Origin of the sequence: Vibrio aquaticus (assembly GCF_003970385.1) — a bacterium.
Taxonomy (GTDB): Bacteria; Pseudomonadota; Gammaproteobacteria; order Enterobacterales; family Vibrionaceae; genus Vibrio; species Vibrio aquaticus.
Genome location: NZ_RXZH01000005.1, coordinates 1 through 57,671, shown reverse-complemented (window position 1 = coordinate 57,671; position 57,671 = coordinate 1). Strand labels below are relative to the sequence as shown.

The 57,671-nt window shown below is 44.8% G+C and carries 52 protein-coding genes, 2 tRNA genes and 1 rRNA gene; 17 read left to right on the top strand and 38 right to left on the bottom strand.

The window, feature by feature from the left end; all coding sequences use genetic code 11:
* Window positions 1-203: 203 nt before the first annotated feature.
* Window positions 204-2,144, top strand: coding sequence for a HAMP domain-containing methyl-accepting chemotaxis protein (locus EJ063_RS12385; RefSeq protein ID WP_126574594.1), 1,941 nt, complete (start codon window positions 204-206; stop codon window positions 2,142-2,144).
* Between the two features lie 154 nt (window positions 2,145-2,298).
* Here EJ063_RS12385 and aceA read toward each other — a convergent pair whose 3' ends face one another.
* From aceA to EJ063_RS12370, 3 genes are all read right to left on the bottom strand, one after another.
* Window positions 2,299-3,615 (bottom strand): isocitrate lyase, encoded by a 1,317-nt coding sequence (gene aceA / locus EJ063_RS12380; RefSeq protein WP_126574593.1) that lies wholly within the window; start codon window positions 3,613-3,615, stop codon window positions 2,299-2,301.
* Between the two features lie 155 nt (window positions 3,616-3,770).
* Entirely contained in the window at window positions 3,771-5,417 is a 1,647-nt protein-coding gene (gene aceB, locus EJ063_RS12375) for a malate synthase A (RefSeq protein ID WP_167469904.1), read from the bottom strand.
* A 631-nt stretch (window positions 5,418-6,048) separates the two neighbouring features.
* On the bottom strand, window positions 6,049-6,954 hold the full coding sequence (locus tag EJ063_RS12370; protein ID WP_126574591.1) for a hydrogen peroxide-inducible genes activator: 906 nt from the start codon (window positions 6,952-6,954) through the stop codon (window positions 6,049-6,051).
* Between the two features lie 199 nt (window positions 6,955-7,153).
* Between EJ063_RS12370 and EJ063_RS12365 the strand changes: the two genes are divergently transcribed.
* Together EJ063_RS12365 and dapD are read left to right on the top strand one after the other, a co-directional pair.
* Complete coding sequence (locus tag EJ063_RS12365; protein ID WP_126574590.1) at window positions 7,154-7,762, top strand: peroxiredoxin C; 609 nt, start codon at window positions 7,154-7,156, stop codon at window positions 7,760-7,762.
* A 351-nt stretch (window positions 7,763-8,113) separates the two neighbouring features.
* The gene (gene dapD / locus EJ063_RS12360; protein ID WP_126574589.1) at window positions 8,114-9,145 is read left to right on the top strand and encodes a 2,3,4,5-tetrahydropyridine-2,6-dicarboxylate N-succinyltransferase; all 1,032 of its coding nucleotides are present in this window, start codon (window positions 8,114-8,116) and stop codon (window positions 9,143-9,145) included.
* A 52-nt stretch (window positions 9,146-9,197) separates the two neighbouring features.
* On the opposite strand, the gene EJ063_RS12355 is transcribed toward dapD, so the two are convergent.
* The gene (locus EJ063_RS12355) at window positions 9,198-10,448 is read right to left on the bottom strand and encodes a cyclic di-GMP phosphodiesterase (protein WP_126574802.1); all 1,251 of its coding nucleotides are present in this window, start codon (window positions 10,446-10,448) and stop codon (window positions 9,198-9,200) included.
* Between the two features lie 434 nt (window positions 10,449-10,882).
* On the opposite strand from EJ063_RS12355, the gene EJ063_RS12350 reads away from it, so the two are divergent.
* The 4 genes from EJ063_RS12350 to glpD all read left to right on the top strand — a co-directional run bounded on the left by EJ063_RS12350 (window position 10,883) and on the right by glpD (window position 16,033).
* Window positions 10,883-11,737, top strand: coding sequence for an MIP/aquaporin family protein (locus EJ063_RS12350; protein WP_126574588.1), 855 nt, complete (start codon window positions 10,883-10,885; stop codon window positions 11,735-11,737).
* Window positions 11,738-11,793: 56 nt separating this feature from the next.
* Window positions 11,794-13,311, top strand: a complete 1,518-nt coding sequence (gene glpK / locus EJ063_RS12345) for a glycerol kinase GlpK (RefSeq protein WP_126574587.1) — start codon at window positions 11,794-11,796, stop codon at window positions 13,309-13,311.
* Between the two features lie 197 nt (window positions 13,312-13,508).
* Window positions 13,509-14,291 (top strand): DeoR/GlpR family transcriptional regulator, encoded by a 783-nt coding sequence (locus EJ063_RS12340; RefSeq protein WP_126574586.1) that lies wholly within the window; start codon window positions 13,509-13,511, stop codon window positions 14,289-14,291.
* A 173-nt stretch (window positions 14,292-14,464) separates the two neighbouring features.
* Window positions 14,465-16,033: a glycerol-3-phosphate dehydrogenase gene (gene glpD, locus EJ063_RS12335; RefSeq protein WP_126574585.1), complete on the top strand. Its 1,569-nt coding sequence runs from the start codon at window positions 14,465-14,467 to the stop codon at window positions 16,031-16,033.
* A gap of 72 nt (window positions 16,034-16,105) precedes the next feature.
* Here glpD and EJ063_RS12330 read toward each other — a convergent pair whose 3' ends face one another.
* On the bottom strand, window positions 16,106-17,290 hold the full coding sequence (locus EJ063_RS12330) for an NnrS family protein (protein WP_126574584.1): 1,185 nt from the start codon (window positions 17,288-17,290) through the stop codon (window positions 16,106-16,108).
* Between the two features lie 235 nt (window positions 17,291-17,525).
* Here EJ063_RS12330 and EJ063_RS12325 point away from each other — a divergent pair, with 235 nt between their 5' ends.
* Window positions 17,526-18,086, top strand: coding sequence for a gamma-glutamylcyclotransferase family protein (locus EJ063_RS12325; RefSeq protein ID WP_126574583.1), 561 nt, complete (start codon window positions 17,526-17,528; stop codon window positions 18,084-18,086).
* 73 nt (window positions 18,087-18,159) lie between these two features.
* On the opposite strand, the gene EJ063_RS12320 is transcribed toward EJ063_RS12325, so the two are convergent.
* Entirely contained in the window at window positions 18,160-19,041 is an 882-nt protein-coding gene (locus EJ063_RS12320) for an aldo/keto reductase (protein ID WP_126574582.1), read from the bottom strand.
* A gap of 200 nt (window positions 19,042-19,241) precedes the next feature.
* Between EJ063_RS12320 and EJ063_RS12315 the strand changes: the two genes are divergently transcribed.
* Window positions 19,242-20,129 (top strand): LysR family transcriptional regulator, encoded by an 888-nt coding sequence (locus EJ063_RS12315; protein ID WP_126574581.1) that lies wholly within the window; start codon window positions 19,242-19,244, stop codon window positions 20,127-20,129.
* 114 nt (window positions 20,130-20,243) lie between these two features.
* Here the strand turns inward: EJ063_RS12315 and ahpF are convergent, their stop codons facing one another.
* From ahpF to ahpC, 3 genes are all read right to left on the bottom strand, one after another.
* A complete protein-coding gene (gene ahpF / locus EJ063_RS12310; RefSeq protein ID WP_126574580.1) occupies window positions 20,244-21,836 on the bottom strand; it encodes an alkyl hydroperoxide reductase subunit F in 1,593 nt (530 codons plus the stop codon).
* Between the two features lie 239 nt (window positions 21,837-22,075).
* Entirely contained in the window at window positions 22,076-23,854 is a 1,779-nt protein-coding gene (locus tag EJ063_RS12305; protein ID WP_126574579.1) for an integrin, read from the bottom strand.
* 238 nt (window positions 23,855-24,092) lie between these two features.
* A complete protein-coding gene (gene ahpC, locus EJ063_RS12300) occupies window positions 24,093-24,650 on the bottom strand; it encodes an alkyl hydroperoxide reductase subunit C (RefSeq protein ID WP_004413034.1) in 558 nt (185 codons plus the stop codon).
* 239 nt (window positions 24,651-24,889) lie between these two features.
* Here ahpC and EJ063_RS12295 point away from each other — a divergent pair, with 239 nt between their 5' ends.
* On the top strand, window positions 24,890-25,237 hold the full coding sequence (locus EJ063_RS12295; protein ID WP_126574578.1) for a ribosome recycling factor family protein: 348 nt from the start codon (window positions 24,890-24,892) through the stop codon (window positions 25,235-25,237).
* On the opposite strand, the gene EJ063_RS12290 is transcribed toward EJ063_RS12295, so the two are convergent.
* Window positions 25,234-26,142: a LysR family transcriptional regulator gene (locus EJ063_RS12290; RefSeq protein ID WP_126574577.1), complete on the bottom strand. Its 909-nt coding sequence runs from the start codon at window positions 26,140-26,142 to the stop codon at window positions 25,234-25,236. The two genes, EJ063_RS12295 and EJ063_RS12290, sit on opposite strands and share 4 nt — an antisense overlap.
* A 108-nt stretch (window positions 26,143-26,250) precedes the next feature.
* On the opposite strand from EJ063_RS12290, the gene chrA reads away from it, so the two are divergent.
* Window positions 26,251-27,396, top strand: a complete 1,146-nt coding sequence (chrA, locus tag EJ063_RS12285; protein ID WP_126574576.1) for a chromate efflux transporter — start codon at window positions 26,251-26,253, stop codon at window positions 27,394-27,396.
* 63 nt (window positions 27,397-27,459) lie between these two features.
* On the opposite strand, the gene EJ063_RS12280 is transcribed toward chrA, so the two are convergent.
* The 12 genes from EJ063_RS12280 to EJ063_RS12225 form a co-directional block, all read right to left on the bottom strand.
* A complete protein-coding gene (locus tag EJ063_RS12280; protein ID WP_126574575.1) occupies window positions 27,460-28,464 on the bottom strand; it encodes a tetratricopeptide repeat protein in 1,005 nt (334 codons plus the stop codon).
* 9 nt (window positions 28,465-28,473) lie between these two features.
* Window positions 28,474-29,418 (bottom strand): type II secretion system F family protein, encoded by a 945-nt coding sequence (locus EJ063_RS12275; protein ID WP_126574574.1) that lies wholly within the window; start codon window positions 29,416-29,418, stop codon window positions 28,474-28,476.
* A 1-nt stretch (window position 29,419) separates the two neighbouring features.
* Window positions 29,420-30,388, bottom strand: coding sequence for a type II secretion system F family protein (locus EJ063_RS12270; protein WP_126574573.1), 969 nt, complete (start codon window positions 30,386-30,388; stop codon window positions 29,420-29,422).
* Window positions 30,389-30,399: 11 nt separating this feature from the next.
* Entirely contained in the window at window positions 30,400-31,875 is a 1,476-nt protein-coding gene (locus EJ063_RS12265; protein ID WP_126574572.1) for a TadA family conjugal transfer-associated ATPase, read from the bottom strand.
* 27 nt (window positions 31,876-31,902) lie between these two features.
* Complete coding sequence (locus EJ063_RS12260; protein ID WP_126574571.1) at window positions 31,903-33,126, bottom strand: AAA family ATPase; 1,224 nt, start codon at window positions 33,124-33,126, stop codon at window positions 31,903-31,905.
* A 184-nt stretch (window positions 33,127-33,310) separates the two neighbouring features.
* Window positions 33,311-33,577, bottom strand: coding sequence for a hypothetical protein (locus tag EJ063_RS12255; RefSeq protein ID WP_126574570.1), 267 nt, complete (start codon window positions 33,575-33,577; stop codon window positions 33,311-33,313).
* Window positions 33,578-33,586: 9 nt separating this feature from the next.
* Window positions 33,587-35,056 (bottom strand): type II and III secretion system protein family protein, encoded by a 1,470-nt coding sequence (locus tag EJ063_RS12250; RefSeq protein ID WP_126574569.1) that lies wholly within the window; start codon window positions 35,054-35,056, stop codon window positions 33,587-33,589.
* Between the two features lie 8 nt (window positions 35,057-35,064).
* On the bottom strand, window positions 35,065-35,808 hold the full coding sequence (gene cpaB / locus EJ063_RS12245) for a Flp pilus assembly protein CpaB (RefSeq protein WP_126574568.1): 744 nt from the start codon (window positions 35,806-35,808) through the stop codon (window positions 35,065-35,067).
* On the bottom strand, window positions 35,805-37,151 hold the full coding sequence (locus tag EJ063_RS12240; RefSeq protein WP_126574567.1) for a DUF8689 domain-containing protein: 1,347 nt from the start codon (window positions 37,149-37,151) through the stop codon (window positions 35,805-35,807). The genes cpaB and EJ063_RS12240 overlap by 4 nt, the downstream gene beginning before the upstream one ends.
* Before the next feature lie 16 nt (window positions 37,152-37,167).
* Window positions 37,168-37,686: an A24 family peptidase gene (locus tag EJ063_RS12235; RefSeq protein WP_126574566.1), complete on the bottom strand. Its 519-nt coding sequence runs from the start codon at window positions 37,684-37,686 to the stop codon at window positions 37,168-37,170.
* A 24-nt stretch (window positions 37,687-37,710) separates the two neighbouring features.
* Entirely contained in the window at window positions 37,711-37,878 is a 168-nt protein-coding gene (locus tag EJ063_RS12230) for a Flp family type IVb pilin (RefSeq protein ID WP_126574565.1), read from the bottom strand.
* A 109-nt stretch (window positions 37,879-37,987) separates the two neighbouring features.
* Window positions 37,988-38,167, bottom strand: coding sequence for a Flp family type IVb pilin (locus EJ063_RS12225; protein WP_126574564.1), 180 nt, complete (start codon window positions 38,165-38,167; stop codon window positions 37,988-37,990).
* Window positions 38,168-38,606: 439 nt separating this feature from the next.
* Between EJ063_RS12225 and EJ063_RS12220 the strand changes: the two genes are divergently transcribed.
* The 3 genes from EJ063_RS12220 to EJ063_RS12210 all read left to right on the top strand — a co-directional run bounded on the left by EJ063_RS12220 (window position 38,607) and on the right by EJ063_RS12210 (window position 42,167).
* Entirely contained in the window at window positions 38,607-39,344 is a 738-nt protein-coding gene (locus tag EJ063_RS12220) for a helix-turn-helix domain-containing protein (protein ID WP_126574563.1), read from the top strand.
* A 132-nt stretch (window positions 39,345-39,476) separates the two neighbouring features.
* Window positions 39,477-41,162: an AMP-binding protein gene (locus EJ063_RS12215; protein ID WP_126574562.1), complete on the top strand. Its 1,686-nt coding sequence runs from the start codon at window positions 39,477-39,479 to the stop codon at window positions 41,160-41,162.
* A gap of 105 nt (window positions 41,163-41,267) precedes the next feature.
* Window positions 41,268-42,167, top strand: a complete 900-nt coding sequence (locus EJ063_RS12210; RefSeq protein ID WP_126574561.1) for a LysR substrate-binding domain-containing protein — start codon at window positions 41,268-41,270, stop codon at window positions 42,165-42,167.
* Between the two features lie 2 nt (window positions 42,168-42,169).
* Here EJ063_RS12210 and EJ063_RS12205 read toward each other — a convergent pair whose 3' ends face one another.
* Entirely contained in the window at window positions 42,170-42,376 is a 207-nt protein-coding gene (locus EJ063_RS12205) for a DUF1127 domain-containing protein (RefSeq protein WP_126574560.1), read from the bottom strand.
* 97 nt (window positions 42,377-42,473) lie between these two features.
* On the opposite strand from EJ063_RS12205, the gene EJ063_RS12200 reads away from it, so the two are divergent.
* A complete protein-coding gene (locus EJ063_RS12200; protein WP_126574559.1) occupies window positions 42,474-43,406 on the top strand; it encodes a LysR substrate-binding domain-containing protein in 933 nt (310 codons plus the stop codon).
* A gap of 183 nt (window positions 43,407-43,589) precedes the next feature.
* Here EJ063_RS12200 and fusA read toward each other — a convergent pair whose 3' ends face one another.
* The 12 genes from fusA to trmJ form a co-directional block, all read right to left on the bottom strand.
* Window positions 43,590-45,677 carry an elongation factor G gene (fusA, locus tag EJ063_RS12195; protein WP_126574558.1) on the bottom strand — a complete coding sequence of 696 codons (2,088 nt, stop codon included), beginning with the start codon at window positions 45,675-45,677 and terminating at the stop codon, window positions 43,590-43,592.
* 226 nt (window positions 45,678-45,903) lie between these two features.
* Complete coding sequence (ndk, locus tag EJ063_RS12190) at window positions 45,904-46,329, bottom strand: nucleoside-diphosphate kinase (protein WP_126574557.1); 426 nt, start codon at window positions 46,327-46,329, stop codon at window positions 45,904-45,906.
* A gap of 71 nt (window positions 46,330-46,400) precedes the next feature.
* The gene (gene pepB / locus EJ063_RS12185) at window positions 46,401-47,699 is read right to left on the bottom strand and encodes an aminopeptidase PepB (RefSeq protein WP_126574556.1); all 1,299 of its coding nucleotides are present in this window, start codon (window positions 47,697-47,699) and stop codon (window positions 46,401-46,403) included.
* A gap of 150 nt (window positions 47,700-47,849) precedes the next feature.
* Window positions 47,850-48,044, bottom strand: a complete 195-nt coding sequence (iscX, locus tag EJ063_RS12180; RefSeq protein WP_004412998.1) for a Fe-S cluster assembly protein IscX — start codon at window positions 48,042-48,044, stop codon at window positions 47,850-47,852.
* 51 nt (window positions 48,045-48,095) lie between these two features.
* Window positions 48,096-48,434: an ISC system 2Fe-2S type ferredoxin gene (gene fdx, locus EJ063_RS12175; RefSeq protein WP_126574555.1), complete on the bottom strand. Its 339-nt coding sequence runs from the start codon at window positions 48,432-48,434 to the stop codon at window positions 48,096-48,098.
* Window positions 48,435-48,445: 11 nt separating this feature from the next.
* Window positions 48,446-50,299, bottom strand: coding sequence for a Fe-S protein assembly chaperone HscA (hscA, locus tag EJ063_RS12170; protein WP_126574554.1), 1,854 nt, complete (start codon window positions 50,297-50,299; stop codon window positions 48,446-48,448).
* A gap of 19 nt (window positions 50,300-50,318) precedes the next feature.
* Complete coding sequence (gene hscB, locus EJ063_RS12165; protein WP_126574553.1) at window positions 50,319-50,834, bottom strand: co-chaperone HscB; 516 nt, start codon at window positions 50,832-50,834, stop codon at window positions 50,319-50,321.
* A 57-nt stretch (window positions 50,835-50,891) separates the two neighbouring features.
* Window positions 50,892-51,215, bottom strand: coding sequence for an iron-sulfur cluster assembly protein IscA (gene iscA / locus EJ063_RS12160; protein WP_126574552.1), 324 nt, complete (start codon window positions 51,213-51,215; stop codon window positions 50,892-50,894).
* 60 nt (window positions 51,216-51,275) lie between these two features.
* The gene (gene iscU, locus EJ063_RS12155) at window positions 51,276-51,659 is read right to left on the bottom strand and encodes a Fe-S cluster assembly scaffold IscU (RefSeq protein WP_126574551.1); all 384 of its coding nucleotides are present in this window, start codon (window positions 51,657-51,659) and stop codon (window positions 51,276-51,278) included.
* A gap of 46 nt (window positions 51,660-51,705) precedes the next feature.
* Complete coding sequence (locus EJ063_RS12150; RefSeq protein ID WP_126574550.1) at window positions 51,706-52,920, bottom strand: IscS subfamily cysteine desulfurase; 1,215 nt, start codon at window positions 52,918-52,920, stop codon at window positions 51,706-51,708.
* Between the two features lie 28 nt (window positions 52,921-52,948).
* Window positions 52,949-53,455 (bottom strand): Fe-S cluster assembly transcriptional regulator IscR, encoded by a 507-nt coding sequence (gene iscR / locus EJ063_RS12145; RefSeq protein ID WP_126574549.1) that lies wholly within the window; start codon window positions 53,453-53,455, stop codon window positions 52,949-52,951.
* 120 nt (window positions 53,456-53,575) lie between these two features.
* The gene (trmJ, locus tag EJ063_RS12140) at window positions 53,576-54,301 is read right to left on the bottom strand and encodes a tRNA (cytosine(32)/uridine(32)-2'-O)-methyltransferase TrmJ (protein ID WP_126574548.1); all 726 of its coding nucleotides are present in this window, start codon (window positions 54,299-54,301) and stop codon (window positions 53,576-53,578) included.
* 178 nt (window positions 54,302-54,479) lie between these two features.
* On the opposite strand from trmJ, the gene suhB reads away from it, so the two are divergent.
* A complete protein-coding gene (gene suhB / locus EJ063_RS12135; protein ID WP_126574547.1) occupies window positions 54,480-55,283 on the top strand; it encodes an inositol-1-monophosphatase in 804 nt (267 codons plus the stop codon).
* A 191-nt stretch (window positions 55,284-55,474) separates the two neighbouring features.
* A complete protein-coding gene (locus EJ063_RS12130; RefSeq protein WP_126574546.1) occupies window positions 55,475-57,001 on the top strand; it encodes a phospholipase D family protein in 1,527 nt (508 codons plus the stop codon).
* Between the two features lie 319 nt (window positions 57,002-57,320).
* On the opposite strand, the gene EJ063_RS12125 is transcribed toward EJ063_RS12130, so the two are convergent.
* The 3 genes from EJ063_RS12125 to rrf form a co-directional block, all read right to left on the bottom strand.
* Window positions 57,321-57,397: transfer RNA gene (locus EJ063_RS12125), tRNA-Trp, on the bottom strand.
* 34 nt (window positions 57,398-57,431) lie between these two features.
* Window positions 57,432-57,508, bottom strand: a tRNA-Asp gene (locus EJ063_RS12120).
* A 42-nt stretch (window positions 57,509-57,550) separates the two neighbouring features.
* A 5S ribosomal RNA gene (gene rrf, locus EJ063_RS12115) occupies window positions 57,551-57,666 on the bottom strand.
* Between the last annotated feature and the right edge of the window lie 5 nt (window positions 57,667-57,671).

The window sequence follows — 57,671 nt, the reverse complement described above, 5'->3', positions numbered from 1 at the left end:
TACTTAAAGCAGAGACGAACCCTCCTCCTTCCTCAAGCTCTTCCTTACTATTCAACCTATTAACTCACTCTCGAAAAACGCCATGTGATTTTGACTGCATAAGGCTGATTCAGCCACTACACTTAACAACAAAACTATAAATACAGTTACCTATGATGTCAGTTCGGTTCAATCATTAAAATCCGCCAAATAGGGACATTGGTATGAGCCTCAAAAAACTGCTTACCCTAGGTTTCAGTGTGATCCTAGGCCTAATTTTAGTCATCTCGATCGTGGCTTCACTGCGATTTTTCCAATCTAGCGATGGATTCAACACATATCGAGGGCTGGCTGTAACCAGTGTTGCTACCGGTCGTGTCCAAGCCAATATTCTCGAAGCACGGCTCGCTGCTTTGAAATACATCAAAGATCACGATCAAAAAAACATTTCAGAGCTGAATACTCGAATCACCGCAGCCATCAGTTTGATTGAAGAAGTACTTGCTCTGCACATTGATGATTCGCATAAGTCCGAGTTCATGGCCATAGAGAAACAACTCAGCCAATATCAGCAAGGCTTCAACCAGGTCATTCAATTAGTCAACCAACGCAATCAATTGGTCAAACAAGAGCTCACTCCTGCAGGGTTGGCTATGCGTAAGTCGGTCACCAATATCATGAATCAGGCGGCAACAGAAGATGATTTAGATGTGGCGGTCAGCGCTGGTAGCTTGCAACAACACCTATTGCTCGCCCGCCTCTATGCCTCTAAATTTTTAACCAGTAACGCGCAAAGTGATGTCGAGCGTGCTGAAAAAGAGTTTGAGCTCGTTGCTGATATTGCGGAAGATGTTGAGTCTCAACTCATGTCAGCGCAGCAACTCGAATATTTGCGAGCCTTTCAAAACGCCTTCGAGCAATACCAGGCAGCCTTTAGCAAAGTCGTCAACACCATTAACTCACGCAACCAAATCATCTCCAGCACCTTGGATGTGATGGGGGTATCAGCAGCCAGAACCATCGAAGAAATCAAGCTTGCCACCAAAGATAATCAAGACTCCGTTGGCCCAGAAATGGTTGAGCGATTTGCCAGTGCTCAAGTGATTCTCATTGTGCTCTCGTTTATCGTGATTGTGAGCGCATTAGGTATTGCGATTGCGATTTATCGCAGCGTATGGAACGTTGTCGGTGGTGAACCAAGTCATATTCAAGAAATCGTTGCTGAAGTCGCGTCTGGCGATCTTTCTAGTCAAATTCAAACGACGGGCAAAGAGTCTGGAATTTACGCGAATATTCTACAAATGCGTTTAGAGCTCAGACGCATCATTGACGGCTTCCATCAAATCTCTGATAACGTCTCTTCTTCTTCGATGTCATTGACCGGTATCATGAGCGATACCGAGCACAACGCCCAACAAGAGTTAAGCCAAGTCGAGCAAATCGCCACGGCCATTAATGAGCTCTCAAGCACCGCATCCGAAGTGAGCCAAAATGCGGCCAATGCAGAAAATGCCGCCAGTGATGCGACCAATAATGTGGTTGAGGGTGGACGCTTACTCGACTCGTCTGATGAAGTCTCACAAAAAGTCGACACCTCAATAGAAGAGACCTCAAAGATCGTCAACCAATTGCAAGAATACTCAGTTGAAATCGGTACCGTGGTTGAGGTGATTAACTCCATTTCCGAACAAACTAACCTACTGGCGCTTAATGCTGCGATTGAGGCAGCACGAGCCGGTGAACAAGGTCGAGGCTTTGCCGTGGTCGCGGATGAAGTACGTTCCCTTGCCGCTAAAACTCAACAGTCTACGGTCGATATTCAAGAAATCATTTCTCGGTTACAAGCTCAGGCAAAAGATGCCAATCAATACATGCAATCCAACCTGACCTTAGCAGAAGACTCACGTAAATACAGCGAGCAGTTACGAACCGCTTTCTCTTCCATTACCGAGTCCGTATCGTTAATCTCTGACATGAACACTCACGTCGCCACCGCCTCAGAAGAACAATCAGGGGTGACTCAAGACATCTCACAAAATGTCTCTCATGCTTTTGATTTAGTGAATAAAAATGTCGCTGGGATAGAAGAAAGCAAACGTGCCAGTGATGAGCTCTCCAACTTAGCCGCGAAGCAAAAAGATCTACTCAGTTTCTTTAAGCTGTAGGTAGGAAATAAAAGGATAGGAAATAAAAAAGAGCGGCCTGCGCCGCTCAAAAGCATGTCAAAGTTTATGCCTAAAACAGAATATCGACACCTTAACGTGAGTAAGTAATCACTAAACATCGGATTACCTACTCACAGGTGTCATGGTTAAGGGATTATTGGAATTGGTCTTCTTCGGTAGAGCCCGTTAGAGCTGTTACTGAGGAGTTACCACCTTGAATCGTATTGGTCATCTTATCGAAGTAACCAGTACCTACTTCTTGTTGGTGAGCAACGAACGTGTAACCTTTCTCAGCCGCTTGGAACTCAGGACGCTGAACTTTCTCAACGTAGTGGCGCATACCTTCACCTTGTGCGTAATCATGCGCAAGCTCGAACATGTTGAACCACATATTGTGAATACCCGCTAGCGTGATGAACTGGTACTTGTAGCCCATGTTCGATAGCTCTTGCTGGAACTTAGCAATCGTATCTGCGTCTAGGTTCTTCTCCCAGTTGAATGATGGCGAACAGTTGTATGCCAATAGTTGACCTGGGTATTCCGCGTGAATGGCTTCTGCGAATTTACGTGCTTCTTCTAGACACGGTGTTGCCGTTTCACACCAGATTAGATCTGCGTATGGTGCGTAAGCTAGGCCACGAGAGATCGCTTGGTCAATGCCAGCGCGAACACGGTAGAAACCTTCTTGGGTACGCTCACCTTCAATGAAATCAGCATCGTATGAATCACAATCAGACGTAATAAGGTCTGCGGCATTCGCATCAGTACGTGCAATAACCAGTGTTGTCGTGCCCGAAACATCTGCTGCTAGACGCGCTGCTACTAGCTTTTGCACTGCTTCTTGAGTTGGAACCAGTACTTTACCGCCCATGTGACCACATTTTTTCACTGACGCTAATTGGTCTTCAAAGTGAACGCCTGCAGCACCGGCATCAATCATCGACTTCATCAGTTCGTAAGCGTTAAGTACACCACCAAAGCCTGCTTCAGCATCCGCTACGATTGGTAGGAAGTAATCAATACCACCTTCAGATTCTGGCGACTTACCATTTGACCACTGAATTTGGTCTGCACGACGGAAAGAGTTATTGATGCGCTTAACCACTGATGGTACCGAATCTACTGGGTATAGTGATTGGTCTGGGTACATGGTTGATGCCGTATTGTTATCTGCCGCTACCTGCCAGCCTGATAGGTAAATCGCTTCGATACCCGCTTTGGCTTGCTGTACCGCCTGACCACCCGTTAGAGCACCAAGACAGTTAACATAGCCTTTTTTCGCATCACCGTTGACCAGTGACCACAGCTTGTCAGCACCACGTTGGGCGATGGTGTTAGCAGGCACCATTGATCCACGTAGTTCTACCACTTCTTCAGCCGTGTAAGGACGCTTAACGTTCTTCCAGCGTGGGTTAGTTGCCCAGTCTTTTTCCAGAGCTTCGATTTGTTGGCGGCGAGTTAAGTTAGTCATTGGTCTATCCCTCTTTTGATTTGCGCTTCTAATATGTTGAAAACACAGGCGCTGTTTTTTCCTTGTTCTTTGGCAGTACATCCTTCTCTGCCGCAGACAATTCACGTTATTGTTTGAATATGTGTCATTCCCTATAGTGAGGATGACAGAGCCCTTTAATCCAAGTAGTCGTAACCTGGAATAGTTAAGAAATTGGTTAGCTCATCACTGGTGGTCAGTTTCGCCATCAGTGCTGCGGCTTCATCAAAGCGTCCTGATTCGAAGCGTTCTTGCCCTACTTCTTCTTTGACGACTTCGATTTCTTCAGTCAGATATTGTTCGAAGAGTTCTTTCGTTACGGTCTGCCCGTTATCAAGCGCTTTGCCGTGCTGAATCCATTGCCAAATAGAGGCGCGAGAGATTTCAGCGGTCGCCGCGTCTTCCATCAAGCCATAAATCGGTACACACCCATTGCCTGAGATCCACGCCTCGATGTATTGCAGCGCAACACGAATGTTATGACGCATGCCTTGCTCAGTGATGGCTCCATCACAAGGAGCAAGTAAGTCTTCTGCTGTCACTGGCGCATCTTGATGACGCGACACGTTCAGTTGGTTGGTACGCTCTCCTAATGCCAGGTCAAATACCGCTAAAGCCGTATCCGCTAACCCTGGGTGAGCTACCCAAGTGCCATCGTGTCCGTTATTCGCTTCTAACGACTTATCGTTATGGACTTTATCGAGCACTTGCTGATTGGTTTGTGGGTCTTTCGCAGGGATGAAGGCGGCCATACCTCCCATTGCGAAAGCACCACGCTTGTGACACGTATGAACAAGCAAACGCGAGTAGGCATTTAGGAACGGCTTGTCCATCGTCACGACTTGTCTATCTGGCAACACGCGCTCAGGGTATTTTTTCAAGGTTTTGATGTAGCTAAAGATGTAGTCCCAGCGGCCACAGTTAAGGCCAACAATGTGCTCTTTGAGTGAGAACAGAATCTCGTCCATTTCAAATACAGCAGGCAAAGTTTCAATCAGAACCGTCGCTTTTATCGTGCCAGTATCTAAACCAAAGTAATCCTCGGTGAAGTGGAATACTTGGCTCCACCACTGGGCTTCTTTATGCGACTGCAATTTAGGAATATAAAAGTAAGGGCCGCTGCCTTTTTTCAACAACGTGGCGTAGTTGTTGTAAAAGTAAAGCGCGAAGTCAAACAGCGCCCCAGGAATGATCTGCCCATTAAACGTTACGTGTTTTTCTTGTAGATGTAGGCCACGTACACGGCAGATTAACACCGCTGGATCTTCGTCCAACGCGTAGTGCTTACCATTCACCGGATTGGTGTAACTGATGTCACCGTTAACTGCATCACGCAAGTTAATTTGTCCATCAAGCACTTTGTTCCAAGCAGGTGCCATCGAATCTTCAAAATCCGCCATGAATACTTTTACATTGGCATTCAGTGCATTAATCACCATCTTACGGTCAGTAGGACCAGTGATTTCTACACGACGATCTTGCAGATCCGTTGGAATCCCTTGGATCTTCCAGCTTCCTTCTCTGATATCTAACGTATCTTCAAGAAAATCCGGCAGCTCGCCAGCATCAATACGAGCCTGCTTCTCTTCTCGAGCATTCAGCAACGTATCAACCTGTGGTGCAAACTGTTCACACAGCAGAGATAAAAAGGTTTGGGCTTCAACAGGGAAAATCGCTTGGTGCTGAGGCGAAAGGGTACCTGTCACACTAAGCATGCCTTCTGTTAGTAGGGTTTCTTGGGCTTCTACTGTTGTTTCTTCTCTATCTGGTGTATTGGCAAGCATAATCAATTCCTTTCGATCTTATTCTTACCCGGGTTACATTTGTAACTATCAAACAACTTTTGTTATCTCAGACTTATTTAAAGTTATTGTTGTTTGAATCCGGTTTCGTCCGTTCTGTGGTTCTACTTTCACCGACCTGTGACTGCTTTGCAATCTAGACATAAGTCTTACAAGGCCTACATTTAAGCTATACCAACATTGACTAGAGTAAAAGACCTAAAGTAAACAAAACGTTAAATTCAAAGTTTTATTCCGCTTGGGGCAAGTTGTTGATTTCGATCACCAAAATGTAATGAGTTACGTAATTTAATTACAGTGAAATTTGGCGTGTAAAATCGTTTCAAACGCACGTTTGATTTATGAAAGATAATAGGAAAGCCTTGCTAGAAAAGGCTCAAGCAGGATATGCAACCGCCTTATCAAACAGGCTATTTTTTGACAGCTGTAAAATTCACATTGTGAAATTTCACAATTTAATGAAACCTTCATCAAGATTTCGTTGTGAAATTTTACAAGTCAAAGTTCACCAACAGGATAAAATGCTAAAAAGCACACTAAAACTAGTGTGCTTTTTGAAGGACAATTGAGGAAGGTAGCTAATACTAAGCGCTAAAATGACTTTTAAATTATCTTAAAGTAATTCAGAAACCACATCCGCAAGCTGATTAAAGGTGCTGACACGCGAAGAACTTGGTCGCCACACCAAGCCAATATGACGATGTGCTTGTTGCCCCGGCGCATCAATCACCACCAAATTTTGATTTTCTATCAAGCCATGATCAATCGCCATTTGTGGAATAAACGTGGTACCCATGCCGTTAGCGACCATTTGAACCAAGGTATGAAGACTTGTGGCCGAGAATGGGTTGATCTTCTCTTTATCGGTCAATTGGCAAGCGGAAACCGCGTGTTCCGTCAAACAGTGTTCTTTCTCTAATAAAAAGACAAACTCGTTCGGTAAATCGGCATATTTGATCGGTGTTTGAATCGCATCGACCTGATTCTTGCTGATGATCATACGGAACGGGTCGTTACCGACTATGCAGCTGTCCATCCCATCGATTTCAACGGGCAGCGCAAGAATCAAGACATCCAACTCACCATGACGCAATGCTGCCAATAGATTGGTTGTCGTATCTTCACGCAACAGTAAATCAAGCTGAGGGAATCGCTGGTTAACTTCTTGGACTAAATCGCAAAGTAAAAATGGGGCAATAGTTGGAATACAGCCGACTCTCAATTGGCCTTCCATTTCATCGCCTTGGCACAGTTTGCCAAGTTCAACTAAATCTTGTCCCTTTGCCAAGAGCTCTCTGCCACTGTGCACCACCCGCTCGCCCGCTTGGGTAAACACCAATGGGCTCTTTTTGTCTTTCTTTTCATATAGAGGGCAACCAATCAGCTCTTCAAGGTTTTGTATGCCTTTACTCAAGGTTGACTGACTAACGAAACACTTTTCTGCCGCTTCACTGAAATGACGAGTTTCATGTAAGGTAATAAGGTAGTGTAACTGTTTAAGGCTGGGCCACTTATTCATAAAAGTATTGATAATTATTGAGTAGAAGTTGACCAGGTTAATGCTTTCAAGCTTATCGCTTTTTTCGATTAACTTAATCTATTTAATTCGCTTTTTCCCATACTACAATCTGTACTATAGTTTGTCCCGCATAAACACGAACCAAACCAACAATATTAGGTTGGCTTTGGAACTAACCATAATTTTTAGGAGCAAAAAAATGGTACTAGTAGGTCGTCAAGCCCCAGATTTTACTGCTGCAGCTGTTCTAGGTAACGGTGAGATCGTTGATAACTTCAACTTCGCAGAATTCACTAAAGGTAAGAAAGCGGTTGTTTTCTTCTACCCACTAGATTTTACGTTTGTTTGCCCATCTGAGCTAATCGCTTTCGACAACCGTCTAGCTGACTTCCAAGCTAAAGGTGTTGAAGTAATCGGTGTTTCTATCGATTCTCAGTTCTCTCACAACGCATGGCGTAACACTGCTATCGAAGATGGCGGTATCGGTCAAGTTAAGTACCCACTAGTTGCTGACGTTAAGCACGAAATCTGTAAAGCATACGACGTTGAGCACCCAGAAGCAGGCGTTGCTTTCCGTGGTTCTTTCCTAATCGACGAAGACGGTCTAGTACGTCACCAAGTTGTTAACGACCTACCACTAGGCCGTAACATCGACGAAATGCTACGCATGGTTGACGCTCTTAACTTCCACCAGAAGCACGGCGAAGTATGTCCTGCACAATGGGAAGAAGGTAAAGCAGGTATGGACGCATCTCCAAAAGGTGTTGCAGCGTTCCTATCTGAGCACGCAGAAGACCTAAACAAGTAATTCTTGTTTACCATACCCAAGCTCAACGGGTATGAACGGTTGGTCCGTATAAAGCGAACATACGCTAAGAGCGCTTAAGCGCCACGCCAATCAGTTATAAGTAAAGTCTTACTAAAAACCCGAAGCATTGCTTCGGGTTTTTTTATACCTATTGCTCTATTTGCCTCGATAGCTTAATCAGGTCCATATAGGCAAAAAGACAATATATCGCTAAAGAGACAAAAAATATCGGCTTACAGACTTTATCCTAGTCAGGTCTTTAAACTCGAACATCCTCTCTTTATGATGACTCTAACGTAATTTGAAAGAGCAACGATGCTCGATAAATGAATTCAAACATGGAGATTCAACATGGCTTACTTTTCTCTAGCCTTTGGTACGGCAACGAAAAATCGTGACGACAAAATCATCGAAGCGTTTTTTCCAAACCCAGTTCTTAACCCAGCAGACGCACTTGTAGACGCAGTAGCAAAAGTGGCCGGTTATGAGCAAGGTAACCAAGCTATCGAAATCTCAGCAGCGCAAAGTGCTGAGCTAGCAGCAGCATTCGAAGCGAACGGCGATGCAGCAAACGCTTCATTCGCAGCGAAAGCAGCTGAATCTGTGCAACCACTGGTTCTTGTTGTACTAGCAACAGACGAGAAACCAGCGTCAGTGGCTGAAGGCTTCCTAAAGCTACAACTTATCTCTAACCGCCTAGTTCAACCACACGGTACCGTACTAGACGGCATCTTCGGTCTACTGCACAACATCGCATGGACAAACGAAGGCCCTATCGATCTACCGGAGCTAGCAGATCGTCAAATCGAAGCTCGCCTAGCAGGTCGTGCACTGTCTGTAGATTGTGTAGACAAGTTCCCTAAAATGGTTGATTACGTGGTGCCAGCAGGCGTTCGTATCGCTGACACTTCTCGCGTTCGTCTTGGTGCGCACGTGGGTGAAGGCACGACAGTTATGCATGAAGGCTTCATCAACTTCAACGCTGGTACAACTGGCGTGAGCATGGTTGAAGGTCGTATCTCTGCAGGTGTTGTGGTAGGTAACGGTTCAGACATCGGCGGCGGCGCATCTATCATGGGTACGCTCTCTGGTGGTGGTACTGTTGTTGTCTCTATCGGTGAAAACTCACTACTAGGCGCAAACGCAGGCCTTGGCTTCCCTCTAGGCGATCGTTGTACGGTTGAGTCTGGTCTATACGTAACTGCAGGCGCTAAAGTACGCATGCTAGATTCTTCTGGCCAAGAAGTGGAAGTGGTTAAAGCTCGTGACCTAGCAGGTGTTTCTGACCTTCTATTCCGTCGCAACTCAGTGACTGGTCAAATCGAATGTCTTGCTAACAAATCAGCGGTTGAACTGAACTCTGAGCTACACAGCAATAACTAATTCGAAAACAATGCATTAAAAAGCCCCTTAGTTTTGCTAAGGGGCTTTTCTTTTATTCAACTTCAATAAAATAGGTCGACTGTGATGAAGGGTTCAGATAATGGTACTGATCTAATGTGAGCTCTTTAGCATCCAACACTTTCTTGATACTTAATCCAAATTCACTAATATTGATGATCGCCGCTTCATCTCGTGGGACTCGCTCATCATAAACCAGCACGTAAGGACTTAATCGTTCTTCCTCATTGGTCGAAATCACCACACCAATTTGCTGATCAGATAACTCCACCAACGTACCCGGAGGGTAAACCCCTACCACACTGATCAAAGCCATCACATCTTTCATATCAAATTGAGCTCGGCACTCATGATACAAATACGTTAGCGCCTTATGAGGGCTGAACTTTGTCGAGGCCCCATTACAGAGGTTATCGTAACGGTTCGCCAAGATAAGGACGCGAGAAATGGGGTTAATTTCATTTTGAGTGAGCTGATTGGGGTAACCGGAGCCATCATTAAGCTCATGATGCTGACCAATCACCTTTAACGCTGGTTCTGGAAACTTAGGGATCCTAGTGGCAATTTTTAGGCTTAATTCAAGGTGAGAGGCAAGCTTTAGCTTTTCATCATCCTCTAAAGATTCGCTTTTTAAAAGTAAGCTCGTGGGAAGTTTCAGCTTACCAATATCATGGTATAGCGCCGAAAATGCCACTAGCTGACACTGTTTGGCGGTAAACCCTTTCGCTTGGCCAATCAAGACAGAAAGCAACGACACATTGAGCGAATGATAATGTAAACGCTCATATCCGACGGAATCGTTCATCAGATGGATCGTGCTATTCCCTTCTTTATTAATGCTGTTGTAGAGATTATTGACGATCGATACAGACGTGCTGATCGTTGGGTTCTTTGCGAGACTCTCTTCATCAAAAATCGCCTGCAGATCTTTTAAGGTATCAGCAAAAGCTTCTTTAGAACGGTGGAGGCGATCTTCAATCGCCGCTAACTGCTGACGACTTTCACTCTTTTGGGCCCAAAGTTCGTCCATCACCTGTTGGTCGAGTTGTTCAGCAGGAAGCGCCGGGGTGGACTCCACAGTGCCAGATTCACAAAACTCTTCCAACACATCACTTTTAAGTGCGTTGATCGTTAAGCTCTGTAAACCGAGATTTTTTATGATACGCAGCTGCTCATTACTTTTAATTTTGAATGAGTTGAGTAAGAAAGGATGCTGCCCCCACTTCAAAGGCAAATATACATAGTGACCGATTTGTAACTGTTCTACTGCTAATTTTACTTTCATCTGCTGTATTTCAAGAACGCTTAAATGCTCTGTTATCGAAGTCTCTGAGGCTATTTTCTCTGCCGTTATTGCAAGCCCTGCAACATTCGAATGACATCCCGTTTGTTGCATTATTCACCATTATTCCCTAATGCAAAAGCGTAAATTTGGATAATTTCCCATCATCGAAGAAGCGGCCTCACAAAACTCATCTTACCAGTTGTGAAAGTGGCCATTCAGCGTTAATTTAGCCGAACTTCATTTCACCTTCGGACACCAATGTTCCAAAAACTTCCTTTTCGTTCTAAAAGCTGCGTTATTTAACAAAAAGTGCGCATTCGAATAACAAATTCATGCTCAAACGCTCATTTTTAATGTTCGTTTATTTTCGAAGGCGAATAAATATGCACAATATCACCGTGCTAGATAAGCACAAACGACAAAGGACTTTAAAAATGACAACGAACAAACAACCTACCCTACTAGGTGAATGCTTGGCCGAGTTTATCGGTACCGGACTACTGATCTTTTTTGGCGTTGGCTGCGTGGCTGCTTTGGTATTAACCGGAGCGACATTTGGACAATGGGAAATTAGTATCATGTGGGGCTTCGGTGTTGCCATCGCAATTTACTGTACTGCCGGCGTATCCGGTGCGCACATTAACCCAGCGGTTACTATTGCACTTGCTGCTTTCCATGGTTTTGATAAAGCGAAAGTCATCCCTTACATCATCGCTCAACTGCTCGGTGCATTCTGCTCTGCCGCTTTAGTTTATGCACTCTACAGCAACCTCTTTACTGACTACGAAATTGTTCATGGCTTTACTCGCGATAGCAAAGAAGCCCTTGCAACAGCAGGTATTTTCTCTACTTACCCACATGCTTCTCTCTCTTTCTTTGGCGCTTTTGCAGTGGAAGTGGTGATTACCGCCGTACTTATGTTTGTGATTCTAGCCCTAGGTGATGAAAGCAACGGCGCATCACGTGGTGCAATGAACCCACTGCTGATTGGTATTCTTATCGCAGTGATTGGTGGCTCTTTAGGCCCACTAACTGGCTTTGCGATGAACCCTGCTCGTGACTTTGGTCCGAAACTGTTCGCCTATTTTGCTGGCTGGGAGTACGCATTGACTGGTGCTAAAGAGATCCCTTACTTCATCGTGCCGGTACTTGCTCCTATCGCTGGTGCTTGTTTCGGTGGCTGGTTATACCCGAAAGCAATCGCGGCTTACTTACCTCAACAAGGTCAAGGCTGCACCATTCCAAACCAGTGCGATCAAGAAGACGAGGCCCAAGAAGCTCGCGCATAACGTTTCGACCCTACATTAACTAAAATAGATATAACGGAATAAAAAGGATTCTTACCATGACTGAGCAAAAGTACATTGTTGCCCTAGACCAAGGCACTACAAGCTCTCGCGCCGTAATCCTAGACCACGATGCAAACATCGTGAGTGTTGCTCAACGTGAATTTACGCAGATTTACCCTAAAGCAGGCTGGGTTGAACATGATCCTCTCGAAATTTGGGCAACTCAGAGTGCAACCCTAGTTGAAGCGCTTGGTAAATCAGGTATTCGCAGTGATCAATTAGCCGGTATTGGTATCACTAACCAACGTGAAACCACCATCGTTTGGAACAAAGAGACCGGTAAGCCAGTTTACAACGCCATTGTTTGGCAATGCCGTCGCACTGCTGATATTTGTGAAGACCTGAAAGCACGTGACCTTGAAGACTACGTACGTGACAATACAGGCTTAGTGCTAGACCCTTACTTCTCAGGCACAAAAGTAAAGTGGATTCTTGATAACGTTGAAGGCGCTCGTGAAGACGCTGAAGCAGGCAAGCTACTGTTTGGTACAGTCGATACTTGGTTGGTTTGGAAGATGACTCAAGGCCGCGTTCACGTAACGGATTACACCAACGCTTCTCGTACTATGCTGTTCAACATCAATGACCTTTGTTGGGATCAGAAGATGCTCGATGAGCTTGGTATTCCAGCGTCGATGATGCCTGAAGTAAAACGTTCTTCAGAAGTGTATGGCCAAACCAACATTGGTGGTAAAGGCGGTACACGTATTCCAATCGCTGGTATTGCAGGTGACCAACAAGCGGCGCTTTACGGTCAAATGTGTGTCGAAGCAGGCCAAGCGAAGAACACTTACGGCACGGGTTGTTTCCTATTAATGAACACCGGCAAAGAGAAAGTGACATCAACTCACGGTCTACTCACCACGCTTGCATGTGGACCAACAGGTGAACCGGCTTATGCACTGGAAGGTGCGGTATTCATGGGCGGCGCTTCTATCCAATGGCTACGTGATGAAATGAAATTACTTGCGGACGCAAAAGACTCTGAATACTTTGCGACAAAAGTAGATTCATCAAACGGTGTGTATGTGGTTCCTGCCTTTACGGGTCTTGGCGCTCCTTACTGGGATGCATACGCTCGCGGTACGATTGTCGGTCTAACTCGTGGCGTAAACTCAAACCACATCATTCGAGCAACATTAGAAGGTATTGCCTACCAGACTCGTGATGTTCTCGATGCAATGCAAGCTGACTCGGGTATTAAGCTAGCGAACTTGCGCGTTGATGGTGGCGCAGTAGCGAACAACTTCTTAATGCAGTTCCAATCAGACGTGTTAGATACCGAAGTTCACCGCCCAGAAGTGACCGAAGTCACGGCGCTTGGTGCAGCTTACCTAGCGGGTTTAGCGGTAGGCTATTGGAACAACATTGACGAGCTACAAGGCAAAGCGGTATTGGATCGCACCTTCTTGCCTCACCATGATGAAGAGAAGCGCAGTCGCCGTTACAAAGGTTGGAAGCGCGCAGTGAAATGTGCGCAAACATGGGCAGAAATGCACGGTGATGAAGAATAGGTCATTGATGCATTAACTCGAACACCTTTCAATAATGGGCGCTTCACAGCGCCCTTTTTGCGTCTTATCCCCTATTCCTTATGACTTTCTCTTCTCTCCACGTTCAAATTCGAGCACAATAACGACAGAAAAATTATCGAGTGCGTCCTTTCGAAAAATGAAACCGAAATGAATACGCCTCGTTCAGGGAGTAATGAGTGAAACAAATACCAAGACACCAGCAAATTATTGAACTGGTTCAACAGCAAGGTTATGTCAGTACAGATGAATTGGTAGAGAGATTTAACGTTAGCCCGCAAACCATTCGCCGCGACCTGAACGAACTCGCCGATGAGAACAAAATTCGCCGTTATCATGGCGGTGCAACGATTCCACTAAGTTCGGAGAATACTAGCTACTCTGATCGCAAGTCCATGAACTTCAATGAAAAAGATATTATCGCGGAAGAGTTAGTTAAACATATTCCTGATGGCGCAACGCTGTTTATCGATATCGGCACAACGCCAGAAGCCGTTGCCCGCGCACTGAATAAAACGCATAAGCAGTTACGCGTAGTGACCAATAACCTCAACGTCGCGACTATTCTACTGCCGAACCCTGAGTTTAAAGTCATCCTAGCCGGTGGTGAAGTACGCAACCGTGATGGGGGCATTGTGGGTGAAGCAACCCTCGATTTTGTGAAACAATTCCGTTTAGACTTCGGCATTCTCGGCATTAGCGGCATCGACTTTGATGGTTCACTGCTCGATTTCGATTACCACGAAGTGCGAGTCAAACAAGCCATCATTGAGAATAGTCGTAGCGTCTTTTTGGCGGTTGATCATACTAAGTTTGGCCGAAACGCGATGGTCAAACTAGGCAATATTTCACAACTGCATATGCTGTTCACTAATCAAGAACCACCAAAAGAGATTCAAACCATACTAAAAGAGCATTCTATTCCTCTAGAAGTGGTAGAGAGCACCTCTAACGAACAATAAACGCAGAATATTTGTACTACATTCGAAACCTCCTACATTTATAAGGAGGTTTTTTTGTGCCTAAATCACAGTAAACGCTCATAAACGAAAATAAAAGATGATCACAAACGAAAGCTGAGTTACGATTGTTTCATGTTCAAAAATGCTCGTTCGCTCACCAAGAGGTCAAATTTATGAGTATCCAACACAGTGCTGCTGCAGCGAATATGTCTGAAATTCTAGACTTGATCGTCATCGGTGGCGGCATTAATGGCGCAGGTATCGCAGCGGATGCTGCAGGTCGTGGGCTTGCTGTCGGTCTATACGAAGCTAATGATTTTGCATCGGCAACATCATCGGCAAGTTCAAAACTGATTCATGGTGGTTTACGCTATCTTGAGCACTACGAATTTCGTTTGGTCTCAGAAGCATTGGCTGAGCGTGAGGTCTTGCTAAGAAAAGCCCCTCATGTGGCCAACCCTATGCGATTTCGCTTACCCCATCGCCCATTTTTACGCCCAGCATGGATGATTCGCTGCGGCCTATTCCTTTATGACAATCTGGGGAAACGCACAACATTACCGGCAAGTACTAGCGTAGATCTTGCAAAATCAGGCCTTCTAAAGCCCGAAATGAAAAAGGGTTTTGAGTATTCAGATTGCTGGGTCGATGACGCACGATTGGTTTTACTCAATGTTCTAGCCGCCAAAGAGAATAAGGCTGAAATACGTAATTACTGCCGTGTTGAGCAAGCTCAACGAGAAAATGGCCTGTGGCGTGTGACGATCCATGACGTGATGACAGGGCAGCGCTTTGAGCGTAAAGCGAAAGCCTTAGTCAATGCCGCTGGACCTTGGGTTAAACAATTCTTCGATGATGGTTTAGAGCAAGACTCACCACGCAATATTCGTTTGATCAAAGGCTCACACATCGTAGTGCCACGTATTCACGATGAACCTCAAGCGTACATTCTGCAGAACAAAGATAACCGCATTGTATTTATGATCCCTTATTTAGACAAGTTTTCGATCATTGGCACAACGGATGTTGAGTACAAAGGCGATCCGCGTGAAGTGGCGATTTCAGACGATGAAGTGGATTACTTGATCGATATTGTGAACCAGCATTTCGTCCACCAGCTCAAACGTGATGATGTGGTATGGAGCTACAGCGGAGTTCGCCCACTCTGTGATGATGAATCTGACTCTCCTCAAGCAATCACTCGCGATTACACGCTCGAGTTAGATGCAGAACTTGACCAAGCCCCACTGCTTTCGGTGTTTGGCGGTAAGCTCACCACCTACCGAAAATTGGGTGAAGCAGCTTTAGATAAGCTCGAGCCTTTCTTGCCGAACATGGGTGGTCGATGGACAGCGAATCAAGCTCTGCCAGGAGGTAACTTTAGCTGCAGCCGAGAGCAGCTAGCACAAACGATTCAAGCGAAATACCACTGGTTACCTGAAGCGCTCATTCTTCGTTATGTCACCCAGTTTGGTACTTGCACTTGGCAGTTGTTAGAAGGCAAAAACAGCGTGGCGGATATGGGTGAACAATTCTCTGTCGAAGCTCACGGTGTGTATCAGGCCGAAATAGACTATTTGGTTAACCATGAATTTGCGGTCACGGAAGAGGACATTTTGTGGCGTCGTACTAAGCTTGGTCTTTACCTTTCAGACGATGAGCAACAGGCGCTAAACCAATACCTGAAGCAGACGATGCAAGATAAGGTCGTCACGATCAGTAAGATCAATAAGGCCGGTTAATGCTCGTTTAACTGATATAAAAAGGCTTGGTCGCCCAACAGCGCCAAGCCTTTTCTTTACTTTCTTTGGCTCTTAACCTGGATGGCCGTCCACCCTCGGTTTCATTAGCATTGCGCCAAACTTATAAACAAACAGACCAAACGCGAGTGCCCAAAGGCCTGCGCTGATGTTAACCCACAAGATCATGTTGGCAGGATCAAATGCCACACCTAAGCTGCGAACCAATGCGGCAACAATCACGGCTAAGAATGCCACGGCCATATTAGGACCTTCATAAATGGCTCGGCCAGTGTGACCCATTGTCACTCGGGCGATCATCGCCAAAATCACCCCACCGATAGCACCTATAGCAAACAGGTGTAGTAGATTATGCGCTGCAAATGGATTATCGATTAAACCACGCAGTAACAGGCTGATTGGAATACACAGATAGGTCGCATGCAAAGACCACACGAGCGGTTCGCTCATAGTTCTCCACGGTTGCCAACGCATCACGCGCACCAGATGCGCAAGGCCTGAAACGACCATGAGCGGCTGACCTAACTGAGCAAATGTCATCGGGAAGAAGCTCAAAATAAACAATCCTGCTAATGGCAAGTTTGCCACCCAATCCAGCCACACTATCGGCTGAGGCTTTTCAAAGTTGAAGCGGCGGGCGGTAAAGAATGGAATCACTCGACTGCCCATAATCGACAGCAGCAACGTAAACCACCAAAGCATCGCCTGCCACACGGCTGACGCAGGAAACGGCGGCAGTCCTTTAATGGCGGCGTAGCTAGCAAAGTTCGCCCCGATCGCTAAAACAAACAGCGGAACAAAAAATAGGTTACGCCACCCTTTTGATTTTACGACGCGATATCCAATTTCATAGGCGGTTAACGCTAGAAACAGGGCTTCAATGCTTGATATCAACCACAGTGGCGTTGGGGTCCAAAACAGCACTCTTGGCAATAACCAAAGTGCAACTAGCAAGCCCAAACGGTAATGTTTGGTACCGTTAACGCCTGTCCAGGTTTGCACTGCGGTTAAGACGAAACCAGCTACAATCGCCATCGCAAAGCCAAATAACATTTCATGCACGTGCCACCAAAGTGCCGGTACTTTAAGCGCAGCAGGTTGGCCTGACTGGAACATCCACACCCAAAGCACGATGGAGATTACGGCATAAAGAGAGCCAAGTAAGAAGAAAGGTCTAAAACCTAAACGCAGTAGAGGTGGGATTGCCTCTTCGACTTTTTTGTCTGTAATATTGAGCACTGAGTGACTCCTAAGCCATTCATAATCGGATACAACTCTCTATCGCAAGAAATGTTCCAAGTTAACAGTCCCCGTATCTATTGGGCTTTCGTTAACTCCCATCCTCACAAAGAGTCATTTTGACCACAAAAATAAGAGTCATAATGACTCACTTATGTATTATGTAGACTTTCTTTTTCTCATCAATCTCGGTAGGTTTAAACATCAAGACCACCATCACTGAAAGGAGACCAGGATGGCAAACTACATCTTCGGCTATGGCAGCTTAATGAATTCCGCTTCACGTCAGTTGACGGGGCAAACCTCACCCGCGATTCCAGCCGTGGCGCATGGATTAAAACGCTACTGGGGTAAGGTCGATGACAGCTATATTCTTTCGCCATTGGTGGTCAATAAAGGAGAAGGCTTAGTCAACGGCGTACTGCTAGAGGTAAGTGAAGCTGGGTTAAAAGAGTTTGATGTTCGCGAACGGGGCTACCACCGTATTACCATCGCAATCAATGACATCGACAGTCAATTTACGCTGTCACCGGATGATCATATTTGGGTATACGTGAAAGATGACTTAGAGCCACCGTGTACTTTCAGCCCAATCATGCAAACCTATGTCGACACAGTGCTCGCGGGTTGTTTGGAGATCTCTGAACAATTCGCTAAGCAGTTTATTGAACACACCGTCGGCTGGCACTTCCCGATGGAAAATGATCGCCATCAGCCTAAATACGGCAATTTAGCCGGGGTAACACCTGAGCATCATGGTCAAATTGATGCCCTTATCGCAGAGGCTCGAGGCTAAATTGAAGCCAAATAAACAAAGGCCCTAGTGAGTTCACTAGGGCCTAAATTTTTATAGGGCAATATAAATGGAGTTACGCCACACCGTGACCTTTCGATGCAACCCAAATGCGATACCACTGCTCTTGAGTTAGCGTGAGCTCTAGTGCACCAAGCGCACTTTGTACGCGTTCAATATTACCACTGCCTATAATTGGTACTGGCTTCGCTGGCATTTTCATTACCCAAGCAAAGATAACCTGATCGATAGAACGTGCGCCAATTTCATCGGCAATGTCCGTTAACGTGTCACGCAGACGAGTCATTTGCTCACTGTTGTCTGTGAACAGTCGACCACCCGCCAAACACGACCACGCCATAGGTTGAACACGTTGCTGTTGCAGCTGATCTAACGTCCCATCTTCGGTGACTTGTAGGTTCACTGGGTTGATTTCCACTTGGTTGGTAATGAGTGGCGCATCCAAACGAGACTGAAGTAAATCAAATTGGCTAGGTGTAAAGTTCGACACGCCGAAGTGCTTCACTTTACCCGCAGCTTTAAGTTGTTCAAATGCGCTTGCCGCTTCATCGGCATCCATTAATAAATCTGGGCGATGCAATAGCAATACATCTAGGTGATCTGTATTTAAACGTTCTAGTGACTCATCGACCGACTTTAAAATCGCCGCTTTGCTGCTGTCATAGAAATTCACCTGCTTGCCTTCACCACGGTAGATACCGCACTTAGAGACAATTTCAATCTGGTCACGCAAGCTTGAATCCAAAGCTAACACTTCACCAAACATGCGCTCACATGCTGAGTCCGGGCCATACACCGGAGCATGGTCGACAGTGGTGATGCCGAGTTCGATATGCTGCTTAACAAACGCATGTTGCTGCTGAGTGTTCATTCCCCACTCTGCCATGCGCCAGTAACCTTGAATCATTGGTGAAAACACCGGATGTGACTTCTGCATCGTTGTATTCCTATTTCGTTCAGCACTGCGCTGATGAGTATTTTAACTCCCTCCACTATACGCCTCGGCTCTGGCGCTATTAAGCCCATATTCGAGAAAAGATAATTTTGTATAACGAACAATCATCAAGTTTTAATCTTCTATATTGAACTATAATCCCACTTCATCCTTCTATTATTGACCCAATATCCGCCACCAGCATGCATAAAAAACACAAGCGATTTGAGCGCTACGCGCTGTTTAGTGAAGTCGCTAATCAGCTCAGTTTCTCGAAAGCCGCAGAAAGCCTTGGTATCTCAAGAAGCTACCTTTCGTCTCAGATTCATCAACTAGAACAAGAGTTAGAAACAAGTCTGTTGATTCGCTCAACTCGCAGCGTGCGCTTAACCTACGCTGGAGAAAAAATTCTCGAAAAGATGCAAGGTATCAACAGATCTATTTTGCAATTAGAAAAAGAGCTAGAGCACACCAAAACCGAAGTAAGTGGTTTACTGCGAATTACCGCTCCGACTATTTTTAGCCACCGATATTTGATTGATATCTGTCGTGACTTTCAGGCGCAGCACCCCAACATCGAATTTGACCTCGACATTGGATATAACCGTGAAGATCTGACCAAAAGTAATTTTGACTTGGCGATCCGCGCCACCAACACGCCACCTGACAATATGATTGCCAAAAAACTGATGCCATATCGCCATGTTTGCTGTGCTTCGAGAGAGTATTTGGATCATCATGGGCTTCCTACTCACCCTGATCATTTAACTCAGCATAACTGCCTATCTGATCCGCACCTGACTCAATGGTCTTTCACCAAAGACAATCAACGACTAGAGGTAGGAACAACTGGCAACATGCTGATCAGCGATAATCTGTTGTTGCTTGAATCGGCTAAAAAGGGACAAGGCATCATAAAGATGCCGTGTTATTTGGTGCAACCAGCCCTAGACAGTGGCGAGCTTATAGAGGTCCTCAGTGATTACTTCATTGCTCAAAGCGCTATCTATATGATTTATCCGCCTCAGCTTCGACGCAGTACAAAATTGTCCGCATTTACCGATTTTATGCTGCAATCTTTTATGCAATGACGGAACGAACTTTTACTGGCTGATAAAACGAAAAAAGCCACTTCTGACTAAGCAGAAGTGGCTGTCGAATTCCGACAAAGTAGTTAACAAGAATAGTTAGGACTGGATAAATTCTTACGCCATTTCAGCGACAGCAACCGGTGCTGGGTTACGAATTAGGTAATCAAAGGCACCTAGACTCGCTTTTGCACCCTCACCCATCGCAATGATGATTTGCTTGTAAGGAACCGTTGTTACATCACCCGCTGCAAACACACCTCTCATTGTTGTTGCGCCATGGGCATCAATCTCAATTTCGCCACGTGGTGACAGTTCAACCTTAGTACCTTTTAGCCATTCGCTGTTTGGCATTAGACCGATTTGAACGAAGATACCCGCAAGTTCAATCTGTTTTAGCTCACCTGTATTGCGATCTTTGTACTCAAGACCAGTTACTCGGTTACCATCACCCAGCACTTGTGTGGTTTGTGCCATTTTGATGATTTCGATGTTTGGCGTTGCGTTCGCTTTGTCGATAAGCACTTGGTCTGCACGCAGAGTATCTGCAAACTCTAGAACCGTTACGTGTTCAACAATACCTGATAGGTCAATCGCCGCTTCGATACCTGAGTTACCACCACCGATTACCGCAGTCTTCTTACCTTTGAACAGTGGACCGTCACAGTGTGGGCAGTAAGCGACACCTTTGTTGCGGTACTCTTGCTCTCCTGGAACGTTCATTTCACGCCAGCGTGCACCTGTGCTCGTGATTACCGTACGAGCTTTCAGAACTGCGCCGCTTTCTAGTTCAACGTGGATGTAACCATCTTCTGTCTCTTCTGCATCAATGATGTTGGCAGCGCGTTGCTCTGTCATCACCTCAACACCGTACTCTTTTACGTGCTCTTCTAGGCTAGCCACCAGCTTAGGACCTGTTGTTGCCTTCACTGAGATAAAGTTTTCAATCGCCATGGTATCCATTACTTGGCCACCGAATCGGTCAGCAACCACACCAGTACGAATGCCTTTACGAGCTGCATAGATAGCCGCTGAAGAACCCGCAGGACCGCCACCAACAACAAGAACGTCGAATGGTGCTTGCTCGCTTAGACTCGCCGCTTTTTTCTCAGCTGCGCCTGAATCCACTTTGTTTAAGATTTCAGCTAGCGACATGCGGCCTTGGCCAAATAGCTCACCGTTCACAAATACACTTGGTACTGCCATGATGTCGCGTGATTTCACTTCATCTTGGAACGCTGCACCATCAATCATGGTGGTTTTAACTAATGGGTTGATTGCTGACATCATGTTGAACGCCTGAACCACTTCTGGACAGTTCTGACATGAAAGCGAGATAAAGATTTCTACATCTAACGCTTTATCCAATGCTTGAATCTGTTCAATAACCTCTGCTTCAAGTTTGATAGGGTGACCACCGCTGTGCAGTAGTGCGAGAACAAGAGAAGTAAACTCATGTCCCATTGGTAGACCAGCAAAATTAATCGATGTGCCTTTTGCTTTGTTCACGACTTGCATGATTGGCTTGCGAGCACTTGCGTTGTCATCGCGCGTCACTTCAATCTTGTCTGTCAGTGATGCGATATCGCTTGCTAAGTCTTGCAGCTTAGTTGCTGTCTCGCTGTCATCTAGGCTAAGAACTAGCTGTACATCGGTCTTAAGGTTTTCTAGGTATGCTTTTAGCTGCTGCTTCATTGCTTGATCTAACATGGGAATGCCTACTCTTAATATCTTGTCTAATTTATTGTTAGTGCGCTCTGTTGCGCTAATGGGGTTATTTTGCCCCTAGCGACTAAATTGGTAAATTTGAACATTTCTATTGTTTTGATAGGTAAAACCTACTAGTAAGATCGCCATGGTCGTTTGCATAAAAAAGCCTCTGAATATCAATATTCAGAGGCTAAATTTAGAGGCGTTTATTCAATCGCTAGTGCTTGATAAAGCTCTCTTTAATAAAGGTAAACCGCACCGGATTTGCTCACCGAGTTATCTTCAGCATCCCCGCCAATCCCTGTTGCGCCACTTTGTTCTTCAATACTGCTGACAGCTAGTGTCGAACCGTCTCCAGAGAGCGCGAGAGAACGTCCAAATCGATCTTCAGCGTCTGTGTTAGGCGCTTTAATATAAGCACCTTCGACCCAAGTACCATTGGTATCTAGGTAATAGCTGTACACCGCACCTGACTTAATTGCACTGTTATCGCCTGGATTACCTTCCAGGCCCACACTACTGCTGCCTTCAAAATAGGCGCCCACAACAAGCTGCATACCATCATCCGACAGCGCATTTGAAAATCCAAAAGAGTCTTGAATATCAACCATATTACTTGCTTTTATGTAAGCGTGTTGCTGCCAAGCCCCGTCGAAACCAAAGATATAAACGGCTCCTGATTGTGGCGCAAAGTTATCCAATTGATTCCCACCAATTCCAGAGGAAGAGCTCCCTTCCCCGAAAGCGCCCACTGATAAGGTCGATCCATCTTGCGACAGGGAAATAGAAGAACCGAATTTATCTGCTAGCCCGGTATTACTTGCTTTAATATAGGAGCCTGGAGTCCAAACCTGACCTGAACGAGTGTAGATATAAACTGCACCTGAGTTAGATAGGTTATCATTAGCCTGATCACCATCGATCCCCGTCGCATCGCTCGATTCACTAATACTGCCAACCGCTAGCGTATTGCCATCACCTGAGAGATCCAAAGCATAGCCAAACATATCGCCATTATCAGAGGTAACAGTCGCTTTAATATAAGCTTGTTGGGACCAAATATAATTGTTTAACGCAAACACGTAGACTGCACCAGTCTCGGTCATCGAATTATCTGCATCATCACCGCCCACACCAGTCGCATTGCTGTCTTCCTCAATCGCCGCGACCGCTAACGTCGCACCATCATCCGATAAGGCAACTTGCCAGCCAAATTCATCAGCAACATCAGGTTCACTGGCTTTAATATAGCTATGTTGCGTCCAAACACCATCGCTATCACGCTCGAAGACATATACCGCCCCAGACTTTGCTCGACTATTATTGCTGCCATCACCATTGATGCCCTTAGCATCACTGTCTTCATATTTGGCGCCAACGACTAATGTATTGCCATCAGCCGATAAAGCAATCGACGTACCGAATTGATCTTTATTATCCGCATTATCTGCCTTGATGTAGGCTTGTTGGTGCCATTCACCATCTTGATTGGCAAAGACATACACCGCCCCCGAGTTATCACCATCATTATTGTCGAGGCCATCAATACCTTGTGAGTCGCTATCCTCATGAATTGCACTCACCGCGAGTGTTTTGCCATCTTTAGATAGTGCGACTGATGTACCAAATTCATCATCAATATCGGTATTGCTGGCCTTAAAATAACCAATACTATCAACTAGGTTGCCTGAAATACCCACTGCAGTTGAATACACACAAGCTGAAGGCTTACAGGTTCTCAGCATATACTGGGCATCGGTACGCGCGAAAAGTGGCACAGACAAAGTAAACGTGTTCTCATCGGGTTGAATAATCGGACTAACTTGGGTAAAGCCCGACTGGCCATCAACGTTTTCCCATAACGTATAATGTGTCGCGCCCTCTACACCATCCCAACTAAACTCAAACGTTTTCATTTGAGTGTTATTCAATGAAAGTTCAGGTGAGGGAAAGGCTTGATCAGCGTCAGAGCAAGCGACTAAAAAGCAGCAAAATATCGAAATAAGAACAGTCTTCATTGGTAATCCTGAAGCAACAACTAATTTGGGTACAGTTTAAAAAAGCCAAACAGAATACAACTCTGCATGTAAAAAGTTAACCCCCTCTAAAGAGGTAACCAGTACACTGTCCTCCGCCACTTGGTTTAAAATGCAAAAAAGCCACACCGTTAAACGATGTGGCTTTGATTTTAATTAGGTCGGCACACCGAGCCCTTTAGGAGCTCAGACTCGATGTACCTAAGACGTTATCGTCTAATTAAATTTTACCTACTAGGTCTAGAGATGGTGCTAGAGTCTCTTCGCCTTCTTTCCATTTAGCTGGGCATACTTCGCCTGGGTTGTTTGCAACGTACTGTGCAGCTTTTACTTTACGTAGTAGGTCTTCTGCGTCACGGCCGATACCTTCTGCAGTGATTTCCATTGCTTGGATAACACCTTGTGGGTCGATTAGGAACGTTGCACGGTCAGCAAGACCTTGACCTTCACGCATTACGTTGAAGTTGTTTGTGATAGTGCCAGTTTGGTCACCTACCATGAAGTACTCGATAGTACCGATCTTGTCAGAAGTATCGTGCCACGCTTTGTGAGAGAAGTGAGTGTCAGTTGATACGGAGTAAACTTCAACGCCACGAGATTGTAGCTCTGCGTATTTTTCTTGTAGGTCAACGAGCTCAGTAGGACATACGAAAGTGAAGTCTGCTGGGTAGAAGAAGAATACTGCCCACTTACCTTTCACGTCTTGCTCAGTGATTTCTACGAATTCGCCGTTTTTGAATGCTGTTGCGTTGAATGGTTTGATTTCTGTGTTGATCATGATGTTCTCTCTTTCTAATTTAGTGTTTGTGAACGCTGCTCTGCGTTGATGTGGTTATATTGCCCTGACAGCGTTGATTGGTAAATTTGAACGTTTCTATTGCTCTAATAGGGAATATCTATCAAATGAAAAAGGCAAAACCTATCAAACCCAATTGATGATAGGAAAAGTGAGAGAAAGTTGAGTGGCAGTCGAATGCTGAGGTAAAGTACCTCTGATCACCCCACAACCCTAAGACAATGTTAGTAATTCGCTTAAACAGTTTTGTTCATCGAGTGCCAGATAAGGCATTAATCATTCAGCAAGCAAACGAGTCTGGCTGCCAGCTCAAGCGGATTCGACGTTCTCGTAACTGGCAATTATCGGGGGAAGAAGCTCAGCTAAAGGCATTGATTACGTTGTTGATGGATGAAGCCCATCAGTGGGTCGTCAAAGAAATCGATAAAGCCCTGCCTAAACCAGAAATCTGCTTAGCGAGCCTTATTGAGAAAACACCATCAGTCACGGTCAACCAATTGGTCACGCAAACAGGGTGCACAATGAGTGAAGCTCGCCAAGCCATAGACCTATATGAAGGGTTTGATTAACGTACAATATCAGTGACGATTTGGCGTAAACAAATGCTCTTTTCTTCGTATTGATTGCTCTTTAAGTAGAGCAATCGAATATCAAAATCCGGCACTTCTACTGGGGTTGCCGCTGTCATTAGGCCATGGCTGTGGGTTTCCATTTCGGCAAATCGCTTTGGCACAATACAAATAAGCTGACGCCCGAGCAGCAGCCGACGCACCGTTAAAAAGTTTCTTGAAGCCACCCCAACTCTGCGCTCATAGCCAAGCTTAGATAAACGCTTATCCACTTGGGTTTGTAAACTGCCATCAGGGCTAACCAGTGCGTGTTCAACACTGACAAATGCTTCTAGCGTTAACGGACTAGGTAACGTCATCGCTTGTGGATCAAACAAGCACAAGTGTTGCTCAGTATAAAGGTGTTCAGACAAAAAGCGTCGATTTAGGTTGTCGATACTGCCAATCACTACATCGAGTTTTTCGCTCTCAGCAATATCTAAGTAGTTACTGCGATTGACGTTGTAAAAACTCACCTGAGACTGTGGCGCTGCACTTTTTAGTGCGTCATAAAGTTGAGGGGCAAACAGCTGCTCTGCGTAGTCGGTTAAGCCGATTCGCCAAGCCCCTTGATAGGTTTGTGGGCTAAAGTGCTTTTTAATCAACAGATCATTTTTGATGCTGCCAAGTAAACGGTCGATCAATGGCGCGATTTCGTGGGAGCGTAATGTCGGTTCCATCTTGATCCCAGCACGCTCAAACAATGGATCATCAAACAGGGTCCGCATACGCTGCAGCGTGTGGCTCATGGCAGATTGACTTACAAAGCAATGCTCAGCTGCTTGGCTAACACTCTTGGTTTGGTACAGGGCTTGAAACGCCACTAGCAAATTTAGATCAACGCCTTTCCAATTAAACTCTCTCATCGCCACTCCATCCCATTTTATTCATAGAGTATATTAAAACTATCAATTTGAGTCATGTGTGCGAATTACGTAAATTGTCACCACTATTTTTAGATGAGTAATGCAATCATGCTGACAATTTTCAAAACCTTTTTCTGGCTTGGCTGGATTAGCTTTGGTGGCCCTGCGGCGCACATTGGCTATTTCCGCAATACCTTTGTTGAAAAGCTAAAGTGGCTAGATGATAAAGAATATGGACAGATCGTCGCATTAAGTCAGTTTTTGCCAGGTCCGGGCTCTAGTCAGGTCGGCTTTGCCTTGGGCTACAAGCGTGGCGGTTTAGGCGGCGCATGTATGGCGTTTCTTGGCTTTACCTTACCATCGGTTCTGATTATGTTGGCGCTTGCGATACTCAGCAGCCAGCTTACCGAAACCGCCTTGTTTCAAAACATTGTCCACGGATTAAAACTGCTGGCAGTGGTGGTGGTTGCGGATGCTGCTTGGGGCATGTACAAGAACTTCTGTAAGGAAAAGCTGGCTGTCGCACTCTGCGTGATGACGGCGGTAGCCTTGCTGGTTGTGCCAAGTATCGCGACACAAATGGTGGTATTAGTCGTAGCTGCGCTTATTGGCATGAAAACGTTAGGCAATGCCAATGAAGAGTACCAAGGTAAGTTCGAACCATCCTTCGCACCGCTGATTTTGTTCGCTGCTTTACTTTTTGGCCTACCGTTACTCGCAAGCACATTGCCAGCCATTGGCCTGTTTAATGACTTCTTCCAAGCGGGTAGTTTAGTGTTTGGTGGTGGTCACGTGGTTCTGCCATTACTGCAAAACATTGTCGGCGACCAACTGACCCAAGACGCCTTCCTAACGGGTTATGCGGCGGCTCAAGCGGTTCCAGGACCGATGTTTACCTTTGCTACGTACATTGGTTATGAGTTACTGCCATCAGCACCAATTGCAGGTGCATTGATTGCCACTGTGGCTGTTTTCCTGCCAGGCTTTTTACTGCTGCTGGGCGTATTGAAGAACTGGCAATCTCTGGCTCAAAACCCGAAAGTCTCGGGCGCAGTGAATGGCGTGAATGCTGCGGTAGTTGGTTTGCTTGTTGCGGCCTTGTACCAGCCAGTATTTACCAGTGCGGTACTTAATCCTTTAGATCTCGCTTTTGTTTTAGTTGGCTTCTACCTACTTAAGCAGCACAAGCTTCCTATCATTTGGATGGTGGTGTTCTTTATGCTTACCGGCATTGCGGGTGGCTACATCGCATAAATAACCAAATCAAAATTGAAAAGGGAGAGCCAAACGCTCTCCCTTGCATTAATCGAGATAACACTACTCTTTGTTCATCTCGCCTTCTCTTACCAACGCTAATGCCCGCTCAAGGTTTTCATTAGCAACCTTGTAATAAGTACTCTTACTATCAATGGCTTGTTGCAAATAAGGAACGGCTTGCTCTGGCTTTCCTTGGAGTATCAAAAAGTAGCCAACATTGTTAAGAGCCTCTGGTTTATCCATGTGACGAGAAAAAACATTAATCGCCCTTGGAATTTCTCCTTTCGCTAAGTAAATCAACGCAAGGTTATTCAGTGCCTTATCGTTGGTTGGATCTTTCTCCAGCGCTTCTAAGGTAAATCGTTGTGCTTTACGGTAATCACCAGACATATAAAACGAATAGCCAACGTTGGTTAATGTCTTCGATGAGCTCGAATCAATACTCAATGCTTGCTTATAAAAAGCTTGAGCAAGGTTATGATCTTTCTCTAGGTCAGCGATCACCCCTAGCCCCATGTAAGCAAACTCTGGTGAGCGTGAATCACTTTTAAGCAGAGCCACTTCTTTAGACGTCAGCAGATCTTTTCCAACTAACGTGTCACTGTTTCCAAAACGTATTTGGTCTGCATTAATCGCTCGTAGAAAGTAGCTTTTCCCTTGCTCAATATCACCATTTTTACTGTGAATTGAGCCAAGTTGTTCTAACACCTCCACATTATTCGGGTTCTCTTCCAGGGCCAACAAGTAGGCTTTATCGGCCAGGGTCAAATTGTTTCGCGATTGGTGGATGCGGCCAATGTTATACAGAGAACGGTCTCGAAATTGTCCATTTTCAAACGACAGCGAGCGAATGTACTCATACAAAGCTAAATCAACATTCCCTGAACTGAGCGCAGTATCCCCTCGCATGATCGCTTCTTTTTCTGTTTTTGGCGGCTCTTCCGATGAGAGAGTATCAATCGGTTTACCATCGTATAGCGAGGTGTCTAGGCTTGGTTCTTTAGATGCACATGCAGCCAACAACAGCGCACAGAGTGTAACGGTAACAACATTCAATCCTTTCATATTGTGTCCTTATTTCCCCAGCGTCGAGGATAGCATCAACATAGAGGGCCCTATCGCAACGATAAAGAAACAAGGCCAGATAAAGACAAGCAGTGGGAAAATCATTTTCGTCGGGATCTTAGCTGCTATTTCTTCAATCTCTTGATTGCGCTTATCACGATAATCTTCAGTATATTCACGTAACGTTTGAGAGAGACTCCCGCCAATTCGAGAGGCGTGAGCCAACATAGTGACAAGGCCCGCAATCTCCGTCAGACCAGTTCTTGTCACAAGATCATTAAATGCATCCGACATCTCAACACCAGCACTGATCTTGACACATACTGTATCTAATTCGTCGGCAAAATCGGGGTGGGAAATGGTCAACTCATCCGCCACCCGGCGAATCGCAGCGTTAAAACCTAGACCAGATTCAGTACAGACCACCAGCAAATCGAGTGCATCAGGGATACCACCACGGATTTTTCGCTGCCGCTTGTCGACCATCCTACCCAATATGACATTAGGTAAGAATAGACCAAATGCAACGCTCCCCATCATGATCAAATTGCGCATAGAAATGTCGGGAGCAAAGAAGTAGACACTGGCGGCCATTAAAAAGCCGATCACGACCGAAATTCCTTTCATGGCATAAAAAAAGGTCAAAGCACTGGCATCATGATACCCCGCATGCATTAACTTAACGCGGATGGTTTCATTCTCTTTTTCATTGGACGACTTCATTGCCGGAGCAAGAGATTCCAATGATTTTTCTAAACGACTGACCTTTTTGGCGGTCCCTATCGCCGACGTGTCTTTTAAGCTCGCCAAACGGGTTCTTAACGGCGACCGAGAGCTAATTAGCAGCATCGATAAGGTAAAGATCAACAAGACCGTCGCAATCAGAATCACAGCTAAGAAAAAGGTTTGTTCATCAATATTAAACGAAGAGACTAAATCTAAAATAGACTCCATATCACACCTCGAAATTGATGATGTTTCGAATCCACATTGCGCCAATAAAGAGGCTAACCACCCCACCGCTGACTAACGTCATCCCTCTTGGGTCGGTGTAAAGTGGCGCAACATATTCTGGATTGATGAAACTCAGAAAAACAAACAGAGCAAACGGCGACAGAACTAAGATCCACGCTGATAAACGACTCTCAGCAGACAGCGTTTTTATTTTTCGTTGCAACTTAAATCGAGCGCGAAGCACCTTGGACACTTTTTCGAGGTTTTCAGACAAGTTACCACCCGTCTCTTTTTGCAAAATAACCGCACTGGAAAAAGCCAACATAGAAACCGTCGGGGTTCGCTCGGCCATCTGCATAATGGCCATACGCATGTCATAACCATAGTTGAGCAAGTTAAAGGTGTTTTTGAACTCCACACCAATTGGCGCGGGCATTTCCATCCCAACTTCGTTAAAGGCTTGTGTTACAGGCTGACCGGCTTGCAACATCCGGCGCATAATATCGAGCGCTTCAGGCAGTTGCTCCTCAAACGCAGCAAGACGATCTGAAATTTTTTTCCCAAGCCAAAAATACAAACAGACCCAAACAGCCACAATGGCGGCTAAGCCAACATAAATAGGCTGACCGAGTAACATCGTAATTAAAAAACCACTGACTGATAGGCAAGATGTGGTCACTAAGGTTTGAGTTAAACTCCAATCATAGCCCGAAAGCTCAATCAACTTTTTCAGCGAAGAAAACACCTCATAGTTAACAAGTCTCCTATCCCATGGGGTTAGGCTTTTTAGGTAATGCTCTTGAAGTAATGAGCGGGCTTCCTCATCCAGTTTTGATTGTGATTCTTTCAGTCGTTCGGAGAGCTCTTTGTGCTTAGCTTTGCTACCTGCTGCGGGTAAGATCAACGCTTGTGATATGAAAACCACAGCGAAAAAAAGCAAGACGAAAAAGAGTGTTGCATCGAGCTGCATAACCCCCTCCTTTATGAGATTGACTCATTAAAAATTTCAAATGGCAGATGAAGCCCTTTTTTTGACAGGTGATCGTGACATTGAGGAACCACACCCGTCGCAGTGAAATACCCCATCACATTCCCTTCTTCATCCATTCCTTTACGGTGGAACTTGAAGATTTCCGACATGGTGATGATCTCTCCTTCCATGCCATTGATCTCACAAATACTCACCATGCGGCGTTTACCATCTTCTTGTCGTTCCATTTGAACAACAAGATGGATAGCAGAAGCAATCTGAGAGCGAAGGTTTTTCGCACTCATATTCCAGCCCGCCATTGCAAACATATTCTCGACCCTTGAAAGGGCATCACGAGGTGTGTTGGCGTGAATGGTCGCCAGTGATCCATCGTGACCGGTATTCATTGCCGCTAGCATATCCACGGCCTCTGCACCACGAACCTCCCCAAGAACAATCCGATCAGGTCGCATACGCAGGGAGTTTTTTACTAAATCACGCTGAGTAATTTCCCCTTTCCCTTCTAAATTAGCTGGACGAGTTTCCAAGCGAACCACGTGAGGCTGTTGGAGCTGCAGCTCTGCCGAGTCTTCGATAGTAACAATGCGGTCATCGGAGGGAATAAAGTTAGAAAAGATGTTCAAAGTGGTCGTTTTACCTGAACCCGTACCACCAGAAATCAGCACATTCATCGCTCCGGTCACAGCAGCCTCAACAAACTTGGCCATTTCAGGTGAGAGCGAATTGAAGTTAAGAAGGTTATCCATGTTGAGCTTTTCTACTGCGAAACGGCGAATGGATACCGATGACCCATCCAGTGCTAACGGGGGGATAATTGCATTCACACGTGAGCCATCAACAAGCCGGGCATCCACCATAGGTGATGCTTCATCCACCCGGCGACCTACTTGGCTCACAATGCGGTCAAGAATATTTCTTAAGTGCCGCTCATCAAGGAATGTATAGGGGGTAAGTTCAAGCTTACCTCTTCGCTCAACAAACACATGCTTAGGGCCGTTGACCAAAATATCAGAAACGGTGGCATCATTAAGAAGTGGCTCCAGTGGACCTAACCCAAACACTTCATCTTCAATTTGTTGGATCACACGCTTGCGCCCCTCAGCACTCAAGGCATGGGTTTGGTCATCGGCCATGAGTTGAATGATCGCATCATGAAGTTCGGTCTTGGCTCTTTCATTTTCTAAACTAGCCAATAGCCCTAAATCCAATGTTTCCAGCAGTCTTTGGTGATAGTAATGCTTCACGGAGAGCTCAAGCTCAAGCTGTTTTTTTGCCTCTTCAATGGCATGCCCTTTCGCTTTCGCTTCTTGCTTTTTACGCTCTTGATAACTGCCCGCAGCTTCGGAAGGAACCGCCTCTTCCGCTACAACTTTTTCAGGCTCAGCAGAAACCTGTGCTTGCTGCTTTTCGGCATCAGCCACTTTTTGTTGTAGATCGGGGCTTATATTTTTCCGTTTAAAGAACATGAAAAATCCTTTCTCAATCTGGATTGCTTACGAGAATAACCGTTTGAACCAACCCTTTTCCTCTTCTACTTCGGGCTGTAGAGAATCAGCGAGCTTACTAATCGATTTAGAAATAGAACTGTTCTTTTTCGCTTCGATATAAGGACGCCCCAAATTGGCGCTTTCTAATGCGATTTTGAACTCATTTGGAATCGTGTAGACCTTAATGCTGCCCACGGTATCTTGGATATCTTTTAGTTTTATCGACTGACGCTTTTCGTATCGGTTTACGACGACTTCTACTTGATCTTTGGTGATGCCAAACTCAAACGTCAGCACCTTTAATATCTGTGTGGTATTTTTAACCGCCACTAGGTTTTGTTGCGTGATCAGAAAAATGTTAGTTGCCGGGGAAATAACGCCGCCAAACTGACGATCTAAGCCACGAGATAAATCAATGATCACAACAGGGTAGCGCTCTCTCAGCACCGGAATAAGCTTGCTAATGTGCGCAATTTTTTCGAAGTTCTCATGGCTGTTTTCTCGCTTGAACCCGATCAAATGCAGGCCCGATTCATGCTTGGTGACCAAACTGCCTAGTGACACTTCATCAAGGTCGGCGACATTAGCAATCGCATCAGCCAATCCGTACGTACAATGTACATTGAGATAGTCTTCTATCACGCCAAATTGCATATCAAGATCAACCAACAGCACTTCATCAGGCCGATCTTTGGCTATTTTGATCGCCGTGTTCAATGCAATTAGCGAAGCACCTGCGCCGCCCTTAGTGTTCATGAACACGATCATCTCACCTAAGTTTCTACTGGCGACCTTCTCTTCAGCTAAATTGCGCAGCATAGGGATAAGTTCATCAATCACCGCTTTATCAGAGATGAAGTCAACCGCACCAATACGCAAGGCAATTTTCAACGCGCCATTATCATTTTCATTACCAAATACAATGAGAGACGCTTCATGGGCTGTGTCATTCGACTCTGGAGATTCATATTGCTGAAGCTCAACAATCTTCTGAGCCCAATTGGGCCCTGTCTCAACAAAGATCAAATCAGGAGGAGAAAAGTGGGCGAGATTAGCCACCACCAAGCCATGGAATGAAATCATTTCAAAAGTCACGCTCTGGCATTTTGAAAGTTCATGGCTGATATGAAGATGAAACGCATCAGATGAGTAAAATACCCAAATCGTTAAATTGGTTTTTAGTCTGATAGGGCTATCTCCATTTGGTGTTAGCTTTACAGCTTCTCCCATACTGTTTTCTCCTAGCTGTCCTTGCTAATGCGAAGTGTTTTATTGTTGTTATCTAGTATTAAGTGTAGGAACTCGCTCACTATTTGCCATTTCAAAGAGCAGATTAATCCTCTAATTTCGTCCACTTATCTCCGCTAAAGAATAGCCATCCGCATCAAATTATTGACGAACATACGAACGCACGTTACTCAGCAAAAGAATCCAGCACCTGACTGTCTGTGCCCTTTAGATCGGAATCTTTTTTACCCGTATAAGTTTGATACGCCCCTTCCATTCGCTCACCACTACCTGACGGCACGAAGCCAAGGTTATCGATCGACGCATTCGGGTTATAGACCTGTTCCGTTTTAAGTTTTGCGACATGCCCACCTAACTGAGGAGCGTTGTTTACACAGCCCAAAGAGAAAATACAGAACAAACCAACAGGGATGACTTTGATTAATTGATTCATGCTTCCTCCTTAAAGACTGTGACCAAAGGTGCCTTCAGTGCCACCTTTAGAGTTGTCAACAAATGTTCCAATATTTTCTTCTGATGACGGCTGTTCATTGTTAAGTGGAGCAATATAAGCCCCTCGACCCAATAGGTAATATTCAAAATCATTTGGCTCAACAAAAGATTCCGTCGGCAGCGTAATTTTTCTGCGGTCTACCGGCTGGGCCAATCTTGGCGTCACTAGAATCACGAGTTCAGTTTCACCGGAAATATATTCTTGGCTGTTAAACATTTGACCAAGGACTGGGATATCACTGAACCCAGGCATTTCTTCCACCACATCACGCACGTTTTCACTCAGCAGCCCAGCAATACCTATGGTTTGCCCGTCTGCGAGTTCAAGTGTGGAAGAGGCACTGCGGCGAGTAATAGGAGGAATGACATACGTCCCATTTGTTCCTCCTGGAGCAAGTGTCAGTGACGTAGATGTCGCAATTTCACTCACGTCCACGGCCAAATTGAGATTGATTTTCTTGTCTGAAAGCACCGTTGGGATGAATTTCAGGCCCACACCATATTCTTTATACTCGATGGTGATACCATCATCATCAGGGACAGGAATGGGGAACTCACCACCCGCTAGAAACTCGGCTTTAGCGCCACTTAATGCGGTTAAGTTAGGCTCTGCTAACACCTTCGCCGTACCATTTTGTTTAGCGATATCGAGGGCAAAGGTAAACAAAGTATTGCTGTCAATAAAAGTGCCTAACAAGCCCGTGCTTTCAACCCCTGGCGCATTGAAGATTGGTCCAATGATCCCATTAACATCATCAATGACGCCACCAGCAGAGGTTCCCCCCCAGTTGAAGTTACCACCACTGGTTTGGAAAAAGTGGAAATTGGCATCAAACTTTCTCACTAAGCTGCGTTGCACTTCAGCAACCGTCACTTCAAGCATGACCTGCTGCGCGCCGCCAATCGTCATCAAGTTAATCACGCCAGTATCATTCACCTGCTTACTGAGCGAATCGTTACCCACATCGGCGACATCACCCGATGAGTATGTTTCTGCCACTCGAAGTGCAATATTCATTGCCGATTGCGAGCTAATTTGACCACTTAATATCAAACGATTCTGCGCACTATGCACTTCAATTTGTTCGTCTGGTAGAAACTCATACAGCTTTGCTTTCAAGCTATTAAGATCATGGGTCACTTCAATATTGATTGACTCAATTAACTGACCCCGGCTATCCCACGCCATTAAATTGGTGGAGCCCAGTTTCTTACCAATCAAAAAGAGTTCGTCGGATTTCAGCATAACAATATCAAGTACATCAGGATCCCCTAGAGACACCCTCTTCGCTTTCCCAGCCAAAGTGACGTGAGTCGATTTATGATGAGGAACTGTGACGATTTTCCCCGACTGTGTCGCTGAAAAGCTAGTACCACTGCTTAAAAGCGAAATGATGATTACAAATAGTATTTTTCTCATAGCTCACCTCAATCCTTGACTCGGATATTGCTAGATTCTGTCCCCTTGATAATCGTAACACTCGGGGCGACATATCGTTTGACGGCTTTTTCTTCGTCATAAGGGTTTCGTAGAGTTAATTGGATACTTCCTCGACTTTGTGCCGACAGCAATTTTTCTGCCTCTCTTGGCGAGACCTCCAAAGTGACCGCTCGAACGATGACTGGTTTATTTTCTTTCGTTCTTGCCGTTTGATCGACGGCCAACACCTTGATTTCTTTTAAGACCGTAGACGTTGAGGCGGAGTTTTTTCCATATTTAACCGTACTTAAAATATCGACTTTATTCCCCGGTAATAGAAAACCTGCGACACCAATGACATCATTTACCCTGATCGTTACTGCTCTCTTATTTTCAGGGATCAAAGAAGCCAACGTCGCCCCCTCGCCACTTGATGAAAGGCGACCTGGGTGAATGATCTCTCCCGGGTAGATGGTATTAGCGACCACCTGCCCAAGCAGCTCTTCTGCCTGCGTATATTGCTGCTCATTTCGCCAATCTTTCTCAAGCAACTTGCTAGAAATATGCTGCTCTTCAATGATTGTGCCCGCTAATATTTCTTGTGCCGCTATGATGACAGGCTCTCGTTCAACCACTTCAACTTCAGTCTGCGGCTGAAGTTGGCTGTCCATCCATTGCTTAGCAAAAAATACGGCACCTAAACCGAAGGCAATAGAAAGCAACAATAATAATATGACTTGATTTCGACTCATCGAGCTCCTCCTCCTTTACCATCAGCGGTGAAATATACTTCCCATGCGCGGTTGACTATTTCAGGAGAGATAACAGGCTCAACTTCTTCAAATACAATGATATCTCGGCTGATCCCTACAATGTCTTTTGGTAGACAAGGGAAAAAGCCAACGTCATGCTGACGGTGTAAATCAAATAAAGTATCGAAAGCCCCTTCCGACAGGGATAAATTTTTTGAATTTGAAATGATCTCCCAGAGCTGTCGATACTCTTGCTCCAGCAGAGGCCCAAATTGGATCTTGTAACCTAGTCGACGTAAAAACGCAGGGTCACTGATCTTTTCTGGATCTAAGTTCGTAGAAAAGGCTAACGTGAGAATAAATGGAATGGATATTTGTTGACCATTTGGCAGATTGAGATAGTCATAGAAATACTCCATAGGGACAATCCAACGGTTCAACAAAGTATCGACCGGCATTGGCTGACGCCCCAAGTCATCAATAATGAAAATGCCGTTGTTCGCCATCATCTGTAATGGTGCCATCCACACTTTGTTGTGTTCGCTGTGATTGACTTCAAGCATCTCCATGGTGAGCTCCCCCCCCACCTGAATGCTTGGTCGCTCACACAGCGCCCAACGGCGATCAAAGTGCTCTTTAAAGGTTATGGATTGAATCTCGTCACTGCGAACTTTCTTATGATGCTGAGGAGAAAACACCTTAATGATGTTCCCCATAGCGAATACAGAATAAGGAATGTAGACCGACGTATTGAGGGAGTTAAGAATTTTAGTCGCAACGAAAGTTTTACCTGAACCTGCACTACCGTATAACAATAGTGCTCTGCCAGAGTTAATTGCCGGGCCAAGCACCCCAACCATTCTGTGCGCGCCTAACACATCAGAGAGCGCGTGCTCTACATCCGCGCGATTCACCATTTGAGCTCTTACATCTTGAGCCTCTACCATTTGGCTATAGTGAGTGAGCGAAACAGGAACTGGGCCTAAATACGCATCTTTAGCAAAAGCAACATCAGCTTCTTGTAAGCCGGCCTCAGACAGTCCATATCGAACATGACCAGTAGATTGCACTGAAAATGTCGTTGGTGCCGCTTGGAATACTTCCACTAGTGATTTGGATCGAAGCCCAGCAATCACATCTTCAATCATATGGCTGTTGATACACAAGAGTTTGGTGAGTTGCAGAATGTCTGATTTAGGGTAGGCGGCGATATGCTTAATCACCAGATTTTCAACCACTGCTTTCGGTATGCCGAGTTCATCAAACGTGGTCGGCACAGGTGGCTCTGTTGCTTGGGGCGTGAGCTCAGTTCTATGACGTGATGCAGTCTTCGTCTGGACCATGGTGCCCCCTTTGCTATTAATTCAGAAAATAGAAGTGCATAGCTAACCCAATCACTACAACAGGAGCAAACGGCATACGATAGTGTTCACTCATCTTTTTCTTTGTCTGTAATGTTTTGGCCCCACTAGCCCCAAACTGAGCAAGCATGGTGTATTTATTGACTAAAGTTTTAAATTGTCCTGGAGAATCCGCTAGCCTCAGCAACCCATACAAAAGACCAACAACCACGCTAGAAACACCGATCCAGTAAACCGTCCCCACGATATGCTCGCTTCCAACCCAAAAGCCAATAACACCCAAAAGTTTTACATCCCCAGGCGCCATGACTCTTAAAAAGTAAAGGAGCAGCGAGGCAATAAAGCAAGTAATACCAGTAAGAAATGAGTAAAAAAGAAATGATAAATCTGGACTATAGATAATTTTATCTACAGCAGAAAGGATGAGGATAGTGAGTAATAAATAATTAGGAATGCGATGCTCTCTCGCATCACTGACTGCAACAATAAATAAGACGAACCAAATAAGATAGTTCATAAAGGCGGCCCTTATTCAAACTATCTAATCTGTTTGGAAAATAGTATTCATTTCAGCAATTAATGTATCACTAAATGCTAAAAATAACCCAGCAAGCCCTACGACCATCAAACCAGCACCAACAACGTACTCGACAACAGTTAGCCCAGACTCATCTTTAAAAAACGCTCTCACAGATAAAAAAACAGCCATAATAACCCCCAGTAGCAATTGAGGCTTGTCATGCTTAGGTTTAGCATGACAAGCCTCAAGTAATCATAGTAGGAATTCTATAAGTTGCTTAATCTATGAGAAATCAGATTTAACCTGCTGCTGGTTCGTCGAAGATTGTAGCCAACTCACCTTGCAGAAGTGTACCTAAGTTATCAAACACGGCGGCTAGTGCGATAACAATCAAACCTGCGCCTACAACGTATTCAACGACTGTTAGACCTTCTTCGTCCTTCATAAATTTAGAAATGTTTTTAATTAGTTTGCTCATGATTGTCTCCTTCCAAAGTTCATTAAGCTGTAACGCTTATTGATAATTTAGAAGAATTTATAAAGGAGTGGTTAGGATTATTATGTCTATTTCTAGCACTTTCTTGCCACTCCGTTACACTTATATTCACCATTCAACCTATATTATATGTCTATATTTAGAACGAAATAATTAGATCTATTATTCTATTTCTAGTGCATTTGAATTACATATCATAGATTTGAATAAAAACCCTCACGCGCTCATTCGCACAATCAATACATTCTCATTTATGATACTTGACAAGATTAACCTTGAACAAAAAGGTGATACTGATCCACAAAATTAACCCATTTAAATTTAATACAGTCAATAGCGATTTGGTGAACTCGTCATTCACAGACTAAACTGAGGTCATTGGATCATTCTTATCGCTCAAAAAAAGATAGGACAATAAACAGTGGATGTATTACATAAAGGCTACTGGATTGGTCAATCAGTCACCTACGTAAACAAAGATACCGTTAGAGATATCGAACGCTATTTCCACTTACTGGATTATGGCTATGACGTCTCTGTACTGAGCGAGCCTGATATTCAATTCTGCTTTTTTTACTACGAGGAACCCTTCCACTCTCTGTTTGCGACGACCGTCAGACTTTGCCAAAATCTAGACAAGCACATCATCCTTATCTGCAACCAACAACCATCTTCCGACATTGTTGATCTCGACGTGGTATTTTCAACTCTTCTTCTCAATGAAACCGACACCCAGTTGTGGTCAGACGAACTTAACAAGCAAGTGGCGTATCAACTCACTCAGCACCAAGACATATTGGACCTCAATAAACTCTCCAATCAACCTGGTAAGAAGCACATAAGTAAAGACTTGGTTGAAATGCTGATGTATATCGATAAGAACTTATCAAGGACAATACGAGAAGAGGATGTGGCGGATTACTGCCACTATTCAGTGACCTACTTTTCTAAGTTCTTCCATAAAACGATTGGCGTGAGCTTCCGTGATTACCTGACTCTCAAGCGAATTGGCCTCGCAAAGCAATTACTCACAAACTACCGAAAAGAGAAAATTTCATTCATTGCTTTTCAGTGTGGTTATAACGATGTTTCTTATTTTTCTAGAATATTCAAAAAGAAAACAGGGATTACACCTGCGGCTTACCGACAACTGCATTAACGGTATTGCTATCACAAGATAGAAAGGAAACCACCGACATTTACTTCCCTACTGTTTCACTTACATGCTAGAGTTAACATTCCATTAACAATAAAAATAAGCATAACTTTGCCAATAACACGGAGTTAGAGAATGATTCAGCCTAACGAGTTGAGCAAACCGACTTGTGCTCTCCCACCCCCAAACGAAATGATTTTAAAATGGGCTGCCGAACGCCCAAATGAAGTCTATCTAAAACAGATCATCAACCGTCAATTTGTTGAGTTCACCTACAGTGATGTTGCGGAGCAAGCATTAAAGCTTGTGAGTGCACTCAATGATTTAGGCGTTAAACCTGGTGATAAAGTCGCTCTTATCTCTAAAAACTGTGCCGAATGGTTTATTAGTGACTTAGCGATGATGCTCGGTGATTTTGTCAGTGTCCCTATTTTTCCAACTGCAGGGGCAGACACGATTGAGTACTGCTTAACACACAGTGAGAGTAAAGTACTCATTGCGGGTAAATTGGATGACCCTGCAGCAACTCAACAAGTCATCGATGCGAACACGAACGTTGTAACCATTGCGCTACCGTACGACACTGCACCAAGCTGTCAGCATCAATACAAAGACTTAATTGATAAGCATCAGCCAAGTGAACATCGTCCAGAGCATTATGATGATAAGCTGATGTCTTTGGTCTACACCTCTGGAACCTCAGGGCTTCCTAAAGGAGCAATGCTGACCTATGGAGCGTTCAGTTGGTCAGTGCAGCAATTGATCAATCACATTGGCATTCAAGAGAATGATCGCCTCTTCTCGTACTTACCTTTGGCTCACATTACAGAGCGTGTTTACATCTTTGGTTCATCGATTCTTGGTGGTGTTCAAACGGCCTTCCCAGAGTCTCTAGATACCTTTATTGAAGATGTAAAAATGCACCGTCCAACACTGTTTATATCAGTGCCTCGCTTATGGACGCTATTCCAACAACGAATCCAAGATAAGTTGCCGCAAAAGAAACTCAATATCCTGCTTAAGATTCCTTTCGTTAACTCTTTAATTAAGAAAAAGTTGGCGGATGGTTTAGGGCTCGATCAGGCGCGAGTTCTGGGCTGTGGTTCTGCGCCAGTCTCGCCTGCACTACTCGATTGGTACCACAGTGTCGGTTTGAATATCACCGAAGCTTGGGGCATGACCGAATCTTTCGCCTACAGCACTCTTAACTACCCATTCCACGCAGGAAAGATAGGTAGTGTCGGTAATGCTGGCCCAGGCGTCGAACTTAAGATTGCCGCAGACGATGAGATCATGGTTCGCAGTAAAGGCTTGTTCTCTGGTTACTACAAAAATGACATTGCCACACAAGAGTCATTTGATAGTGAAGGCTGGCTTCATACGGGTGATATCGGCTCAATTGACAGTGACGGCTACCTAACCATTCAAGGCCGTAAAAAAGACAACTTTAAAACCGCAAAAGGTAAGTTTGTTGCTCCAGTGCCAATTGAGAAGAAACTGTTTGAGTACAGCCGTGTAGAAATGATGTGTTTGATTGGCCTAGGCCTACCTGCACCAATTCTTCTGGTCGTTCCTCATGATTTCCCTAACTTTGATCGCAAACGTTATGAACGCACGACTGAGAAAGTCGTGGCGAGAATGAACAGTGAGCTCGAATCTCATGAACAGATCAAAGGGGTATTGATGATCAAAGACCCTTGGAGCATCGAGAACGGTATCCTTACACCAACACTAAAAATCAAACGTCATGTACTTGAACAGAAATATCATGACATGGGGCAAAGCTGGCCAAAAGGTCAACTTGTCGTTTGGGAAGAATAACGCCTAAACACCGATACAAAAGGAGAGCTTGCCTCTCCTTTTTTGCTTTTCTAACAAATGTATTTATTATTCCTTGTTAGATATTTTTATTGTTAGGGACGATTTATGGACGCAAGGCTGCACCACCTACCTGGCCTACGCTATTTTGAAGTCGCAGCACGGCTGAATAGTTACAGCCGAGCAGCTGAAGAACTGTTTATTAGTCAGGCGGCCGTCAGTCAGAAAATACGTCAGCTCGAAGAGGGACTTGGGTGTAAGCTATTTATGCGTGACGGTCGAGACATGCGCCTAACAGAGCAAGGAAAGACGCTCTATAAACACGTATCCCAAGGCTTAGAAAGCATCGTAACAGGCCTAAACCAAATTCAAAGTGAGCCCATTGATGGCATACTCTGCGTAAGCTCTACTCCCTCATTTGCTTCCCGATGGCTCTTACCTAGGCTTTGGAAATTCTCTGTTCAATACCCAAATATCCCAATCAGAGTGGTCACCAGTTGTGATGCCCCTAATCTAAAGCAAGGCGATGCCGATATTGCCATTTGGCAAGAAGAAACATTAGAGGGCAACAACGCGCTCAAGTTACACAAAGAGTTTTTGTTTGAAGAAACTATTTACCCTTTCTGCTCACCGAACTTAGCCGAGCATCTCTCGTTAATTGGCCCTGAACAGTTACTCAAAACTTGGCTCATTCACTATGAATCTGGTGGTTATCCTTGGCAAACTTGGTTCGCTCAGGCTGGAGTTAAGATGGATAAAGAATCAGTACAATGGATGGATGTCAGTACCTTTGATCATGCCATGAATGCGGTTATGGCGGGCCATGGAGCCTGTTTGGCTTCAGACTCTTTGGCCAGTGATTACGTTGAGCGAGGGTTACTCATCAAACCTTTTGAGATTGGCATGACCCCGGGGGTTCAATTTAATCTTTTCTATAATGATGAATCCCCTCGCCGACAACGAATTAAAGCTTTCACTAACTGGCTACACAGTGAGATCGCAGAGTAAATTTACTCATCCCAGAAATGCCGAATACTCTCTTGATGTGCTTGCTCTTTAGTTAAGCCGACATCTTTTAGTAAGTGTTCAGGCAGGTTAGAAAGTTGCTTACGAGTTCTAAAATTACGCCACCAGCACTTCAGCTTAGTTAAGATTTTTTTACCCGAATAGCATGAACTAAAAAGTCTTTCTTTACGGCTAAATTCTAAGGTTTCCATAGTTAATCTCCTTCCTTGCATTCAGTAACTAAATGATTAACCATTAGCCTATCTTGCTCAAACGATACAAATTGACCTTCAGTTAAGGAAAACTAAAGTGAAAGATCGACTTCCACCTTTGCAAGGAATCTACTACTTCTATACCGCGGCGAAGCTGGGAAGTTTTAAGCTGGCCGCTCAAGAGTTGTATGTCACCGCTGCCGCAATTAGCCAGCAAGTTCGTCAGCTTGAAGACTTTTTAGGTACTGAACTTTTTCTAAGGCAACATCGTAAGGTCACCCTCACCATGGAAGGGGAAATCCTGTTCGATCAGGCTCAAAGAGGGTTTGAGCACTTACATCGAGGCATACGACAAATAAACCAAGACCCAAATCCGAGCCAACTGTCTATTTCGACACTGCCTTCCTTTGCTCAACACTGGCTCGTACCTCGAATTGGTCACTTTCGGCAGCAAAACCCTGACTTAGAGCTCATGATCGAACCTACTAGTGAGCTCGCAGACTTTCAAAACTCTAATCTTGATGTCTGTATCCGATATGGACCAGGCGACTACCCAAATATTACTTCGCAATTATTGGTTGAAGAACTGCTCTATCCAGTGTGTCACCCCATTTATCAAGAGCAACATGGTATCTATGAGTTAAGTGACCTGACTGGAGCAGATCTGATTGAGGATTATTGGCGCGATCTTGATTGGGGTATATGGCTGAACAACGTCGGTCACAAAGCATCGAAACCCACGCTCAAATACAATGGTTCCCATTTTGTCCTAGAAGGGGCACTCGCCGTACAAGGGGTTGCTTTAGCCAAGCACACGCTAGCTCAACGCTATATAGAAGAAGGGAAACTGGTAAGGATTGGCAATCTAGCCCAAAGAACTGATTATAATTATTTCCTATGCGCACCAAGCGCTTATTTTAAAAGAGAGAAAATCAAACGCTTCTGTGATTGGATTTTTGATCAAGCTGAAGAGTATAGAAACCTAGATGAGTTAGGTTTAGATATTATCGATGCTAGTAGCCGTCGGTGAATTAAGATTATCTCGAAGCGAACCGAAAACTCTTAGAGATTCCCTACTCGCTCCTTCGTCACTCTATGGAATGACCGCATATATTGCGCTTCTCTATCAGATCGGCAAGCTTTATCTCTTACAAAAAGAAAAGCCCCAATCTCTCGACTGGGGCTTTAAAAGCTATCTAGCTAACTTAAAGAATTACTTCTTCTCGTTACGCTCTTTAACTTCTGCGATTACTTGCTCAGCAACGTTCTGTGGACATGGTGCGTATTGACCAAATTCCATAGAGAACTGACCACGGCCAGAAGTGATAGTACGTAGGTGACCGATGTAACCAAACATTTCTGATAGAGGAACGTCTGCTTTAATACGAACGCCTGTAGTACCAGCTTGTTGGTCTTTGATCATACCACGACGACGGTTAAGGTCACCGATTACGTCACCAACGTTGTCTTCTGGAGTGAATACATCAACGTTCATGATTGGCTCAAGAAGTTGTGCACCCGCTTTAGGCATAGACTGACGGAATGCGCCTTTAGCAGCGATTTCGTAAGCGATAGCTGAAGAGTCAACTGCGTGGAAACCACCGTCGAATAGTTCAACTTCAACGTCTAGAGTTGGGAAGCCAGCTAGAACACCAGTATCCATCATTGACGCAAAGCCTTTCTCAACTGCAGGCCAGAATTCTTTAGGTACGTTACCACCAACAACTGTTGATTTGAACGTGAAGCCTGAGTTTGCTTCACCTGGCTTGATGCGGTAATCGATCTTACCGAACTGACCAGAACCACCAGACTGCTTCTTGTGCGTGTAGCTATCTTCAACTGCTTGAGTGATAGTTTCACGGTAAGCTACCTGTGGAGCACCTACTTCTAGCTCAACGCCGTAAGTACGCTTAAGGATGTCTACCTTGATGTCTAGGTGAAGTTCACCCATACCTTTCAGGATAGTTTCGCCAGACTCTTCGTCAGTCTCAACCTGGAATGATGGATCTTCTGCAACCATCTTACCGATAGCGATACCCATCTTCTCTGAACCGCCTTTATCTTTTGGAGATACAGCGATAGAGATTACTGGTTCTGGGAAGATCATAGCTTCAAGAGTACATTCGTGCTTAGGATCACATAGAGTGTGACCAGTCTGAACGTTCTTCATACCAACGATAGCGATGATATCACCAGCTTGTGCTTCAGTAAGTTCGTTACGCTCGTCCGCTTGCATTTCACACATACGGCCGATACGTTCAGTCTTACCAGTCGCTGAGTTAAGGATAGTGTCACCCTTCTTCAGACGGCCTGAGTAGATACGAACGAATGTTAGTGCACCAAAGCGGTCATCCATGATCTTGAATGCTAGCGCTTTTAGTGGCTCATCTGCAGATACAGTAGCAACTTCGCCTGTTGGCTCACCAGTTTCTGGATCTGTTAGAGGCTGAGGATCAACTTCTGCTGGAGCTGGTAGGTAATCTACAACAGCGTCAAGGATAAGTTGCATACCTTTGTTCTTGAACGCAGAACCACAGAACGTTGGGAAGAACGCTAGGTCACGTGTACCTTTACGGATACAACGCTTAAGGTCTTCGATAGAAGGCTCTTCACCTTCCATGTACGCTTCCATTAGGTCGTCGTCTTGCTCTACAGCAGTTTCAACTAGCTCTTCACGGTACTGTTCTAGGTCATCAATCATGTCCGCTGGAACATCTTGAATTTCGTAGTTTTCTGGTAGACCTGTGTCATCCCAAACGTAAGCTTTACGGTTTAGTACGTCTACAACACCAACGAAATCGTCTTCACGACCGATTGGCAGAGTCATAACTAGTGGGTTTGCGCCAAGAACGTTCTTCACTTGATCAACAACGTTGAAGAAGTCTGCACCCATACGGTCTAGTTTGTTTACGAAGATCAGACGAGCAACTTCTGAGTCGTTCGCGTAACGCCAGTTTGTTTCTGACTGAGGCTCAACACCACCAGAACCACAGAATACACCGATACCGCCGTCTAGTACTTTCAGTGAACGGTATACTTCTACTGTGAAGTCAACGTGTCCTGGAGTATCGATAACGTTTAGGCGGTGGCCATCCCACTCACAAGTTACCGCAGCTGACTGGATAGTAATACCGCGCTCAGCTTCCTGTTCCATGAAGTCAGTTGTAGACTCACCGTCGTGTACTTCACCAGTTTTGTGGATTTTACCAGTAAGCTTAAGAATACGCTCAGTGGTGGTAGTTTTACCCGCATCAACGTGCGCGAAAATACCAATGTTTCTGTACTTTGATAAATCTGCCATTGTCTTACTCTGTTTATAAGGTATAAATTGCGCGCAGAGTATATCACAATCTGTCAAGACTGATACCCTTGCGTGCTCTGTATGTAAAAAAACTTTTCCCACCAATACTAGCAGTTATTTCACACGATACGTGTCGAATCAGCGCTAATTAGTGGTGTCTTTTCAGAATAAAAATGCTGCCTATAACCAATATAAGCAGCATATCTGTTGTTGCTATGCCCCGACTTTATCGTGGGCAAATTTCCGACTCTGGGAAAAAGAACTCAATTTCACGAGCTGCAGATTCCGGACTGTCTGAACCGTGAACTGAATTATAGCGCATGCTGATTGCGTAATCAGCACGAATTGTTCCGCACGCCGCTTCTTCTGGATTGGTTTTACCCATTAGCTCACGGTAACGAGCAATAGCGCCTTCACCTTCTAGTACCTGAACCATAATAGGACCAGAAGTCATGAACTCTTTAAGTGCTGGGAAAAATGGCTTGCCTTCGTGTTCAGCGTAAAAACCACTCGCCTGCTCTTCCGTTAGGTGAACCATCTTAGCGGCAATGATTTGTAGGCCAGCTTTTTCGATACGGTGATAAATTTCACCGATTAAGTTACGTTCTACTGCATCGGGCTTAACGATAGAAAACGTTCTTTCTAGAGCCATAAGGTAATCCTTTCGTTATATCAATTTTTGAATAATAAAGAAGAGGCTCTTCGGCCTCTTAGGTCGAGGTATTATTTATTTGCTTGCTGAATAAGGAGACCTGCCAAGCTACGTACACCGACACCGGTAGCGCCTGCAGCCCACTTATCTGTCGCTGACTTACGATACGTTGCCGCACAGTCAAAATGCAGCCAACCTTTTTTGTAGTCTTCAACAAAATAAGAAAGGAACGCCGCTGCTGTACTAGCGCCTGGAGAGTAATCGCCACTGCTAATATTAGAGAGATCAGCAAAGTTTGATGGCAACATTCCACGGTGGAAATCCGCTAAAGGCAGAGGCCATAAGCCTTCTTTTTCTTCACGAGCCGCTGTTAGAGCCTGGTGTGATAGCTCATCGTCAAAGCTCATTAATGCATGGTAATCATTTCCAAGCGCATTTTTCGCTGCGCCCGTTAATGTTGCACAATCAATGATAAGCTCAGGATTTTGTTCACTTGCGTACATCAGACCATCAGCAAGAACTAAACGACCTTCTGCGTCAGTGTTCATGATTTCAACGGTCTTACCATTTTTATAAGTAATGATGTCACCAAGCTTAAGAGCTCGGCCAGAGATCATATTCTCTGCACAACATAGGATAAGCTTCACGCGTTTATTTAAACCACGCATGATCGCTAGACCTAGACCACCAGTAATGGTGCCAGAACCGCCCATATCGGCTTTCATAGCCGTCATAAAACCAGATGGCTTAATGCTGTAACCGCCTGAATCAAAGGTAATACCTTTACCTACTAAACAAGCAAACACAGGCGCATTTTCATCACCTGTTGGGTTAAAGTCGAGTTGGAGCATTGCTGAAGTACGCTCAGAACCACGACCTACTGCGTATATCCCTTGCCAGCCTTCCGCTAAAAGATCTTTATCTTTTACAATGCGTACTTTAACCGTGCCTTCAGGGGCGACTGACTTAATAAACTCTGCAGCCATAGTCGCAAGTTGACGAGGCGCCACTTCTTCCGCTGGTTTATTAATAATATCGCGAGTAAAGTCTGTCGCTTTAATGCGTGCGGTCAACTCAGCTTGATCGGCTTCAGTAAGTGCTTGCCACTCAAACTGATTCGCTTTCTTCGGGCCGCGGTAACCTTGATGAAAAGCCCAGATGCTCTCTAGATCCCAGCCTGGCCCTTCTAGAGAAATGGAAGCGATACCTTGACTGTCTAGCTTACGAGCCGCGCGTTGAATAACACCAAGATCATGCTTTTTGCCCTGATGAACAACGGCACCATCTTCTGAAAATGATAAGATCGCGTTCTCGCCCCAATGTGACGCTGCTTGATCTTGGCTTAGAAATACTGACATCTGTGTAGACATGGTTTCTCCTTGTCTGTACCGGCGTTGTCTACGCCTTTTTCTATTCACGTCTGGATGTTAACACTTTAATGTTAAATTGATAAAAAAACGGACCCTAAGGTCCGTTATTTTTAGTAAATTTTGTTAACTGAGAGAGGTTTCCCGTTAGGGTTAATCCATTTCATCCATCCAACATAGAATTACAGCTTCCAAAATCTTTTCATTTGAGCGATTTGGCTCATCATCAAACTCTTCTAATTCAGTGATCCACTGATGCAGATCGGTAAAACGAACCGTTTTAGGATCTGTCTCAGGAAACTTATCGCATAGCTCAATCGCAATATCTCGCGAATCTGTCCATTTCATTGCTGCCTTCCTTCTACTCTGCGGTAGTCTATTGTGAATTAGAATTGAAGATTAATGATCTTCTGATGCGTGGTTCAGGGTGTATTTTGGAATCTCGACCACTAGGTCTTCATCGGCAACTTTAGCCTGACAGCCTAGACGAGATTCAGGCTCTAAGCCCCAAGCTTTATCAAGCATGTCATCTTCAAGCTCGTCACTCTCTTCTAGAGAATCAAATCCTTCACGGATCACAAGGTGACAAGTAGTACATGCGCAAGATTTCTCACATGCATGCTCAATACCGATACCGTTTTTCAACGCTACATCAAGAACTGTGTCACCTGTGTTTGCTTCTAGAACCGCGCCTTCTGGGCATAGGTCTTCGTGCGGTAATACAATAATCTTAGGCATAACTCTATCTCTTAAATATCATCTACTGATTGACCTGACAAGGCAGCTCGAATCGATTTATCCATACGGCGAGAAGCAAAATCTTGGCTCGCCTTATCTGTATCTTTGATGCCTTGCTCAATCGCATCAGCATCACCACCATTGCGCAGTTCGATAAGTGCTTCAATCGCTTGAATTAACGCTTGTCGCTCTGACTCTGACAATAATTCATCACCATCGGCTTGCATCGCAGCAATCAAGCCTTCAATCACACGATCCGCTTCCACACGTTGCTCGGCCAATGCTCGAGCGAGCATGTCATCTTTCGCATAAGTCATTGAATCACGGAGCATGTCTGCCACTTCGTTATCACTCAAACCGTAAGATGGCTTAACTTGAATTTCAGATTGTACACCGGTGCTCTTTTCCATCGCAGTGACTGACAATAAGCCGTCGGCATCCACTTGGTAAGTGACGCGGATATGTGCAGCACCCGCTGCCATCGCAGGGATACCTTTTAGTGAGAATCGAGCAAGAGAGCGACAATCGTCAACCATTTCACGCTCCCCTTGGACAACGTGAACACTCATCGCAGTTTGACCATCCTTAAAGGTGGTAAATTCCTGTGCACGAGCAACTGGTATCGTGGTGTTACGAGGGACAATTTTCTCGACTAAACCACCCATGGTTTCGATACCGAGTGAAAGTGGAATGACATCCAGAAGCAACATCTCAGCATCTGGTTTGTTGCCAGCAAGGATATCAGCTTGAATACCAGCACCGATTGCGACGACTTCGTCAGGGTTAATGCTTGTCAGCGGTTTACGGCCAAAGAAATCACCGACCATCTCGCGTACTAGCAGGGTACGAGTTGAACCACCAACCATAACCACTTCTAGGATTTCATCGGAGTCAACTTCTGCATCTTTAAGAGCGCGGCGACACGACATCAGTGTTTTCTTAACAAGAGGGCGAATAAGCTCTTCAAACTCTTCACGGCTAACACTGCCTTTCCAACCAAAGACGTCAACGGAAACATTCTCCTTCTCAGAGAAAGCAATCTTAGTCTCAGTTGCGATGTTAAGTAATGCGCGAGTCTTTTCAGGAGATAATGGCGCTTCAAGGCCAGCTTGATCCATCAAGTGCTCAGCAAGTAAGTGGTCAAAGTCATCACCACCTAACGCAGAGTCACCGCCAGTCGCCAATACTTCAAACACACCTTTAGACAAACGCAAGATTGAAATATCAAACGTACCACCACCTAGGTCGTAAACGGCAATAACGCCTTCTTGACCCGAATCTAGACCATAAGCGATTGCTGCTGCTGTTGGCTCATTTAGTAAGCGTAAAACATGCATGCCTGCCAACTTAGCGGCGTCTTTTGTGCCTGCACGCTGCGCATCGTCAAAGTAAGCCGGAACCGTAATAACAACACCAGCAAGCTCACCACCTAAGGTTTGCTCTGCTCGTTGACCAAGAGACTTTAGAATATCAGCAGAAACTTCAATTGGGTTCTTATCGCCAGCTTGAGTTTCAAGAACAGGTAAACCATTGTCACTCGCTTTAAACTGGTAAGGTAAATTTGGGTAACGTTTCTGGATATCATCCAGAGAACGACCTAGCAAGCGTTTTACTGAGATAATGGTATTCGATGGGTCTTGTTCAGACAGGGCTTTGGCAGATTGGCCAACGACTGGCGTTTCACCCGCGTAGTTAACGACTGAAGGTAGAATGCTCTGACCGTTCTGATCTTTTAAGGTTGCCGCATCGCCACTACGCACCGATGCAACCAATGAGTTCGTCGTGCCTAAATCGATACCTGCTGCAAGTTTATGCTCATGAGGTGCCGAGCTTTGACCCGGTTCCGCTATTTGAAGTAATGCCATGAGTGGTCCTTGTTATTCTCTAGCCGAGGAGCTTGTCTTCCACTAGTTCAATTTCGTGTTTTAGTTTGGCGATAAACTTTAGCTTGCGCACGCTATCAGCGGCTTGAGGCCAATCTGAATCACTAAGCTGTTGCTCAGTTGCTGCCAACTGTTGCTTAAACATCTTGCTCACTTTGCTTTCAAAATCGAACAAAGCGTCTTCGGGATCGGAGCTAGATGAGATACCTTCCAGTTCTTCACGCAGCTCCATTTGCTCCATTAAGAACATAGGATCCTGCATTGTTTGTTGCTCACCACGAATATCGACATCATTTTGTGACAGCAAGTATTCTGCACGAGAAATGGGGTTCTTTAGCACCTGGTAAGCGTCATTAATTTCAGCCGCTTTTTGCACAGCCATTAAACGATCGCGCTCTGATGCGGTCGCAAAGTTGTCTGGGTGGAATTGCTTTTGAAGTTCACGGAACTGTGAAGAAAGAAGGCTACCATCCAGCTGAAACTGACTTGGTAGCCCAAATAATTCGAAATAATTCATTGAGAATTCGGTCCTTGGTATGAAACCTGTGAGTGGTGAACTCACAGGTGCTATCAATTAAACGTTGAAGCTTTCACCACAACCACATTCGCCTTTAGCATTTGGGTTGTTGAACTCAAACCCTTCATTCAAGCCTTCTTTTACGTAATCCAATTCTGTGCCATCTAAATAAACTAGGCTTTTTTGATCGATGATGACTTTAACGCCTTCATGTTCAAAAACAGAATCTTCTTCGTTTAGCTCGTCAACAAACTCAAGTACGTAAGCCATACCAGAACAGCCGGTCGTTTTAACACCCAAACGTAGACCGATACCTTTGCCTCGGTTTTCTAGGAATGTTCTAACGCGACTTGCCGCGGTTTCTGTCATTGTGATGGCCATACTGCACCTTAGTTTGTCTATATTGCGAATGAATGGGAGACTTAGCCTCCCATTATAACCTTATTCTTGATGTTTTTTCTTGTAATCAGCGACTGCTGCTTTGATAGCATCTTCCGCTAGGATTGAGCAGTGAACTTTCACTGGTGGAAGCTCTAGTTCTTCTGCAATCTCAGCGTTTTTGATCGCCGCTGCTTCATCAATGCTCTTACCTTTAACCCATTCAGTTACAAGTGAGCTTGACGCGATTGCACTACCACAACCGTATGTTTTGAACTTCGCATCTTCGATAATGCCATCTGGCGTTACTTTAATTTGAAGCTTCATTACGTCACCACACGCTGGAGCACCGACCATACCGCTGCCTACCGCTGGATCTTCTTTATCAAATGAACCAACGTTACGTGGGTTCTCGTAGTGATCAATTACTTTTTCGCTATATGCCATGATTTTTACCTCGAATCCTCTATTAACTTCTGGGAATAACCGTCGATTAGTGGTGTGCCCACTCAACCGTATCTAGGTCAATTCCTTCCTTGTACATATCCCATAGAGGAGACATGTCGCGCAGTTTAGTTACTGCAGTACGAATTTGTTCGATTGCGTAGTCAATCTCTGCTTCCGTCGTGAATCGACCGAAAGAGAAACGAACTGAACTGTGTGCTAATTCGTCATTAAGACCAAGAGCACGAAGAACGTAAGATGGCTCTAGACTTGCAGATGTACAAGCACTGCCTGAAGATACCGCTAGGTCTTTCAGAGACATCAGTAAAGACTCACCTTCAACGAAAGCAAAACTTACGTTTAGGTTATGCGGCACACGCTGTTCAAGATCACCGTTAACCGTTACTGCTTCAAGATCTTTTACACCATCTAGCAGACGGTTACGTAATGCTAGTGCGTGCTCAAAGTCTTTCTGCATGTCTTCTTTCGCAACACGGAAAGCTTCACCCATACCCACGATCTGGTGAGTAGGTAGCGTACCTGAACGGAAACCACGCTCGTGACCACCGCCATGCATTTGTGCTTCTAGGCGAATACGAGGCTTACGACGAACATACAGTGCGCCAATACCTTTAGGGCCATAAATTTTGTGTGCCGACATAGAGATCAAATCAACTTTCATCTCTTGAACATCGATTGGAAGCTTACCTGCTGATTGAGCTGCATCAACGTGGAATACGATCTTACGCTCACGACATAGTTCACCGATAGATGAAATGTCTTGGATTACGCCGATCTCGTTATTCACATGCATGATTGAAACAAGCACAGTGTCGTCACGCATTGCTGCTTCAAGTTTCTTCATGTCGATCAGGCCATTTGACTCTGGCTCTAGGTAAGTCACTTCAAAGCCTTCACGCTCAAGTTGACGACATGGGTCTAGAACTGCTTTGTGCTCAGTCTTACAAGTAATTACGTGCTTGCCTTTCTTAGAGTAGAAATGAGCTGCACCTTTGATTGCAAGGTTATCTGACTCAGTTGCGCCAGATGTAAATACGATTTCACGAGGGTCTGCATTTAAAAGATCTGCGATTTGCTCGCGCGCAGTATCAACTGCTTCTTCTGCCTGCCAGCCGTAACGGTGTGAGCGTGATGCTGGGTTGCCAAACGTACCGTCCATAGTCATGTACTGAACCATTTTTTCAGCTACACGAGGATCAACAGGACAAGTCGCTGAATAATCTAAATAAATAGGCAGTTTCATTTTCTACTCCAATGTAACAGGCAACCGCTTAATTGCGGATGTTGACACCGATGGGCGCGGTGTTGGTATTTTTATTTGCAAACCCATGATTCACGGCAAGATCGAGATCTTGTCGATCAGAAATTTCTAATACTTCATTGTCTTTCATCAACTCGCCTAGAGTGATGTTATTCAAGAAGTCGCTAATGCGTGAGCTCAAATCACGCCACAGTGTATGAGTTAAACAGCGAGAGCCGCCTTGGCAATCGCCTTTTCCGTTACACTTCGTTGCGTCAACCGATTCATCGACGGCAGCAATCACTGTTCCGATTGCAATCGAGTACGCATCTTCACCTAGTCGGTAACCACCGCCTGGTCCACGTACACTCGCTACTAGTCCAGCTTTACGCAATTTAGAGAAAAGCTGCTCTAAGTAAGACAATGAAATCCCTTGACGCTCAGAAATATCCGCCAAAGGCACTGGGTTTTGCTGCGAATGCAGAGCCACATCTAACATGGCTGTCACTGCATATCTTCCTTTAGATGTAAGTCTCATATAACACCATATCCACACCGTTTATATGGTATGAATTTTTTCATACCCGACTAAAATGGTCAAGTATTTAATTGACTAATTTAGTCAGGTATTTAACCATCGAGAAAATATGGACTTATGCTACTTACTAATGCTCTTTTCAATCGCAGTCAAAACACCACGCAGGATATTTAGCTCTTGAGCTTCAGGCCTTGCTCGATTGAACAAGCGGCGAAGTTTGTTCATCACCTTACCTGGCTGTTCTTCACTGATAAATTGGGTCTTAACGGTGACCTTTTCAAGGTGTGTAAAGAACATTTCTAGCTCTTTATGTCTTGGGTACTCTGCCTGCTCTTGAGGCTCATATTGGCTTTCTTCACGGTCTAGGTAAGCCATTCGAACCTCATAGCTCAATGTCTGTACCGCCATCGCGAGATTGAGAGAGCTATATTCAGGGTTAGCTGGAATACATACATGATAGTGACAAGTTTGTAGTTCTTCATTGGTTAAACCGGTACGTTCACGACCAAACACAAGAGCAACAGGAGCGTTCTCTCCCTCTTCTACAAACTTTTTACCACACTCACGAGGCTCTAACATTGGCCACTCAAGCGTACGTGAGCGTGCACTTGAACCTACGACTAATGCGCAATCTTCAACAGCTTCACTGAGCGTACTGACGATCTTAGCATTTTCGGCAATATCTGCCGCTCCAGCCGCTAAGGCGAGAGTTTGTTCATCAACGCGACATTGTGGGTCAACAAGCACTAGGTTAGTTAAGCCCATTACTTTCATTGCACGAGCTGCTGAACCAATATTTCCAGAGTGCGACGTCCCTACAAGGACAACTTTTACGTTGTGTAGCATTGATAAATCCTAAGACTAATAATAAAGCTGCAAGATAGTACCATATACCTGACTAAAATGGTCAGACCCTTTCTTGCTTAAAGAACGACAGGACAAAAATTAACCACTTCCATTTGCTGATTTATCTGGTATACTGCCGCCCGTTTTTCTGTTCTTTAACATCCGTTGGGAAATTAGTATGCATCCAATGCTTAATATCGCTATTCGTGCTGCACGAAAAGCTGGCAACCATATTGCTAAATCTTTAGAAAATGCTGAGAAGATCGAATCTACTCAGAAAGGCACGAATGACTTTGTTACAAACGTAGACAAAGAAGCGGAAACTATCATTATTGATACTATTCAAGCGTCTTACCCTGAGCACTGTATTATTGCTGAGGAAAACGGCGTAATTGAAGGTAAAGATAAAGAAGTACAATGGATCATCGACCCGCTGGATGGCACATCAAACTTTGTAAAAGGTTTACCACACTTCTCTGTATCAATCGCTGTACGCTTCAAGGGCAAAACTGAAGTTGCATGTGTTTACGATCCAATGCAAAACGAGCTCTTCACTGCACAACGTGGTGCTGGCGCTCAGCTAAACAATGCTCGTATCCGCGTAAAACAGCTAAAAGACCTTCAAGGTACTATCCTAGCGACAGGTTTCCCATACAAGCAGAAGCAGCACTCTGAATCTTACTTCAAGATCATGTCTTCTCTATTCGTAGATTGTGCCGATTTCCGTCGCACTGGTTCTGCTGCACTAGACCTGTGTTACCTCGCAGCTGGCCGCGTTGACGGTTTCTTCGAGCTAGGTCTTAAGCCATGGGATATCGCTGCAGGCGACCTAATCGCTCGTGAAGCGGGTGCGATCATGACTGACTTTGCTGGCGGTACAGATTACATGAAGTCTGGTAACGTTGTTGCATCTAGCGCTCGCGGTGTGAAAGGTATGCTTAAGCACATCCGAGAAAATGGTAACGAAGCTCTACTTAAATAATTAAAGCTCCGTCACTGCTGAGATTCAAAAGCCCTACTCATTATTGAGTAGGGCTTTTTTACATTTGGAAGAAGTTCAAAAGATCTTCCACTCCACCTGTACCCTATGAATAAGAGTTGTATATTTAATATGCGGTAGGCAATTCGGCTTGGCGTAAAAAGATTAATGGACTACTAATTCACGTTTAGCTTATGAAGAAATCCTCATTTTTTTGTTCACTCACTCTTTTATTAGGTGGCTGTAGCCCGATTAAAGATAGCGTCCCTCTTTCAAATCAAAATTATTGTGAATCACTAGAAGTAGCTCAGCCTCTTCCTCTGTCCCATTTTCTTGATCCATTCCAATCGAAACTCTCCTCACAATCTGGCGTTTATGTTTTAGAACAAGGCGCGGAAGCCATGATGTCGAGAGCTTGGATAACGGAACGAGCTGAACACTCAATTGATATTCAGTACTTTATCTTCTCTGTCGATAATATCGGACTCATAGCGACTGATTATCTTGTGCAAGCCGCCGAACGTGGTGTAAGAGTGAGAGTGCTGATTGATGACATCATGTTAGGCGCAAGGGGGGACGAATTACTCATGCTTGCCGCTCACGAAAATATAGAGATTAAAATCTATAACCCGAACGTTAACATTGGCAAGAACATTGTAGACAAGCTTGGAACTCTTCTCACCGACTTTCATAGCTTAAACCAAAGAATGCACAATAAAGTTTTCCTCGCCGATAGCCAAATAGCCATTACTGGTGGACGTAACATTGCAGATGAGTACTTTGGATTCGACCATGAGTATAACTTTAGAGATAGAGATGTCTTCTTAGCTGGACAAGTTGTATCTGATGTTGAAGATTCATTTAACACGTTTTGGAATAGTGATATTAGTGTCCCGGTCGAGCAACTTGTAGATGAGAACCCGCATCCTAAGAACCCAGATTTCAGTCGACTCCATTCCTATGCATGCAACCCTGGCAATTTTCACCCTGAAATCAGAGCTGAAATTGAAAAGGTGCCAAAAACCTTCAACCACTTAATGGAACAAGGGCGTTTTAGATTCGTAGAACGTGTTGAATACATCTCAGATAAACCCGGAAAGAACGATCAGCAAAACTTTTTAGGTGGTGGAAGTATAACAAAAGGTAAGTTGGTTGAACTCGCTGAACAAGCTGAGAATAACATACTTATCCAAACCCCTTACTTGGTCACTACAAGCTCTGATCGTAAGTTTCTCAGACAATTAGTAGATTCAGGTATTGAGATTAAGATACTGACGAACAGCTTAGCATCCAACGATAACCTTGAAGCGTTCAGCGGTTACCAAAGAGATCGTGCCGCTTTACTAAGTACAGGGGTAGAAATCTATGAATTTAAGCCCGATGCGAAAGTACGGCAAAGAGTCATGACTGAGCATATGTTTAAGAAGTTGCCAACAACACCGATCTTTGGGCTACACGCCAAAACAATGACCATTGATGATCATATTACGGTAGTCGGCACCTATAACTTTGATCCACGCAGTGCAAACCTTAATACCGAAAGTTTTACTGTCATTGAATCACCTGAAATCACATCAAGTGTCAAAGAGTCAATGCTCGTAGAAATGGAACCTGAAAATGCTTGGCGTGTAACCGAAGACTTTAACCCTGACGATGAAGTGAGCCTTATGAAAAGAATAGGCGTAAAGCTTAGAAGGATTGTTCCCAAAAGTATTTTGTAAACACTAACTATAGAGGTAATAGTTAGGCTCTGACCTTTCTACCGAGATGCGCAGTCTAGAGCTTTAAATACAGCACTCCGGAGATTTGACCAGGCTGGCGATCCAGGGGGACGCCTAATTATCCTAACATTGCTTCATAGAAACAACAGATGTAAAAAAGCCCCAGCATTTCTGCTGAGGCTTAGTATATGGCAGCGGTGGAGAGATTCGAACTCCCAACACGCGCTGTTTTGGTAAATCGGGGAATCCGCTGCTCTGTATTAGCATCTTTAAATATAAAAGCAAAAAGGCCTTAGTCTTTCGACTAAGGCCTTAGATATGGCAGGGGTGGAGAGATTCGAACTCCCAACACGCGGATTTGGAATCCGCTGCTCTGCCAATTGGAGCTACACCCCTATCTTCGTATTTATTGAGACGACTCTCAAATTAGTGGCGGAGTGGACGGGACTCGAACCCGCGACCCCCGGCGTGACAGGCCGGTATTCTAACCAACTGAACTACCACTCCGCAGTGGTAAACATACCCTTGGGCATGGTTCCATAATTTAAAGCCTGGCGATGTCCTACTCTCACATGGGGAAACCCCACACTACCATCGGCGCTAATTCGTTTCACTTCTGAGTTCGGCATGGAATCAGGTGGGTCCAAATCGCTATGGTCGCCAAGCAAAT

Excerpts from the sequence above, each read along its gene's own strand:
- hscB (WP_126574553.1), bottom strand. The coding sequence starts at position 50,834 with ATGAATTATTTCGAATTATTTGGGCTACCAAGTCAGTTTCAGCTGGAT.
- aceB (WP_167469904.1), bottom strand. The coding sequence starts at position 5,417 with ATGCTTGCCAATACACCAGATAGAGAAGAAACAACAGTAGAAGCCCAA.
- EJ063_RS12325 (WP_126574583.1), top strand. The coding sequence starts at position 17,526 with ATGGCAAACTACATCTTCGGCTATGGCAGCTTAATGAATTCCGCTTCA.
- EJ063_RS12235 (WP_126574566.1), bottom strand. The coding sequence starts at position 37,686 with ATGAACTATCTTATTTGGTTCGTCTTATTTATTGTTGCAGTCAGTGAT.
- pepB (WP_126574556.1), bottom strand. The coding sequence starts at position 47,699 with ATGTCTACACAGATGTCAGTATTTCTAAGCCAAGATCAAGCAGCGTCA.
- iscR (WP_126574549.1), bottom strand. The coding sequence starts at position 53,455 with ATGAGACTTACATCTAAAGGAAGATATGCAGTGACAGCCATGTTAGAT.
- EJ063_RS12290 (WP_126574577.1), bottom strand. The coding sequence starts at position 26,142 with ATGAGAGAGTTTAATTGGAAAGGCGTTGATCTAAATTTGCTAGTGGCG.
- EJ063_RS12225 (WP_126574564.1), bottom strand. The coding sequence starts at position 38,167 with ATGAGCAAACTAATTAAAAACATTTCTAAATTTATGAAGGACGAAGAA.
- cpaB (WP_126574568.1), bottom strand. The coding sequence starts at position 35,808 with ATGAGTCGAAATCAAGTCATATTATTATTGTTGCTTTCTATTGCCTTC.
- aceA (WP_126574593.1), bottom strand. The coding sequence starts at position 3,615 with ATGACTAACTTAACTCGCCGCCAACAAATCGAAGCTCTGGAAAAAGAC.
- suhB (WP_126574547.1), top strand. The coding sequence starts at position 54,480 with ATGCATCCAATGCTTAATATCGCTATTCGTGCTGCACGAAAAGCTGGC.
- EJ063_RS12265 (WP_126574572.1), bottom strand. The coding sequence starts at position 31,875 with ATGTTCTTTAAACGGAAAAATATAAGCCCCGATCTACAACAAAAAGTG.
- EJ063_RS12205 (WP_126574560.1), bottom strand. The coding sequence starts at position 42,376 with ATGGAAACCTTAGAATTTAGCCGTAAAGAAAGACTTTTTAGTTCATGC.
- EJ063_RS12350 (WP_126574588.1), top strand. The coding sequence starts at position 10,883 with ATGACAACGAACAAACAACCTACCCTACTAGGTGAATGCTTGGCCGAG.
- hscA (WP_126574554.1), bottom strand. The coding sequence starts at position 50,299 with ATGGCATTACTTCAAATAGCGGAACCGGGTCAAAGCTCGGCACCTCAT.
- fdx (WP_126574555.1), bottom strand. The coding sequence starts at position 48,434 with ATGCCTAAGATTATTGTATTACCGCACGAAGACCTATGCCCAGAAGGC.
- iscU (WP_126574551.1), bottom strand. The coding sequence starts at position 51,659 with ATGGCATATAGCGAAAAAGTAATTGATCACTACGAGAACCCACGTAAC.
- glpD (WP_126574585.1), top strand. The coding sequence starts at position 14,465 with ATGAGTATCCAACACAGTGCTGCTGCAGCGAATATGTCTGAAATTCTA.
- fusA (WP_126574558.1), bottom strand. The coding sequence starts at position 45,677 with ATGGCAGATTTATCAAAGTACAGAAACATTGGTATTTTCGCGCACGTT.
- trmJ (WP_126574548.1), bottom strand. The coding sequence starts at position 54,301 with ATGCTACACAACGTAAAAGTTGTCCTTGTAGGGACGTCGCACTCTGGA.
- EJ063_RS12365 (WP_126574590.1), top strand. The coding sequence starts at position 7,154 with ATGGTACTAGTAGGTCGTCAAGCCCCAGATTTTACTGCTGCAGCTGTT.
- EJ063_RS12150 (WP_126574550.1), bottom strand. The coding sequence starts at position 52,920 with ATGAAACTGCCTATTTATTTAGATTATTCAGCGACTTGTCCTGTTGAT.
- EJ063_RS12305 (WP_126574579.1), bottom strand. The coding sequence starts at position 23,854 with ATGAAGACTGTTCTTATTTCGATATTTTGCTGCTTTTTAGTCGCTTGC.
- iscA (WP_126574552.1), bottom strand. The coding sequence starts at position 51,215 with ATGGCCATCACAATGACAGAAACCGCGGCAAGTCGCGTTAGAACATTC.
- EJ063_RS12215 (WP_126574562.1), top strand. The coding sequence starts at position 39,477 with ATGATTCAGCCTAACGAGTTGAGCAAACCGACTTGTGCTCTCCCACCC.
- ndk (WP_126574557.1), bottom strand. The coding sequence starts at position 46,329 with ATGGCTCTAGAAAGAACGTTTTCTATCGTTAAGCCCGATGCAGTAGAA.
- EJ063_RS12250 (WP_126574569.1), bottom strand. The coding sequence starts at position 35,056 with ATGAGAAAAATACTATTTGTAATCATCATTTCGCTTTTAAGCAGTGGT.
- EJ063_RS12355 (WP_126574802.1), bottom strand. The coding sequence starts at position 10,448 with ATGAAAGTAAAATTAGCAGTAGAACAGTTACAAATCGGTCACTATGTA.
- ahpF (WP_126574580.1), bottom strand. The coding sequence starts at position 21,836 with ATGTTAGATCAAGCAATGAAGCAGCAGCTAAAAGCATACCTAGAAAAC.
- EJ063_RS12280 (WP_126574575.1), bottom strand. The coding sequence starts at position 28,464 with ATGAAAGGATTGAATGTTGTTACCGTTACACTCTGTGCGCTGTTGTTG.
- EJ063_RS12385 (WP_126574594.1), top strand. The coding sequence starts at position 204 with ATGAGCCTCAAAAAACTGCTTACCCTAGGTTTCAGTGTGATCCTAGGC.
- EJ063_RS12320 (WP_126574582.1), bottom strand. The coding sequence starts at position 19,041 with ATGCAGAAGTCACATCCGGTGTTTTCACCAATGATTCAAGGTTACTGG.
- EJ063_RS12260 (WP_126574571.1), bottom strand. The coding sequence starts at position 33,126 with ATGGGAGAAGCTGTAAAGCTAACACCAAATGGAGATAGCCCTATCAGA.
- EJ063_RS12275 (WP_126574574.1), bottom strand. The coding sequence starts at position 29,418 with ATGGAGTCTATTTTAGATTTAGTCTCTTCGTTTAATATTGATGAACAA.
- EJ063_RS12255 (WP_126574570.1), bottom strand. The coding sequence starts at position 33,577 with ATGAATCAATTAATCAAAGTCATCCCTGTTGGTTTGTTCTGTATTTTC.
- chrA (WP_126574576.1), top strand. The coding sequence starts at position 26,251 with ATGCTGACAATTTTCAAAACCTTTTTCTGGCTTGGCTGGATTAGCTTT.
- EJ063_RS12240 (WP_126574567.1), bottom strand. The coding sequence starts at position 37,151 with ATGGTCCAGACGAAGACTGCATCACGTCATAGAACTGAGCTCACGCCC.
- glpK (WP_126574587.1), top strand. The coding sequence starts at position 11,794 with ATGACTGAGCAAAAGTACATTGTTGCCCTAGACCAAGGCACTACAAGC.
- EJ063_RS12370 (WP_126574591.1), bottom strand. The coding sequence starts at position 6,954 with ATGAATAAGTGGCCCAGCCTTAAACAGTTACACTACCTTATTACCTTA.
- ahpC (WP_004413034.1), bottom strand. The coding sequence starts at position 24,650 with ATGATCAACACAGAAATCAAACCATTCAACGCAACAGCATTCAAAAAC.
- EJ063_RS12270 (WP_126574573.1), bottom strand. The coding sequence starts at position 30,388 with ATGCAGCTCGATGCAACACTCTTTTTCGTCTTGCTTTTTTTCGCTGTG.
- EJ063_RS12210 (WP_126574561.1), top strand. The coding sequence starts at position 41,268 with ATGGACGCAAGGCTGCACCACCTACCTGGCCTACGCTATTTTGAAGTC.
- iscX (WP_004412998.1), bottom strand. The coding sequence starts at position 48,044 with ATGAAATGGACAGATTCGCGAGATATTGCGATTGAGCTATGCGATAAG.
- dapD (WP_126574589.1), top strand. The coding sequence starts at position 8,114 with ATGGCTTACTTTTCTCTAGCCTTTGGTACGGCAACGAAAAATCGTGAC.
- EJ063_RS12295 (WP_126574578.1), top strand. The coding sequence starts at position 24,890 with ATGTTAGTAATTCGCTTAAACAGTTTTGTTCATCGAGTGCCAGATAAG.
- EJ063_RS12315 (WP_126574581.1), top strand. The coding sequence starts at position 19,242 with ATGCATAAAAAACACAAGCGATTTGAGCGCTACGCGCTGTTTAGTGAA.
- EJ063_RS12230 (WP_126574565.1), bottom strand. The coding sequence starts at position 37,878 with ATGGCTGTTTTTTTATCTGTGAGAGCGTTTTTTAAAGATGAGTCTGGG.
- EJ063_RS12130 (WP_126574546.1), top strand. The coding sequence starts at position 55,475 with ATGAAGAAATCCTCATTTTTTTGTTCACTCACTCTTTTATTAGGTGGC.